Source organism: Paenibacillus gallinarum, from assembly GCF_014836635.1.
Taxonomy (GTDB): Bacteria; Bacillota; Bacilli; order Paenibacillales; family Paenibacillaceae; genus Paenibacillus; species Paenibacillus gallinarum.
The window spans coordinates 630927-688597 of record NZ_JACSQL010000002.1; the positions used below are offsets into that span (position 1 = coordinate 630927).

General features: G+C 42.1%; 67 protein-coding genes (2 of these 67 cut by a window edge). 66 read left to right on the forward strand and 1 reads right to left on the reverse strand.

Annotated features, from left to right (window positions below):
• From rpsA to H9647_RS08340, 47 genes are all read left to right on the forward strand, one after another.
• Nucleotides 1–189, forward strand: partial view of a 30S ribosomal protein S1 gene (rpsA, locus tag H9647_RS08110; RefSeq protein WP_191799230.1) — the final stretch only. It extends 1041 nt beyond the left edge of the window; 189 of the gene's 1230 nt are visible here — the last part of the coding sequence; the start codon falls outside the window, past its left edge; it ends in the stop codon at nt 187–189.
• Nucleotides 190–369: 180 nt separating this feature from the next.
• Nucleotides 370–1692: a ribosome biogenesis GTPase Der gene (gene der / locus H9647_RS08115; RefSeq protein WP_191799231.1), complete on the forward strand. Its 1323-nt coding sequence runs from the start codon at nt 370–372 to the stop codon at nt 1690–1692.
• 12 nt (nt 1693–1704) lie between these two features.
• Nucleotides 1705–2325: a glycerol-3-phosphate 1-O-acyltransferase PlsY gene (gene plsY, locus H9647_RS08120; RefSeq protein WP_191799232.1), complete on the forward strand. Its 621-nt coding sequence runs from the start codon at nt 1705–1707 to the stop codon at nt 2323–2325.
• A complete protein-coding gene (locus H9647_RS08125; RefSeq protein ID WP_191799233.1) occupies nt 2318–3358 on the forward strand; it encodes an NAD(P)H-dependent glycerol-3-phosphate dehydrogenase in 1041 nt (346 codons plus the stop codon). The genes plsY and H9647_RS08125 overlap by 8 nt, the downstream gene beginning before the upstream one ends.
• A gap of 96 nt (nt 3359–3454) precedes the next feature.
• Nucleotides 3455–3733, forward strand: a complete 279-nt coding sequence (locus H9647_RS08130) for a stage VI sporulation protein F (RefSeq protein ID WP_191799234.1) — start codon at nt 3455–3457, stop codon at nt 3731–3733.
• Between the two features lie 196 nt (nt 3734–3929).
• A complete protein-coding gene (locus H9647_RS08135) occupies nt 3930–4109 on the forward strand; it encodes a DUF2768 family protein (RefSeq protein ID WP_191799235.1) in 180 nt (59 codons plus the stop codon).
• A gap of 47 nt (nt 4110–4156) precedes the next feature.
• A complete protein-coding gene (locus tag H9647_RS08140; protein ID WP_191799236.1) occupies nt 4157–4756 on the forward strand; it encodes a hypothetical protein in 600 nt (199 codons plus the stop codon).
• Nucleotides 4757–4794: 38 nt separating this feature from the next.
• Complete coding sequence (locus tag H9647_RS08145; protein ID WP_191799237.1) at nt 4795–5139, forward strand: 2Fe-2S iron-sulfur cluster-binding protein; 345 nt, start codon at nt 4795–4797, stop codon at nt 5137–5139.
• Between the two features lie 48 nt (nt 5140–5187).
• A complete protein-coding gene (locus H9647_RS08150) occupies nt 5188–5949 on the forward strand; it encodes a hypothetical protein (protein ID WP_191799238.1) in 762 nt (253 codons plus the stop codon).
• Nucleotides 5950–6353: 404 nt separating this feature from the next.
• Complete coding sequence (spoIVA, locus tag H9647_RS08155) at nt 6354–7832, forward strand: stage IV sporulation protein A (protein WP_191799239.1); 1479 nt, start codon at nt 6354–6356, stop codon at nt 7830–7832.
• A gap of 367 nt (nt 7833–8199) precedes the next feature.
• Nucleotides 8200–8472: an HU family DNA-binding protein gene (locus tag H9647_RS08160; RefSeq protein ID WP_191799240.1), complete on the forward strand. Its 273-nt coding sequence runs from the start codon at nt 8200–8202 to the stop codon at nt 8470–8472.
• Nucleotides 8473–8555: 83 nt separating this feature from the next.
• Nucleotides 8556–8780, forward strand: a complete 225-nt coding sequence (gene mtrB / locus H9647_RS08165) for a trp RNA-binding attenuation protein MtrB (RefSeq protein ID WP_191799241.1) — start codon at nt 8556–8558, stop codon at nt 8778–8780.
• A 129-nt stretch (nt 8781–8909) separates the two neighbouring features.
• Nucleotides 8910–9464 carry a hypothetical protein gene (locus tag H9647_RS08170; RefSeq protein ID WP_191799242.1) on the forward strand — a complete coding sequence of 185 codons (555 nt, stop codon included), beginning with the start codon at nt 8910–8912 and terminating at the stop codon, nt 9462–9464.
• Nucleotides 9465–9557: 93 nt separating this feature from the next.
• A complete protein-coding gene (locus H9647_RS08175; RefSeq protein WP_191799243.1) occupies nt 9558–10409 on the forward strand; it encodes a heptaprenyl diphosphate synthase component 1 in 852 nt (283 codons plus the stop codon).
• Nucleotides 10410–10454: 45 nt separating this feature from the next.
• On the forward strand, nt 10455–11183 hold the full coding sequence (locus tag H9647_RS08180) for a demethylmenaquinone methyltransferase (RefSeq protein WP_191799244.1): 729 nt from the start codon (nt 10455–10457) through the stop codon (nt 11181–11183).
• Nucleotides 11176–12042: a UbiA-like polyprenyltransferase gene (locus tag H9647_RS08185; RefSeq protein ID WP_191799245.1), complete on the forward strand. Its 867-nt coding sequence runs from the start codon at nt 11176–11178 to the stop codon at nt 12040–12042. The genes H9647_RS08180 and H9647_RS08185 overlap by 8 nt, the downstream gene beginning before the upstream one ends.
• A 1-nt stretch (nt 12043) precedes the next feature.
• Nucleotides 12044–12652, forward strand: a complete 609-nt coding sequence (locus H9647_RS08190; RefSeq protein ID WP_225229128.1) for a UbiX family flavin prenyltransferase — start codon at nt 12044–12046, stop codon at nt 12650–12652.
• Entirely contained in the window at nt 12634–13509 is an 876-nt protein-coding gene (locus H9647_RS08195; protein WP_191799247.1) for a menaquinone biosynthetic enzyme MqnA/MqnD family protein, read from the forward strand. The genes H9647_RS08190 and H9647_RS08195 overlap by 19 nt, the downstream gene beginning before the upstream one ends.
• Nucleotides 13506–14480, forward strand: a complete 975-nt coding sequence (locus tag H9647_RS08200) for a polyprenyl synthetase family protein (RefSeq protein ID WP_191799248.1) — start codon at nt 13506–13508, stop codon at nt 14478–14480. The genes H9647_RS08195 and H9647_RS08200 overlap by 4 nt, the downstream gene beginning before the upstream one ends.
• Nucleotides 14481–14559: 79 nt before the next feature.
• Complete coding sequence (gene ndk / locus H9647_RS08205) at nt 14560–15003, forward strand: nucleoside-diphosphate kinase (protein ID WP_191799249.1); 444 nt, start codon at nt 14560–14562, stop codon at nt 15001–15003.
• Nucleotides 15004–15037: 34 nt separating this feature from the next.
• The gene (locus H9647_RS08210) at nt 15038–15832 is read left to right on the forward strand and encodes a CheR family methyltransferase (RefSeq protein ID WP_191799250.1); all 795 of its coding nucleotides are present in this window, start codon (nt 15038–15040) and stop codon (nt 15830–15832) included.
• Nucleotides 15833–15905: 73 nt separating this feature from the next.
• On the forward strand, nt 15906–16085 hold the full coding sequence (locus tag H9647_RS08215; protein WP_191799479.1) for a hypothetical protein: 180 nt from the start codon (nt 15906–15908) through the stop codon (nt 16083–16085).
• Between the two features lie 160 nt (nt 16086–16245).
• Nucleotides 16246–17415 (forward strand): chorismate synthase, encoded by a 1170-nt coding sequence (aroC, locus tag H9647_RS08220; RefSeq protein ID WP_191799251.1) that lies wholly within the window; start codon nt 16246–16248, stop codon nt 17413–17415.
• A 2-nt stretch (nt 17416–17417) separates the two neighbouring features.
• Nucleotides 17418–18512: a 3-dehydroquinate synthase gene (aroB, locus tag H9647_RS08225; protein WP_191799460.1), complete on the forward strand. Its 1095-nt coding sequence runs from the start codon at nt 17418–17420 to the stop codon at nt 18510–18512.
• A gap of 6 nt (nt 18513–18518) precedes the next feature.
• Nucleotides 18519–18896 (forward strand): chorismate mutase, encoded by a 378-nt coding sequence (gene aroH / locus H9647_RS08230; protein WP_191799252.1) that lies wholly within the window; start codon nt 18519–18521, stop codon nt 18894–18896.
• Nucleotides 18897–19417: 521 nt separating this feature from the next.
• Complete coding sequence (gene trpE, locus H9647_RS08235; RefSeq protein ID WP_191799253.1) at nt 19418–20977, forward strand: anthranilate synthase component I; 1560 nt, start codon at nt 19418–19420, stop codon at nt 20975–20977.
• Between the two features lie 21 nt (nt 20978–20998).
• On the forward strand, nt 20999–22048 hold the full coding sequence (gene trpD, locus H9647_RS08240; RefSeq protein WP_191799461.1) for an anthranilate phosphoribosyltransferase: 1050 nt from the start codon (nt 20999–21001) through the stop codon (nt 22046–22048).
• A complete protein-coding gene (trpC, locus tag H9647_RS08245) occupies nt 22032–22829 on the forward strand; it encodes an indole-3-glycerol phosphate synthase TrpC (protein ID WP_191799254.1) in 798 nt (265 codons plus the stop codon). Before trpD ends, trpC begins: the two co-directional genes overlap by 17 nt.
• 1 nt (nt 22830) lies before the next feature.
• A complete protein-coding gene (locus H9647_RS08250; protein WP_225229129.1) occupies nt 22831–23529 on the forward strand; it encodes a phosphoribosylanthranilate isomerase in 699 nt (232 codons plus the stop codon).
• On the forward strand, nt 23526–24722 hold the full coding sequence (gene trpB, locus H9647_RS08255) for a tryptophan synthase subunit beta (RefSeq protein WP_191799255.1): 1197 nt from the start codon (nt 23526–23528) through the stop codon (nt 24720–24722). The genes H9647_RS08250 and trpB overlap by 4 nt, the downstream gene beginning before the upstream one ends.
• The gene (gene trpA / locus H9647_RS08260) at nt 24719–25537 is read left to right on the forward strand and encodes a tryptophan synthase subunit alpha (RefSeq protein WP_191799256.1); all 819 of its coding nucleotides are present in this window, start codon (nt 24719–24721) and stop codon (nt 25535–25537) included. Before trpB ends, trpA begins: the two co-directional genes overlap by 4 nt.
• Before the next feature lie 41 nt (nt 25538–25578).
• On the forward strand, nt 25579–26676 hold the full coding sequence (gene hisC, locus H9647_RS08265; protein WP_191799257.1) for a histidinol-phosphate transaminase: 1098 nt from the start codon (nt 25579–25581) through the stop codon (nt 26674–26676).
• Nucleotides 26677–26686: 10 nt separating this feature from the next.
• Nucleotides 26687–27796, forward strand: a complete 1110-nt coding sequence (locus H9647_RS08270) for a prephenate dehydrogenase (protein ID WP_191799258.1) — start codon at nt 26687–26689, stop codon at nt 27794–27796.
• Nucleotides 27797–28143: 347 nt separating this feature from the next.
• Complete coding sequence (locus H9647_RS08275) at nt 28144–28464, forward strand: DMT family transporter (protein ID WP_191799259.1); 321 nt, start codon at nt 28144–28146, stop codon at nt 28462–28464.
• A gap of 17 nt (nt 28465–28481) precedes the next feature.
• Nucleotides 28482–28832, forward strand: a complete 351-nt coding sequence (locus tag H9647_RS08280) for a DMT family transporter (RefSeq protein WP_191799260.1) — start codon at nt 28482–28484, stop codon at nt 28830–28832.
• Between the two features lie 16 nt (nt 28833–28848).
• Complete coding sequence (locus tag H9647_RS08285; RefSeq protein WP_191799261.1) at nt 28849–29394, forward strand: TetR/AcrR family transcriptional regulator; 546 nt, start codon at nt 28849–28851, stop codon at nt 29392–29394.
• A gap of 788 nt (nt 29395–30182) precedes the next feature.
• Complete coding sequence (locus tag H9647_RS08290; protein ID WP_191799262.1) at nt 30183–30776, forward strand: RNA polymerase sigma factor; 594 nt, start codon at nt 30183–30185, stop codon at nt 30774–30776.
• A complete protein-coding gene (locus H9647_RS08295; protein ID WP_191799263.1) occupies nt 30773–31369 on the forward strand; it encodes an anti-sigma factor family protein in 597 nt (198 codons plus the stop codon). The genes H9647_RS08290 and H9647_RS08295 overlap by 4 nt, the downstream gene beginning before the upstream one ends.
• 27 nt (nt 31370–31396) lie before the next feature.
• Nucleotides 31397–31999 (forward strand): histidine phosphatase family protein, encoded by a 603-nt coding sequence (locus tag H9647_RS08300; RefSeq protein ID WP_191799264.1) that lies wholly within the window; start codon nt 31397–31399, stop codon nt 31997–31999.
• A gap of 109 nt (nt 32000–32108) precedes the next feature.
• Nucleotides 32109–33212, forward strand: coding sequence for a hypothetical protein (locus tag H9647_RS08305; RefSeq protein ID WP_191799463.1), 1104 nt, complete (start codon nt 32109–32111; stop codon nt 33210–33212).
• 58 nt (nt 33213–33270) lie between these two features.
• Nucleotides 33271–33453 (forward strand): IDEAL domain-containing protein, encoded by a 183-nt coding sequence (locus tag H9647_RS08310; RefSeq protein ID WP_160033227.1) that lies wholly within the window; start codon nt 33271–33273, stop codon nt 33451–33453.
• 131 nt (nt 33454–33584) lie between these two features.
• A complete protein-coding gene (locus tag H9647_RS08315) occupies nt 33585–34028 on the forward strand; it encodes a DUF2487 family protein (protein WP_191799265.1) in 444 nt (147 codons plus the stop codon).
• A 191-nt stretch (nt 34029–34219) separates the two neighbouring features.
• Nucleotides 34220–34762, forward strand: a complete 543-nt coding sequence (locus H9647_RS08320; RefSeq protein ID WP_191799266.1) for a ubiquinol-cytochrome c reductase iron-sulfur subunit — start codon at nt 34220–34222, stop codon at nt 34760–34762.
• A 14-nt stretch (nt 34763–34776) separates the two neighbouring features.
• Complete coding sequence (gene qcrB / locus H9647_RS08325; RefSeq protein WP_191799267.1) at nt 34777–35448, forward strand: menaquinol-cytochrome c reductase cytochrome b subunit; 672 nt, start codon at nt 34777–34779, stop codon at nt 35446–35448.
• Nucleotides 35449–35467: 19 nt separating this feature from the next.
• Nucleotides 35468–36340: a menaquinol-cytochrome c reductase cytochrome b/c subunit gene (locus H9647_RS08330; protein ID WP_191799268.1), complete on the forward strand. Its 873-nt coding sequence runs from the start codon at nt 35468–35470 to the stop codon at nt 36338–36340.
• A gap of 99 nt (nt 36341–36439) precedes the next feature.
• Nucleotides 36440–37093: a DUF1405 domain-containing protein gene (locus H9647_RS08335; RefSeq protein ID WP_191799269.1), complete on the forward strand. Its 654-nt coding sequence runs from the start codon at nt 36440–36442 to the stop codon at nt 37091–37093.
• Between the two features lie 48 nt (nt 37094–37141).
• Complete coding sequence (locus H9647_RS08340; RefSeq protein ID WP_191799270.1) at nt 37142–37984, forward strand: sporulation protein YpjB; 843 nt, start codon at nt 37142–37144, stop codon at nt 37982–37984.
• A 41-nt stretch (nt 37985–38025) separates the two neighbouring features.
• On the opposite strand, the gene H9647_RS08345 is transcribed toward H9647_RS08340, so the two are convergent.
• On the reverse strand, nt 38026–38895 hold the full coding sequence (locus H9647_RS08345; protein ID WP_225229130.1) for a YitT family protein: 870 nt from the start codon (nt 38893–38895) through the stop codon (nt 38026–38028).
• A 159-nt stretch (nt 38896–39054) separates the two neighbouring features.
• Between H9647_RS08345 and H9647_RS08350 the strand changes: the two genes are divergently transcribed.
• From H9647_RS08350 to H9647_RS08440, 19 genes are all read left to right on the forward strand, one after another.
• A complete protein-coding gene (locus tag H9647_RS08350) occupies nt 39055–39384 on the forward strand; it encodes a nucleotide pyrophosphohydrolase (RefSeq protein WP_191799271.1) in 330 nt (109 codons plus the stop codon).
• A 52-nt stretch (nt 39385–39436) separates the two neighbouring features.
• Nucleotides 39437–39973 (forward strand): tetratricopeptide repeat protein, encoded by a 537-nt coding sequence (locus H9647_RS26130; protein ID WP_191799272.1) that lies wholly within the window; start codon nt 39437–39439, stop codon nt 39971–39973.
• A 21-nt stretch (nt 39974–39994) separates the two neighbouring features.
• The gene (dapB, locus tag H9647_RS08360) at nt 39995–40798 is read left to right on the forward strand and encodes a 4-hydroxy-tetrahydrodipicolinate reductase (RefSeq protein WP_191799273.1); all 804 of its coding nucleotides are present in this window, start codon (nt 39995–39997) and stop codon (nt 40796–40798) included.
• 47 nt (nt 40799–40845) lie between these two features.
• Nucleotides 40846–41283 carry a methylglyoxal synthase gene (gene mgsA / locus H9647_RS08365; protein ID WP_191799274.1) on the forward strand — a complete coding sequence of 146 codons (438 nt, stop codon included), beginning with the start codon at nt 40846–40848 and terminating at the stop codon, nt 41281–41283.
• A 41-nt stretch (nt 41284–41324) separates the two neighbouring features.
• Nucleotides 41325–42482: an N-acetyl-alpha-D-glucosaminyl L-malate synthase BshA gene (gene bshA / locus H9647_RS08370; RefSeq protein ID WP_191799275.1), complete on the forward strand. Its 1158-nt coding sequence runs from the start codon at nt 41325–41327 to the stop codon at nt 42480–42482.
• A 42-nt stretch (nt 42483–42524) separates the two neighbouring features.
• The gene (locus tag H9647_RS08375) at nt 42525–43847 is read left to right on the forward strand and encodes a CCA tRNA nucleotidyltransferase (protein WP_191799276.1); all 1323 of its coding nucleotides are present in this window, start codon (nt 42525–42527) and stop codon (nt 43845–43847) included.
• Nucleotides 43837–44811: a biotin--[acetyl-CoA-carboxylase] ligase gene (locus tag H9647_RS08380; RefSeq protein WP_191799277.1), complete on the forward strand. Its 975-nt coding sequence runs from the start codon at nt 43837–43839 to the stop codon at nt 44809–44811. The genes H9647_RS08375 and H9647_RS08380 overlap by 11 nt, the downstream gene beginning before the upstream one ends.
• Nucleotides 44812–45248: 437 nt before the next feature.
• Entirely contained in the window at nt 45249–46121 is an 873-nt protein-coding gene (panB, locus tag H9647_RS08385; protein ID WP_191799278.1) for a 3-methyl-2-oxobutanoate hydroxymethyltransferase, read from the forward strand.
• 1 nt (nt 46122) lies between these two features.
• Nucleotides 46123–47019 carry a pantoate--beta-alanine ligase gene (gene panC, locus H9647_RS08390; RefSeq protein ID WP_191799279.1) on the forward strand — a complete coding sequence of 299 codons (897 nt, stop codon included), beginning with the start codon at nt 46123–46125 and terminating at the stop codon, nt 47017–47019.
• Complete coding sequence (gene panD, locus H9647_RS08395) at nt 47012–47395, forward strand: aspartate 1-decarboxylase (RefSeq protein ID WP_160033195.1); 384 nt, start codon at nt 47012–47014, stop codon at nt 47393–47395. Before panC ends, panD begins: the two co-directional genes overlap by 8 nt.
• A 93-nt stretch (nt 47396–47488) precedes the next feature.
• Nucleotides 47489–48118, forward strand: a complete 630-nt coding sequence (locus H9647_RS08400) for a tetratricopeptide repeat protein (RefSeq protein WP_191799280.1) — start codon at nt 47489–47491, stop codon at nt 48116–48118.
• 136 nt (nt 48119–48254) lie between these two features.
• Nucleotides 48255–51128 carry an ATP-dependent DNA helicase DinG gene (dinG, locus tag H9647_RS08405; protein ID WP_191799281.1) on the forward strand — a complete coding sequence of 958 codons (2874 nt, stop codon included), beginning with the start codon at nt 48255–48257 and terminating at the stop codon, nt 51126–51128.
• A gap of 37 nt (nt 51129–51165) precedes the next feature.
• Nucleotides 51166–51825, forward strand: a complete 660-nt coding sequence (locus H9647_RS08410; protein WP_191799282.1) for a redox-sensing transcriptional repressor Rex — start codon at nt 51166–51168, stop codon at nt 51823–51825.
• The gene (locus H9647_RS08415) at nt 51812–53113 is read left to right on the forward strand and encodes an amidohydrolase (RefSeq protein WP_191799283.1); all 1302 of its coding nucleotides are present in this window, start codon (nt 51812–51814) and stop codon (nt 53111–53113) included. Before H9647_RS08410 ends, H9647_RS08415 begins: the two co-directional genes overlap by 14 nt.
• 29 nt (nt 53114–53142) lie before the next feature.
• Nucleotides 53143–53661: a cell wall elongation regulator TseB-like domain-containing protein gene (locus tag H9647_RS08420; RefSeq protein ID WP_225229131.1), complete on the forward strand. Its 519-nt coding sequence runs from the start codon at nt 53143–53145 to the stop codon at nt 53659–53661.
• 178 nt (nt 53662–53839) lie between these two features.
• Nucleotides 53840–54367 (forward strand): hypothetical protein, encoded by a 528-nt coding sequence (locus tag H9647_RS08425; protein WP_191799284.1) that lies wholly within the window; start codon nt 53840–53842, stop codon nt 54365–54367.
• Nucleotides 54360–55862 (forward strand): AAA family ATPase, encoded by a 1503-nt coding sequence (locus tag H9647_RS08430; protein ID WP_191799285.1) that lies wholly within the window; start codon nt 54360–54362, stop codon nt 55860–55862. Before H9647_RS08425 ends, H9647_RS08430 begins: the two co-directional genes overlap by 8 nt.
• Nucleotides 55863–55998: 136 nt before the next feature.
• Nucleotides 55999–56871, forward strand: a complete 873-nt coding sequence (locus tag H9647_RS08435) for a 3-hydroxyacyl-CoA dehydrogenase family protein (RefSeq protein ID WP_191799286.1) — start codon at nt 55999–56001, stop codon at nt 56869–56871.
• Nucleotides 56868–57671: the 5' portion of an acetate/propionate family kinase gene (locus H9647_RS08440; protein ID WP_191799287.1), read on the forward strand. It continues 402 nt past the right edge of the window; 804 of the gene's 1206 nt are visible here — the first part of the coding sequence; the start codon lies at nt 56868–56870; its stop codon lies off the right edge, out of view. The genes H9647_RS08435 and H9647_RS08440 overlap by 4 nt, the downstream gene beginning before the upstream one ends.

Genomic DNA, 57671 nt, shown 5'->3' on the forward strand with positions numbered 1-57671 from the left:
CAACGTGCAAGCCTGAGCATCAAAGAAACAGAAGAAGCTCCTGCTGATGCAGCGCCTCGTGCTGAAAAATCCAGAAAATCACATGCACCACGTGAAGTAATCGACAACCCTAACGTTTCCATGAGCAACGAAGGACTAAGCGTTACACTTGGCGACCTTTTCGGTGATAAATTAAGTAAATTCAAATAATGAAGTCGCGTTAAGCTTATCTTCATACAGGCAACAAACAGGTTGCTAATCACGATTGGCGGACCCTTCGGGGTTCGCCGATTGTTGTTAGAACCTGTTTTTTGGATAAGGAAAGCATTAGCTTAATTATCTTTTTTTTGCTATGATGAAGCGTAAGAAGTGACAGGAGGAGTGTATTTTATGGCAAGACCCGTTGTGGCTATAGTCGGACGTCCGAATGTAGGGAAATCAACAATTTTTAACCGGATCATCGGCGACCGGTTGGCCATTGTGGAAGATAAACCGGGAATTACGCGTGACCGTTTGTATGGTGTGGCGGAATGGAACGGTAAACCTTTCAGTATTATTGATACGGGAGGAATCGAAATTGATGGTGAAGATATCATTCTGAGATCCATCCGTATGCAAGCAGAACTCGCTATTGAAGAAGCTGATGTTATCGTATTTATGTGTGATGCGATGACGGGAGTTACACAAGCTGATGAAGAGGTAGCTCAAATTCTGTACCGATCGGGTAAACCGATTATCGTTGCAGTTAATAAAGTAGACAATATGGGTCGAAGCGACCTCATTTATGAATTCTATTCTTTTGGGTTTGGTGATCCTATTGGCATCTCCGGAAGCCATGGTACAGGAATTGGTGACTTGCTTGATGCAATTGTTACTAATCTCCCTGAACTCGAGGAAGATGGGTACGATGAAGATGTAATCAGAGTTGCTCTCATCGGACGACCAAATGTAGGGAAATCATCGCTTGTCAATGCAATCCTTGGAGAAGAGCGCGTTATCGTAAGTGATATTGCGGGAACAACAAGAGATGCGATTGATACTCCGTTTGAAAAAGATGGTCAGCGTTATGTCCTTATTGACACGGCAGGTATGAGAAAACGTGGTAAGGTGTATGAAACGACTGAGAAATACAGCGTAATGCGCGCGATGCGTGCGATTGAACGTGCTGATGTAGTACTGATTGTCATTAATGGCGAAGAGGGAATCATTGATCAGGACAAGCATATTGCTGGTTACGCTTATGAAGCAGGTAAAGCTTCCTTATTCGTGGTGAACAAATGGGACGTTGTAGATAAAGACGACAAAACCATGCGTGAATTCGAAAAGAACATTCGGGATCATTTCCTGTTCATGACCTATGCACCGATTGTGTTCCTTTCTGCTAAAACTAAACAGCGCTTACAAAAATTGCTTCCTGTAGTACAGCATGTATCACAGCAGCATGTAATGCGTGTTCAGACCCATTTACTTAACGATGTTGTATCTGATGCAGTGGCTATTAATCCACCTCCAACAGACAAAGGAAGACGACTGCGTATTAACTATGTAACTCAAGTAGCAGTGAAGCCTCCTACAATTGTCGTTTTTGTAAATGATCCAGAACTGATGCACTTCTCTTATGAGCGATACCTTGAGAATAAAATACGTGCTGCTTTCAATTTTGAAGGTACACCTATTCGTATATTTACTCGGCGTAAGTCCGACGAAGGTTAGGGGAGAAACAATGTGATTTATGCTATCATGGCTATAATCATCAGCTATCTTCTAGGTTCCGTAAGCTTTAGCTTTTTGTTTGGTAAACTAACAAAAGGCATAGATATACGGGATCATGGAAGCGGCAATGCAGGCGCAACGAATACATTACGTGTCCTTGGAAAAGGACCGGCTATTCTTGTGCTTGTACTTGACGTTGCAAAAGGGGTCGCAGCGATATGGATCGGCAAATCGCTTGGCGGTGATTCACAGTGGGTTCCAGCTCTGTGTGGAGTCGCTGCCATTATTGGTCATAACTGGCCCGTATTTTTCCGTTTTCGTGGAGGGAAGGGGATTGCAACCGCCATTGGCGTACTTGCAACCCTTTGTTTCTTGCCAGCTTTATATGCGGGCATTATAGCGATTATGTGTATTGTAATCACAAGATACGTTTCCTTAGGTTCTTTAATTTTTGTATTCCTAACACCCTTGTTCTTATTTATCCTTCTTTATCCATGGCCTTTATTTTGGTGTAGTCTCATTATTTGTATACTTGCCTTCTGGAGGCATCGGACGAATATCATGAAACTGATGCGTGGGGAAGAAAATAAGCTGGGATCTCGTTCATCAAAAGGGGGTAAACGGGTTGTCTAACAAAGTAACGTTACTGGTAGCTGGAAGCTGGGGGACTGCACTGGCAAGTGTTCTTGCAGACAATGGCCATGATGTGTACATGTGGACACGAAGTAACGAGCAAGCCGCTGAGATCAATCAACAGCATACGAATGCTCGATACTTACCCGGTATTATCTTATCCGAACGGATTATGGCTACAAGTGATATGAAAGAAGCGGTAGATGACAGTCAGGCTATTATTATAGTAGCTCCTTCATCAGCGATGCGTTCCGTGGTACAACAGCTGAAGCCTTTTTACAAAAAAGGCACACTTATTGTACATGCGACGAAAGGATTCGAAACGGCCACTCTAAAAAGAATGTCTGTTGTCATTTCGGAGGAACTCGGCTGTCCTGAAGGAGATATTGTAGTGCTTTCAGGTCCGAGTCATGCGGAAGAAGTCGTTCAGAAAAAACCGACTACAACCGTGGTGGCATCTTTAAATGATGAACTTGCTAATCGTGCTAGAGATTTGTTCATGAATGTGAACTTTCGAGTATACACCAATCGAGATTTACTTGGGGTTGAACTAGCAGGTGCGTTTAAGAATATCATTGCTTTAGGTGCAGGAATGTCGGACGGTCTTGGATTTGGCGATAATGCCAAAGCAGCGATCATAACCCGCGGTCTTGCGGAGATTTCTCGTATTGGAGTTGAGATGGGGGCTAACCCGCTTACCTTTTCGGGACTCGCTGGCGTAGGGGATTTAGTCGTGACCGCAACAAGCAAGCATAGCCGTAACTGGCGTGCTGGATATGCGCTTGGACAAGGCAAACCGCTGCAAGAAGTATTAGATGCCATGGGTATGGTTGTGGAAGGAATTCGTACTACAGAAGCAGCTCATGCGATATCTCAAAAGTATAATGTCCAAATGCCGATCGCTGATCAGCTCTATAAAGTGCTTTTCACAGGCAAAGACAGCCGTACTGCGGTAGAAGCGCTGATGGGCCGCGATCCTAAGACAGAGATGGAAGTCATGAAACTCGAGACGTGGGAGCAGTGGCACACTTAGATTAATGGGCTCTTTTCTCATTTCTCCCGTTTCCATCACCCTTCGATAAGACAGCTCATATAATATGTTGAGTTTTTGTCTTAAGGAGGGGAATAAATGGCTGACAATATTTCTAAAGATGCTCTAAATGCAATTAATAAAAAGACGGGGAAGAAGATCTCGGAAGGCGCAGTGAAGAAGCTCGCTAGTACGGTGAAACCTTCTACTTTACAAAATGAGGATCAGCTGAGAACGCTGATCAAGCAAGTCTCTGCAATGGCAAAAATACCTGTTAGTGAAGAAACGATTCAGGAAATCGTCAATGCGATCAAGAAAAGCGGAATGAATCCGAGTAACATGGAAGCAATCATGAAAATGATGATGAAAAAGAAATAATAGATCTGTTGAGAAAGAGGTGTTTTACCTCTTTCTTGTAATGAAGAACAAAGATGGGCTTCTGCCTATAATCTTTGTTCTTTTTTCTTTTTACAAAGAGGAATGAGCAAGTTTTTCATGTTATAATCACTATATCTGAGAAAAGATGGGTAATTCATTATTTCCTGGGATCTATAGATGTATTGGAGGATGGAACATGGATGCAATGGACAAGATGTGGCTTTCGATTATCGCTGTTCTAATTATGGGATTGTCTGTCTTCTTGATTACTTTTGCACGTGCGAAGACAAAGGGTATAATAAAAGGAGTTTTATCTCTGCTTGCTTTTATAATTATGTTGGTCGGGCTTCTTAGTGGTCTAGTATCCATCATGTAATTATAACAAGGAAGTCTGAATTCATTATACGATTGGAGTCATGATAAGTGCTTGATACAGCTTTAAACGTCTTAGGTATGGCATGGAACCCGAAGCAATACAAATGGCTGTTAGGAGGAAGCTGCAGCCTTCTGTTGCAGGGAGTAGAGCTAACGGACCCACCAAATGATATTGATGTGTATGCTGATTTTGAAATCGCCAAACCATTACATAAAGAGATCAGTTCATATTCAGTCGATGAGCAGCGTCTTGATCGAAGCGGTACCTATACTTCTTTGCTCAGTCATTATCAGATCGGTGAAGCATCTTTAGAATTATCCGGAGGGTTTGAAATTTGTACATCAGACTCACTTTATCGAACAGATATTGCTTTTTTAATTCCTTATGCTCAGAAATATAAAATTCCGGGTACGCATCACTCCATTTTTATGACACCGCTGAGTCATGAGCTCATGTTTAATATCCTTCGTGAGCGGGCAGATCGATATGATCTTATAGCTAAGAAAATGAATGAGAATATAGAAGCTCATATCCCTTTATTAAAAGATCTGATTCGCCGTAATGTGTGGTCAGTAGCACATCTGGAGCATTTGGAGGATGTACTTGGAGTAAATGACGATTCACTACGAGAACAGGGTCAGCTCTGATACAGCTAGAATGTACGGACAGGCAGGGGGACAAGTGAATGAAGGTAACATTTTTACCAAGTGGCAAACAGGTTGAAGTGAAGCGGGGAGTTACCTTGCTTCAAGCAAGTCGTTTAGCGGGGATAACCATCCCTACAAGATGTGGAGGCAAGGCTGGATGTATGATGTGCAAAGTCGACGTACCAGAGGGAGAAGAATGTCATCTGAGTAAACCAGGGGGAGCTGAACGTAACAAGCTGGGCACATGGCTCGATCAGGGGACACGTCTAGCTTGTCAGGCTACAGTTCAGGACTCGGTCACAGTTCAAGTACCTGAGGACAAGCTAAAAGCAGCGATTCGTAAACAGCTCGAAAGACAAGCGGAAGAAGATACCCTGTGGTAAGATTCCTGAAAATGATAGCTAGATTCTAATAAAGGATGGGCTTAATTTATGAGGAACGTGTATGGAATCGTAAGAAAACAACGTGTTTTCCTATGTGCTGCTATGGCTGCGCTCATGTTATTACTGACGGGCTGTCTGCACACTTCAGGTGATAGTAACAAAGACGCGTGGGCTACGAATTATGATGGGAGTGTCTCGAGGGTTCAGAATGCAATGAATGCCTTTCAGGAATCTAACGGTATTTTGCCGATTATTACTGCTGGGCCAGAAGTCCCTAAATATGAGAAGTTTCGAATTGATTTGAGCAAACTTGAACGAGAGGGATATGTTGATGATATTCCAAAAACGGCCTTTGAGAAAGGCGGAAGTGCGTATTTTCTCGTTCAAAATGAAGAAGTCGATCCGATAGTCAAAGTAATGGATCTCATAACCGTTCAAAAAGTAACTCTAGTTCAGCGTCTAGTTGATTCTTATTATGCCTCTCACGGAACATGGCCAGCGAAGGAAGAAGTTTATCCAAACATTCATCTAGTGGATACAGAAGCCATCCAAAGTTCGGGAAACCGGATTGAAGATTTGGCAAGTGTGTACTCTGGTGAAATACTCCCTTACATCATAGACGCTGAAGGAACGGTTTATGCAGATTATGCTTTTGACATTATGCAGCTCATTGATCGAAAAGAAATAAAGCCGGAAGTATCTGAAGATTTAAGGAAATACCTAACGGAAGAGTCTCATTTTGTGCCTGTAAAATCACTTCCTTATGCGTGGAGTAATGGTCAACCTATTGCTGTTCTTACCCTTCCGTAATCATGGTCTAGCATTGATACCGTCCCTTTGAGGGGCGGTTTTTTTATATATTAGAGTCCCATTCGTCATAATTGATAGCTAGCATTCATATATTTAGTGTGGATGGTCTTTGAAGATAGTAAATCTTCTTAAAAAAGAGAGTGCTTCAAGATTAACCACCAAAAAAAATAGAAAAGACGTCATACTGCGCAGGTCATGTACATACTATGATACTAGTCCAAAAGCATGTACGAGTTACGCCGCTCATCTTTCTTTCATCAGAATGTGATATGTCGGCGGCGGACGACTTCCGGGCAATCGTTATAACTGCTCTACCGTTGCAGGGATTAACGTCTTCTGATTGAAAACGAAGCGGATGCTCTTTAGCATTTTTCCTTCGGAGTATGTTTAGGAGGGGATTTCATTTGGAAAAAGTAGACATTTTCAAAGACATTGCTGAGCGAACCGGTGGAGACATTTATCTCGGAGTAGTCGGTGCAGTTCGCACAGGAAAATCAACATTTATCAAACGATTTATGGAAACCATTGTTTTACCTAACATTACTAACGAGGCAGACAGAGTAAGGGCAATCGATGAACTTCCGCAAAGTGCAGCTGGAAAAACAATTATGACCACCGAACCTAAATTTGTTCCTAACAGTGCCGTACAGATTAAAGTAGCCGATGGCCTTGACGTTAATGTTCGTCTTGTGGATTGTGTAGGATATGCGGTTGAAGGAGCCAAAGGTTATGAAGATGAAAATGGCCCTCGCATGATTTCTACACCGTGGTTTGAAGAACCTATTCCTTTTCAAGAAGCAGCAGAGATTGGGACACGAAAAGTCATTCAGGAACATTCTACACTCGGTGTAGTGGTTACGACAGATGGTACGATTGCGGAGATTGCACGTGAATCCTATGTGGAATCCGAAGAAAGAGTCATCGCTGAACTGAAAGAAGTAGGTAAACCTTTTGTTCTCATCATAAACTCAACAAAGCCTAAGGGCGAAGAAGCATTGCAACTTCGTGCTGAACTTGCTGAAAAATATGATGTACCTGTCATGACGTTAAGTGCTGCAACAATGACAGAAGAGGATGTTACAGGTGTACTTCGAGAGGTATTATATGAATTCCCGGTTCACGAGGTAAATGTAAATTTACCAAGCTGGGTTATGGTGCTGAATGAAAATCACTGGCTGCGTGCAAGTTACGAGAACTCGGTTCGGGATACGGTAAAAGATATTCGCAGATTAAGAGATGTGGATCACGTGGTGTCTCAGTTCATGGAATATGAGTTTATTGAAAGAGCAGGACTGAGTGGAATGAATATGGGGCAAGGTGTTGCGGAGATTGATCTCTATGCACCAGATGAGCTTTATGATCAAATTTTATATGAAGTAGTGGGAATTGAGATCAGAGGTAAGGATCATCTCTTGCAATTGATGCAGGATTTCTCCCACGCTAAAAAAGAATATGACCGTTTTGCAGAAGCACTAGAAATGGTCAAAACAACAGGTTACGGAATTGCTGCTCCATCGCTGGCTGAAATGGCTTTGGATGAACCTGAGCTTATCCGTCAAGGAACAAGATTTGGAGTTAGACTGAAAGCGACAGCACCATCGATCCACATGATTCGTGTCGATGTAGAGTCTGAATTTGCACCGATCATTGGTACAGAGAAACAGAGTGAGGAACTGGTCCGATATCTCATGCAGGATTTCGAGAATGATCCAATCAAAGTATGGGATTCAGATATGTTTGGTCGTTCCCTGCATTCCATTGTAAGGGAAGGTATTCAAGGTAAAATCGCCATGATGCCGGATAATGCAAGGTATAAACTCCAAGAGACTCTTGGACGAATTATTAACGAAGGTTCTGGCGGACTTATAGCAATCATATTGTAATTCATGGCCTGGCCCATAGATTTACCACCAAAATAACCGTAAGGGTATCTCCCTTTCGGTTATTTTGTGTATCTTAGCTCGCTACCAAAATAGGGGAAATAAGCAAATAGTAGTGTGACTTTTTATCAATTTTGACCCAAGAACGGTGATTCTACTTGAAATTGTGTTCTGACTGTATTACTATAAACCTTGTTCCGCTTGAGGATATAGATTCTCTTGAAGTAACAAAAGAAGAATTGGGTCTCATGCGGAGAAAGTTTGAACCTATGAACAATATCATTGGGAATAGGTATATCTTATGTATATTTTGTGATGAAATGGGAACAAAGTATAACACTTAGATAATAATCTCAGGAGGTGAATTGACTTGAATAAATCTGATCTGATCACACAAGTAGCTGAATCTACTGAATTGCCTAAGAAAGATGTGACTAAAGCGGTTGATGCCGTTTTTGAAGCTATTTCTGAAGCATTGCAAAAAGGTGACAAAGTACAACTCGTTGGTTTTGGTAACTTTGAAGTACGCGAGCGTTCTGCACGTAAAGGACGTAACCCGCAAACAGGTGAGGAAATCGAAATTCCAGCGAGCAAAATTCCTGCTTTTAAACCAGGTAAAGCGCTCAAAGACGGAATCAAATAAGATTTCTACATACTCTTATGTAATCGAAAAGTCCGTGAATTCGTTCACGGCTTTTTTCTTTTTATTAGGAAGGGGTGAAGTTCATGGAAGGTCCGATCAACAACGGAGATTATATCGTGATCAAGGCAAAAGAAAACGGTGTTCATGTCATTGGTTTGACACGAGGTCATGATACCCGGTTCCACCATACGGAGAAGCTCGATCAGGGTGAAGTTCTCATCGCACAATTTACAGATCATACCTCTGCTATTAAAATTCGCGGCAAAGCAGAAGTCATGACAAAACACGGTGTTATTGAATCAGATTAATAAGAAGAACGGGATATCAGAATCCCATCTTCATTTTAAAAAGCAGGCATAGCCTGTTTTTTTCGTTGTACAATAGAGTATGGGCCTTCTGTTTGATGTTTACACTAAGAAGGACAGGAGGTCTATCTATTGAAAAAAAGAAGAGTATTACCCCTTGTTCTCGTCATGTCACTTGGTGCAGTGGTGCTTTTGTCCACGTTTGTTACGGGGCAAAGTGCGAAGTGGATAGCAGAAGAATCAAAAGAAGTCCTTTCGGCAAATGAACAATTAACACTAACTGATAAAAATTTGGTTGACGCTTTACATGATCTTTCTTTACATACGCCGATCAGTAAAGTGAAATGGAGTGAAAATGTGCTGACTCTGGACCTTAAAGCAACAGGGAACTCCATCATACCTTCCGACATTTATATAGATATTGCTAGTATCGCATCCTTTTCGATGGAACGAACGAACAACGTAAATCAGCTTATGCTCCGCGTGCTTGCGGAAGATGAATGGGCAGGGAAGAGGCATTTACTTCTCTCTGCAGATATAAAACGCACGGAATGGAATAGAGAAGCGTTGATGAAGTTAAGAGAATGGAAAAATTGGGCATTGCCTGATGAACTGATTCAAAGGTTTCATATGACAGAGACAAATCTGTGGCGTGAGCAGTTTATTTCCTCTGAAAACGGTTATTGATGCCTGTGCGGGCATAAGAAACATATGTTATAATAGATAAGATTGTGACGAAGATGATTGAATATTTTTGAATGAACGCTCGGAGGATTTATAATGATTTCATACCGCGTAGCAAATCTTGCAAAAAAATATACGGATTATGATATGATACAGCGGCATACGGATTTGCCGACGTTTCCTAATAGCCGTGTACAATTGCTTTACACGTTTTTGAACCAAGGGCAGAGACATTCAGTTGAGGACAGCGAACTCTTTTCCTTAGTTACAGCACTTGTACAAATGGGACTAGATACGCATGAAATGATTGATGTTCAGGAAGAAAATCTTGGAGAGCAGGATATGCGTTCTCGTCAGTTAAAAGTGCTTGGAGGCGATTTTTTTAGTTCGCGGTTTTATCAATTGCTAGCGCAAGCCGGTCATATATCGGTTATTGCATCGTTAAGTGATGGGATCTGCCGATTAAATGAACGGAAAATGAGCCTTTATGACCGAATGAAGAAACAAAAGGTTTCCTCCGAAGAATATGTGCAAGAATCGGTACAGCTGAAGAAGCAGCTGTTTCTTTCTTTTCAGAACATAATTTCGGAAGAGCAAGCTGAGCTATATGACCGGCTTCTAACGTCGATTAGTCTTTTGGATACGCTTGTTGAAGAACGAGAACTTGCAAACGATGTTGAACGTTCAAAATCAAGATTCGCTTATTTACATGTTTATGAGAATGAAACTTCGGATGTACGCTCTACCTTGGCAAAAGGGATGGTTACGCCGTCCGAGTGGAATGAACTGATTAGTAAGCATAAAACAATCGAAGTGCTGACGAAGAAGATAGATCAGTCCGTACTTTCGGTTCAAGGTTTATTAGAGAATCATGTGCACGATCATGTGCTTTGTGAAGAACTAAAGACCCTCTTAGAACCCTATTTCTTATATAGGGCGAGTGCATAAGTTTATTGTTCGATAATGAAAAGTGAATAAAGGTGGTATTTATACATGCAGCATGGGGGGAACAAGCCGAAGGAACAGTACGTCCATTCGGTTTTTCAGAGTATTGCTGGTAAGTATGATGTAATGAATGACACGCTTAGCTTTAGACGGCATAAGGCCTGGCGCAAATTTACAATGAAAAAAATGAATGTACAGCCTGGACAAACAGCACTCGATGTCTGCTGTGGTACATGTGACTGGACGCTCGCACTTGCAGAAGCAAGTGAAACGGGTCACATCGAAGGACTTGATTTTAGCAGCAATATGCTGGAAGTAGGTCAGCGTAAAGTTGAAAAACTAGGCCGTAAACAGCAGATTACGCTGGTTCAAGGTAATGCGATGAGTTTGCCTTATGAAGATAATAGCTTTGATTACGTAACGATTGGCTTCGGTCTTCGTAATGTGCCGGATATCAAACAAGTATTAAACGAAATGCAACGTGTAGTAAAACCAGGAGGGAAGGTCGTCTGTCTGGAACTTTCCAAACCTACCTGGCAGCCGTTTAAAGGTTTGTATTATTTTTATTTCAGAAATATGCTCCCTTTTATTGCCAAGCTGTTAGCGAAGCGTTATGAACAGTACAAATGGTTACCTGACTCCCTTATGATGTTTCCTGGAAGAGCGGAACTCGAACAGATTTTCAAAGAGACCGGCTTACAAAACGTCACTTCCTTTGCCTTGACGGGCGGAATAGCAGCATTACATATCGGGATCAAGGAGAGTCAGCATGTTTAAGAAAATTGGTATATTTCTAGAAATGATTAAAATTGAGCACACGCTGTTTGCATTGCCTTTTGCATTTATGGGTGCTGTGCTTGGATCGACAGAAATAAATGGCCATCTACCGAGTTGGGCTCAGATTGGCTGGGTACTGCTCGCTATGATTGGTGCGCGCAGCGCCGCTTTCGGACTCAATCGGATGATAGACCGTGTGATTGACGCGAAGAACCCTAGAACGGCTGGACGAGCCATTCCAGCAGGGCTTCTCAGAATTAGTGAAGTTGTTATTTTTGTAATTATCTCTTTTATTTTATTATTTTGGGCAGCATCACAGCTTAATCCGCTTTCGGTAAAACTTCTTCCGATTGCTGTATTTATGCTCGTTATTTACTCTTATACAAAACGGTTTACATGGGCTTGCCATATCGTACTAGGTTTTACTATTGCCCTTGCTCCGCTTGGCGGATGGGTCGCAGTAACAGGTGAAATTAACCTGAGCAGTCTTGTGCTTTTTGTAGCTGCCGCTTTTTGGACAGCTGGTTTTGATATTATTTATGCGTGCCAGGATATTGAATTTGATAGAGAAGAAGGCGTGTACTCCATTCCTTCGCGTTTTGGTATCGCTGGGGCATTGACTATTGCAAAAGTATTTCACCTCATTACCGCAGTTGGATTTATTGGCTTATTCTTTATTACAGGTTTAAGCTGGATTTATGCAGTAGGAATCTTGATCTCTTGTGCGCTGCTCGTTTATGAGCATTACATTGTGACACCGAGTGATCTAAGTCGTTTACAGACAGCTTTCTTTACTCTGAACAGTGTAGTCAGCATTGTAATCTTTGTCTTTACTTTGATTGATGTGGTGGTGTTTTAACTTGACAGCAAATCGGTTGAAAAGACTTGCCGTAGGTATTACAGGGGCAAGCGGCAGTATATACGGAATACGGCTGATTGAAACTTTACTTGATCAGGCCTATGAAGTGCACCTTGTCGTATCAAATGCAGGCTGGCGTGTCATAAAAGAAGAACTAGGCTGGAACGTTACGGACCGGGAAGGGATTTTGAACGAGAAGTTCGGGAGCCGTCCCGGTTCTCTTGTTTATCATCCCGTAAATGACATCGGGGCTTCGATCGCAAGCGGGTCATTTTTAATGGACGGGATGATCATTATGCCATGTTCCATGGGTACCTTATCAGCCATTGCTCACGGAGCCTCGGATAATCTGATGGCTCGCGCGGCAGATGTAATGATGAAAGAGGGCCGTTCTTTAGTTTTGGTTCCGAGAGAGACGCCGCTTCATGCGATACATCTCGAAAATATGTTGAAGCTCTCTCGCCTTGGAGTCAAAATGATTCCTGCGATGCCGGCCTTTTATTACCATCCCAAAACGATGGATGATTTAATTAATTTCCTTGTTGGGAAAGTACTAGATACTCTTCATATAGAGCATGAACTGTTTACGAGATGGGGGGAGACAACTTGAATACACACAACAAAACCGTTCTCGGTAAGATTAGTTATACCAATGCTTGGCCTATCTTTCATTACTTTGATCCCAAGAAACTTACCCATCCAGTCGAGATGGTCACAGAAGTCCCCGCTGTACTAAATCAAAGAATACATGAAGGTACACTTGATCTGAGTGCGATGTCTTCTTTTGCTTATGGTATGGAATCAAAACGTCTAATGGTGTTGCCAGATATATCGGTCAGCAGTAAAGGCGAAGTGAAATCGATTTTACTTTTTAGTAAAAAGAAAATAGAAGATCTAGGTAGTGGAACAATCGCTCTGACAAATACGTCGGCTACTTCTGTGAATTTATTGAAAATACTACTGACGAAGTTTTACAAATTGAGTCCAGCGTATATTTCGCTGGAACCGGATCTGCCCTCTATGATGGAGCATGCAGATGCAGCTTTATTGATTGGCGATTCTGCGATACAGGCATCTTGGACAGATCATGGCTATTATGTGTATGATCTGGGCGAGAGATGGTTTCATTTCACGAACCAAAGTATGACTTTTGCGGTATGGGCTGTTTCATCCGATTATGCAAACTGTCATAGTGAAGTGATTCATGAGATCTCAGATGCTTTTATATCAAGTAAAGCAAAGATTTTGCAAGAACTTACTCCGGTTATAGATGAAGCGATACAAAAAATCGGAGGAACGAAATCTTATTGGTATGATTATTTTACGAATTTATGTTACGATTTTGGTGAAAATGAGTTGCAGGGTCTGCAACTGTATTTCCGTTATGCACATGAGCTTGGTCTCATGGAGCATGAGGTCCGGCTGGATCTCTGGAATGAGAATAAGCTGATACGGGTGACGGAATGAAACTACTGGATATTTTGACTGAACTAAAAAAAGATATGAAGTACATCGAGAAAGAATTGTATAAAAGTGTGGAAACGGATCAGAAGCTACTTGATGAGACTTCTTTACACTTGCTGAAAGCGGGCGGAAAAAGGCTGCGTCCCGTCTTTGTTTTGCTGGGCGGTAAATTCGGAACCTATGATATTGAAGTGCTCAAACATATCGCTGTTCCGCTAGAACTCATTCATTCTTCTTCTCTTGTACATGATGATGTGATTGATAACGCGAAGACGCGTCGCGGACAATTGACTGTGAAATCCAAATGGGATAATCGAATTGCGATGTACACAGGAGATTACATTTATGCAAGAGCAATGCTCATGATTACGGAACTTCCGAATCCGCTGATTCATCAGACCATGGCAAAAGCGATGGTTCAGATGACCATTGGTGAAATGGAACAAATCCGGGATTTCTTCAATACGGATCAGAGCATTCGAAATTACTTACTTCGCATTCGCCGGAAGACGGCTTTACTGATTGCGATCAGTTGCCAACTTGGAGCCGTGGCTGCGGGAGCTTCCAGTGATATTTGTAGACGCTTATACAGCTATGGTTACAATGTGGGGATGGCATTTCAAATTCAGGATGACCTGCTGGACCTTAGAGGAACAGAGAAACAGCTTGGTAAACCGCCGGGAAGTGATATGCTTCAAGGTAACATTACAATACCCGTCATTTATGCGTTACAGGATGAGAAGATTAGACCCGATTTGTTGCAGCTGATTGCTAACATTCGTGATGGGAATGATATGGGTAGTGTTCGTGCTGCAGTGGGTATGATTAAAGAGAGTGCGGGAATGACTAAAGCGGAGGAGCTTGCTGACCGATATATGAATAAAGCTCTTGATGCCTTGGAAGGACTTCCTGACATCAAGACAAAGAAAAATTTGCGGGATATCGCTCACTTTGTCGTAAAACGTTCATATTAATCAGGCAGGAAGATGTTCTCACTAAGTCGAAAGCTTACCAAAGCAGTGCATTCATAACTAAGCCTGGAGGAGAATACACATGGAACGTACTTTTTTGATGGTGAAACCAGATGGCGTACAACGTGGACTAATCGGACGAATTGTAAGTCGCTTTGAAGATAAGGGTTTTAAACTGGTTGCAGGTAAATTCGTACAGATGACTGAAGAACAAGCAAAACGTCATTATGCGGAGCATGAAGGCAAGCCTTTCTTTGATGAACTCGTGTCCTTTATTACTTCAGGCCCGGTCTTTGCCATGGTATGGGAAGGCGAAGATGTGATTGAACTTGCTCGGGTGGTCATTGGGAAAACCAAAGTGAAAGAGGCGCTCCCTGGAACGATTCGCGGGGATTTTGCGGCAGTTACTCCGCATAATCTAATTCATGGTGCTGATTCTCCTGAAAGTGCAGCTCGTGAGCTTTCTAACTTCTTTAATGAGGCTGAACTGGTATCTTACAGTAAAACGATTGCTGCCTGGACATAAACGAGTGATCTTTCCGTAAGAAGGAAGGAATCAAATGTCACTGCTTGAAAAAGGTACGGAACAGGATGACTATGTTCTGTTTATTCATAAGATCAAGACAGCTACTGGAATTGATCTTGCTCAGTATAAAGAAGCTCAAATGAAGCGGCGGTTGACTACCCTTAGGTTAAGACATGGGTACGATTCTTTTGCCGCTTTTTTTGAAGGGATGGAACAGAATAAAGCACTTTTTCTAGATTTTCTAGATCGAATGACGATTAATGTGTCTGAATTTTGGAGGAATCGGAATCGGTGGGAAGTACTGCAAAACACATTGCTTCCTTCCCTTACTTCCCATCTTCCGCTTAAAGTATGGAGTGCTGCTTGTTCTACGGGAGAAGAGCCTTATACACTGGCAATGATTCTTGATACGGCTGGTTTGCTTTCAAGTAGTAAAATTATAGCCACTGACATTGATGATGGGGCTTTGGCGAGGGCACAGCAAGGTACATATTTGGAACGTTCCTTAAAGGAAGTTCCTGAGCAGGTAGTCAAAAAATACTTCATACCTGAGGGATTGCATTATAAAATCGATCCTAAACTTGCGGCAGCTGTCCATTTTAGTAAACAAAACTTGCTAATGGATTCCTTTGAGGACGGGTTTGATTTGATTGTGTGCCGAAATGTGATGATCTATTTTACAGAAGAAGCGAAGCATGTGCTTTATCAGAAATTTGCAAATGCACTTCGTCCTGGCGGGATTTTATTTGTGGGAAGTACGGAACAAATTTTCTCACCGGGAGAGTACGGCCTTGAAGGAGCAGAGACATTTTTCTATCGTAAAAAATAAATGCATAAAAAACAGCTAGAATGTCTCATACTGTAGCAATCAGATAGGATGGATAGATCTGGAGGCGAACGTTATGGATAAGCGAGTTGTAATTACTGCCTACCGGCAGGGAACGATTAGCATTTTGGAATGTGCACAGATTCTTGGACTCGATCCTTCTCAAATGAGACAGGTCCTTGGCAGCATAAAGCCTGATATTAATCTGCAAAACACCAAGGGATCAAGGCAAACCAGTCTGATGGGAAGTAAGTAAAAGTCAACGATAAAAAAACACGCAGATTCATAAATTTGAATCTGCGTGTTTTTTTATGAATGAGAACATTTCTTGTCAAAGATAACATGCTATACTATAATGATCAAAGATTAAGGATTTTAGCAGTTTAAAGCTTAACAGTATAAAGGGGGAACGTATTATGAGTCTTCGTTATTTAACCGCAGGGGAAACGCACGGACCCCAATTAACCGCAATCGTTGAAGGTCTTCCGAGCAATATGAAGGTGGATTTTGAGGAACTGAATTTCCAGCTCCATCGCCGTCAAAAGGGATATGGCCGAGGACGTCGTATGCAAATTGAGAAAGATACCGCTGAGTTTGTAGGTGGAATTCGTCACGGATATACAACCGGTGCACCAGTGGCGCTCGTTGTTGAGAATAAAGACTGGACGCATTGGCGTAATATTATGAACATTGAACCGATCGAAGGCAATGATGAAGAGAAACGCAGAGTGCATCGTCCACGTCCAGGTCACGCAGATTTGAATGGCGGACTTAAATATAATTTGAAAGATCTCCGTAATGTACTAGAACGTTCTAGTGCAAGAGAAACAACGGTACGTGTTGCTGTGGGCGCGCTTGCACGTCAACTACTCTCGGAGTTTGGAATAGAGGTTGCCGGCAGAGTGCTTCGGATCGGAGAGATTGAGGCTCCTTATGAAGATATTCCGCTGGAAGAACTTCGTGCTCGTACAGAAGCCTCATCGGTTCGCGTTACGGATGAAGCAACAGAGAAAAAGATGGAAGCTTACATTGATCAGATTAAGCAAGAAGGCGATTCAATCGGCGGAATCGTAGAATGTATTGTAGAAGGAGTTCCCGTTGGTCTTGGAAGTTACGTTCAATATGACCGGAAGCTAGATGGACGTATTGCCCAAGGGGTCATGTCAATTAATGCATTTAAAGGTGTAGAGATTGGAATTGGGTTCGAAGCAGGCACGATTCCTGGTTCCCAGGTTCATGATGAAATTCTGTATACGGAAGAGAAAGGGTACCACCGTGCTACGAATCGCCTTGGCGGATTTGAAGGCGGGGTAACGAATGGCATGCCAATTATTGTACGCGGCGTTATGAAGCCGATTCCGACGCTTTACAAACCGCTGCAAAGTGTAGACATTGATACAAAAGAGCCATTTACCGCTCAGGTCGAACGTTCGGATGCTTGCGCTGTACCTGCTGCGAGCGTTGTAATGGAACATGTGGTTGCTTTTGAGGTAGCTAAAGCGTTCTTAGAAAAATTCGGTGGAGATTCTATAGAGGAGATCCGGGCCAACCTTGATAATTATAATGCACAATTGGAGCGTTACTAATGATGAGGGAGTTAAAGGTTGATCTAGGAGAACGATCGTACCCTATCTATATTGGCAGTGGTCTTCTTGAAACCGCAGGAGATTATGTTCAGAAGCATGGAATCAGTATAAAAAGTCCATTGCTTGTCATTACAGATGAGAAAGTTGCTCCTCATTATCTTGATACACTTCTCACTTCTCTGGAAACCGCCGGTTATGCAGTAGCATCTGCTGTGGTACCGAGCGGTGAAACTTCTAAGTCGCTGAAGGTTTATGAAGAGATGATGACAAGTGCAATTGAAGCAAAGCTGGATCGCAGCTCGGCTATTCTTGCCCTTGGAGGCGGAGTCGTTGGCGATTTAGCTGGATTTGTAGCCGCTACTTATATGCGTGGAATCAAATTTGTGCAAATCCCAACAACAATCTTAGCTCATGACAGCAGTGTGGGCGGAAAAGTGGCAATTAATCATCCACTCGCTAAAAACATGATCGGTGCTTTTCATCAGCCGGAGCTAGTCCTTTATGATGTAGACACCCTATTGACACTACCGAGTCGTGAGGTATCAGCAGGACTTGCAGAAATGGTAAAGCATGGACTGATTAGAGATGCAGATTTTGCCCATTGGTGCGAGGAGAATGCAGATCAGTTATTAGCTCTTGATAAGGATGCCTTAGCGTATGGATTACTCAAAGGTTGTGCGATCAAGGCAGAGATTGTTTCTCAGGATGAACAAGAAAACGGAATTCGCGCTATCCTGAATCTTGGTCATACCATTGGTCACGCAATTGAAGCCATTGCTGGTTATGGTGAATTCCTTCACGGAGAAGCAATCTCCATCGGGATGGTTGGATCAGCTAAGCTTGGTGTCATGAGGGGAGCAGATGCTTCGCTACATGAAGATACAAAACGGATGCTTAAGGCGATTGGACTACCGACTTCTCTCCCTGAGCATCTGAGTACTGAGGATATTATGTCTGCGATGATGCATGACAAGAAATTCAGAGAAGGTCATATGATCTTTATCATTCCAACAGCGATTGGTGAGGTCACCATTGCCAAAGATGTGCGGGCCGAGGATGTTCGCCTGGTGCTTGAGGAACTCAAGAAGGAGGTGTGAGATCGGATGTACACAAGAGGAATTCGCGGTGCAACAACGGTTGTGAGCAATACGGAAGCAGATATTGTGAATGAAACGAGCAAACTTCTAAAAGAAATCGTCCAGAAGAATTCGCTTGATCCTGAGGCGATATGCAGCGTATGGATTACGCTGACTAAGGATCTTGATGCTGCATTTCCAGCTAAGTCTATTCGTGAATTACAGGGATGGGAGCTTGTTCCCCTCATGTGTTCCCAGGAGGTACCTGTCAAGGGATCGCTGGAGAAGTGTATTCGATTCATGATTCATGTGAATACAGACAAAACGCAAAAGGAAATGGTTCACGTATATCTGAATGGGGCTAAGGCTTTACGGCCGGATTTAGCAGAATCATCAAATACATAGGTGAAAATGGCTCCTTGCCAAAACCTGTAGATGTAATGTATAGTGATTGTTAGCAGAGATGAGAAGAGTTTAGAGTTTAGATAAAACTTTAATTGAGTAGAGTATAGCAGAGCTGAGACGAGTTCCTATGATTTATGGCTTATGTGCGGTAGCGCATATGGGTAGCATAAAGAGTGAGGAACAACCATTGATTCATACTTTAGTGTATGGACCAATATGGAGAGATGAACATGGATTTTAGCAATATCGTGTACTTATGAATCACAGCATGGGCCATATTTATAGAAATATGGATGCTGCGGATAAGAGTTCATATGCTTCCTTCGATCAAGTATCTTAGGATAAGACTCTTTCTTTGTACATAGATAGAAAACCTCCATGATCGGATCATGCTGTTTACACTTAACTTTATTATTGTTTTTATGAACCTCTACGTTCTCGTAGAGGTTTTTTTGCGTGAGCATACCACTACTTCCATCCATCTACACTCTGCCCATTATAATTAAAAGGAGTGTTTTAAGATGAATAGCGAAGCACAACAAGTATTAAAATTAGCAACAGAATATAATCTGATTCCTGTTGTAAAACGGATTTTAGCCGATATGGAGACACCTATTCGATTGTTTAGCCGATTTGCAAATGAGGAATATGCATTTTTACTGGAAAGTGTGGAAGGAGGCAGCCAGTGGGCTAGATATTCTTTTATTGGCACAGCCCCTTTTTTATCGATAGCAGGGAAAAATGGTGTGTTAACACTTACGCATAAAGGTCAAAAATCACAAATGAAAGGAAAACCGATTGAAGAATTGAAGGCACTGCTGAGGCAATACCGCAGTCCAAAAATAAAAGATTTGCCTCCCTTTACAGGTGGAGCTATCGGATTCTTTGGATATGACTTGCTTCAATATTATGAAAAACTTCCGAAACATCAAGTGGATGATCTTCAAATGGAAGATATTCAGTTTATGTTCTGTGATGAAATTATCGTCTTTGATCATGTGAAGCAGCAGATCCTGCTTGTTGGCAATGTACATGTGAATCCTGGAGATCTGGATCAAGATATTCTTGAAACTTATCAAAGAGTGACAGATCGGCTGGAACAGCTCGCAGGCCAGCTGGCAGAAGAAGGACCTTCGGAGAATGCGAATCGTCTATCGATTCCAAACGGAGTGGAGCTGGGGACGGTTCATTCAAACCTGACCAAAGAAAAGTTTCTCGAAAATACGGAGAAGGCAAAGGAATATATTCGGGCCGGCGACATTTTTCAAGTCGTATTATCCCAGCGTTTTCATATTGAGACGGAAGTATCGCCGCTTCAAGTATACCGTGTACTTCGAACACTAAATCCTTCTCCTTATATGTATTATCTGAAAATGGAGGAAGAGATCATCGTCGGCACTTCACCTGAACCGCTTGTAAAAGTGGACGGAGGCCGCGTGCAGACAAGACCGATTGCCGGAACTAGGCCACGAGGACTGACAGAAGCACAGGATGCTGAATTAGCACAAGATTTACTTACGGATGAGAAGGAACGTTCTGAACATCTTATGTTAGTGGATCTTGGTCGTAACGATATTGGAAAAGTTAGTGAATTTGGCAGTGTCAAGTGTGACTCGTATATGGAAATTGAGAAATATTCGCATGTCATGCACATGGTATCAAATGTCTCCGGCACACTTAGAGAAGATCGTGATTTCTTTGATGCATTTCTGTCATGTCTGCCGGCAGGCACGGTATCTGGGGCACCTAAACTGAGAGCCATGGAGATTATAGCTGAACTAGAACGTGAAGCGAGAGGGGCTTATGCCGGCGCAATTGGGTATCTCGGTTTTACAGGAAATATGGATACTTGCATAACGATCCGTACCATTATTTTCAAAGAAGGTAAAGCTTACGTGCAAGCAGGGGCGGGGATTGTTTGGGACTCGGTACCGGAAAAAGAATATGAAGAAACCGTAAATAAGGCAAAAGCTTTGCTGACCGCCATTCGTTACGCAGAAGCGATGTTTCCCGTACAGCCATCAGCTCCAGCGTATGCTAACCAAGACTACATTTGTATGTCATCGAATTTTAAAGGATAAGGAGGAGGAGAAAACATGAATATGCTAAGCAGCGTAACTGCCATCCAGCAGGGACTAAATAAGATATTAGGTGGAAATCATCTGTCACAGGAAGAGGCAAGGCTTGTCATGTCTAGTATCATGAACGGAGAAGCGACATCCTCACAGATCGGCGGATTGTTAACAGCACTTCGCATGAAGGGCGAAACCGTGGATGAGATTACAGGTTTTGCTCAGGCTATGCGAAGTTCTGCTAATAAGATGATTACGGACCAGGAAAATTTGCTGGATACTTGCGGTACCGGAGGCTCTGGTATCAGTAAGTTTAATATTTCCACAGCTTCAGCGATCATTGCCTCCTCCGTATCGGTACGGGTAGCTAAACACGGCAATCGTTCCGCAAGCAGTAAAGCAGGTAGTGCGGATGTACTCGAAGCGTTAGGCGTAAATATTCACCTGAACAATACTCAAGCTAAGGCCTGTTTAGATGAAATTAATATTTGTTTCTTATTTGCCCAGCTTTATCATCCTTCGATGAAGTATGCCGCAGCGCCGCGTAAAGAATTAGGTTTTCGTACCGTATTTAATATGCTTGGTCCGCTTACAAATCCGGCTGGAGCGGATCGGCAGGTATTAGGGCTATATGATATCAACAAGACAGAGATTATTGCTGAGGTACTAGGAAGACTTGGTCTCAAAAGAGCACTCGTTGTAGCAAGTTATGACGGTCTTGATGAGATCAGTATTTCAGACAGAACAAAGGTTTCTGAACTGAAGGATGGAGCCGTTCATACGTATGACATTCATCCTAACGACCTTGGCCTTCGTGTACATCCGCTAACTAGTGTGCTTGGAGGCAATGCGGCTGAGAATGCAGAAATTATAAAAAGTGTCTTATCGGGTGAAATTAGCCCTTACCGTGATATCGTACTTGCGAACAGCGGTGCTTCAATCTATGTAACCGGCCATGCGGGAAGTTTGTCCGAAGGCGTTCATATGGCGAAGAGTGCTATTGATTCCGGCAAAGCCTATGCAAAGCTGACACAACTTATTCAGAAAACGGGGGAGTATGACCATGAGTACGTATCTTGATCGCATTGTAGCCACCAAAATAGAAGAAGTAGCAAAGCTTAAGCAAAGTTTTGATCTTACTGCAGCAGAAAGAAAGATTGCACAAATGCCGAATACGAAAGGGTTTGAGCAGGCTTTATCGAGGTCGCACAGTTGCGGGATGGGACTTATTGCAGAAGTGAAGAAAGCATCCCCTTCCAAAGGACTGATTCGCCCTGATTTTGATCCCGTGCGGATTGCCAAAGCATATGAAGAGGCAGGAACGGATTGTATATCCGTTTTGACAGACGAATTGTACTTTCAAGGCCAGGCGGCCTATTTAACAGAGATTAGAAATGCAGTGAATGTTCCCTTACTTCGTAAAGATTTTATTATTAGTGAGCTTCAGATTGCGGAAGCACGTTTGATCGGTGCAGATGCAATCTTACTTATTGCCAGCATACTAACACAAGAGCAGATGGGAGCCTATCATCAGTACGCTAAAGACCTTGGTCTTGACGTTCTGGTCGAAGTGCATGATGAGCATGAACTTAGACAGGTACTTGATCTGAATGTTGCCACCCTTATTGGAATTAATAATCGGAATCTAAAAAGCTTTGAAACGGATCTGAATACAACCGCACTTCTATCACAGCAGGTTCCTGCGGGCATCACCTTAATTAGCGAAAGCGGCATAAGAACCAAGGCGGATGTTGAGTTTTTAAAAACAACAGGGGCAAAAGGAATTTTGGTCGGAGAACAGTTTATGCGTAACGAAAATGTTGGTGAAGCTGTGCTTGAGATGATGGGAACGAGGAACTAAAATGATGTCTATTTCTAAAGTGAACGAGAAGCCGCTTGTAAAAATATGTGGACTTCAGGACGTTGAAGTGCTAAAATCTATGAAACACTTAACTGTCGATTTTATTGGATTTGTTTTTGCAAGATCAAAGCGTAAGGTGACTGCAGCACAAGCAGCAGACCTAGTGAATGTGTTGTCAGAATGGGAAATGCGTCCATTACCAAGATCTGTTGGGGTATTCGTAAATCCTAGAGTGGAGGAGATTGAAGAAATTCTTCGTCAAGTATCGCTGGATGTAATTCAGCTGCATGGTGATGAATCTCCAGCATTATGCCGAGAACTAAAAGCTAAGTTTGGTGTGAATGTATTCAAAGTGTTTTCTTTGAATAACGATCCTAACCAGGCGGCTGAAGATATAGATAGAAGTCTCGCTTCCTATGAAGGAGTAATAGATGCCGTTCTTATAGATACCTTTGATCCTGTATACGGGGGCGGTTCTGGCCGGACTTTTTCCTGGGAACGAAGCATTCCCTATCAGTTATGGGCTAGGAAAATGCAAATTCCGCTCTTTGTAGCGGGAGGGTTAGAACCTGATAACGTACATGAACTTGTGAATGGGTATGCACCGGGTGGTGTTGATGTATCCAGCGGTGTAGAGACAAATGGAATCAAAGACATAAATAAAATGATAGCTTTTGTGGAAAGGGTGAAGAAGGCATGACACTGGTACCGGATGTATATGGTCGTTTTGGACCTTTTGGAGGACGTTATGTACCTGAGACATTAATGAATGCCCTGATTGAACTGGAAGAAGAATTCAAACGTTTTTCCGAAGATGATGAATTTAATGAGGAACTCCGTTATTTGTTAAAACAATATTCAGGGAGAGAAACACCTCTCTATTACGCTGAACACCTTAGTCATCATTTGGGTGGTCCAAAAATTTATTTGAAGCGAGAAGATTTGAATCACACTGGCGCTCATAAAATTAATAATGCACTCGCGCAGGGGCTTCTTGCAAAACGGATGGGCAAAAAGAAAGTCATCGCGGAGACAGGAGCAGGACAGCACGGAGTAGCTACTGCTACTGTTGCAGCGCTGTTAGGTCTTGAGTGTAAAGTATTCATGGGAGAAGAAGATACAAAACGGCAGCAGCTGAATGTGTTCCGTATGAACTTACTCGGAGCGGAAGTCATTCCGGTTACGTCAGGTTCTCGCACGCTGAAAGATGCGGGCAACGAGGCCTTAAGATACTGGGTGAGTAACGTGGAAGATACGTTCTATATATTAGGTTCTGCAGTCGGACCTCACCCGTATCCGCTCATGGTCCGTAACTTTCAGCGTGTGATTGGTGATGAGACCCGTCGTCAGATCCTGGATAGCGAAGGCAGACTTCCGGATGTTGTAGTTGCACCTGTTGGCGGCGGAAGTAATGCGATCGGTATGTTTTATCCTTTTGTTGAAGATGAAGAAGTGCAGTTGATCGGCTGTGAGGCTGCTGGTAAAGGGGTGGATACGGAATTCCACGCTGCAACGATGAGCAAGGGAACACAAGGGGTGTTCCAAGGTTCAATGAGTTATTTACTTCAAGATGAGTATGGGCAAGTTCAAGAGGCTCACTCGATCTCAGCTGGACTTGATTATCCGGGTGTAGGTCCCGAACATTCCTATCTGAAGGACATTAAGCGTGCTCAGTATGTTCCTATAACAGATCAAGAAGCGCTGGACGCACTACAGCTACTCAGCAGAATTGAAGGAATTATTCCTGCACTTGAATCCGCACATGCGGTTGCAGAAGTTGTGAAACTAGCTCCAACCATGAAGAAAGATCAGATCATTATCATCTGTCTATCAGGCCGGGGAGACAAAGATGTGGAATCCATTATGAAATATACGGGAGGTGGACTCGCATGAGTATCCGTTTAAACCGGATGGATGAGACCTTCCAAACCCTACAGATGAGCGGCAAAACAGCACTTATTCCTTTTATAACAGTGGGCGATCCAGATCTGAGCACGACTGTTGAGATCATTTGTGAACTCGAAAAGGCAGGGGCTGATGTGATTGAACTAGGCGTACCTTATTCTGACCCACTTGCAGATGGACCCGTCATTCAGCGTGCTTCTGAACGAGCACTAAAACAGCAGATTACGATTCGTACATGTATGGAGACAGCTAAACGTGCACGTGCAGCGGGAGTGAAGCTGCCATTTGTACTCTTTACATACTACAATCCCGTGCTTCAGACAGGTCTGGAACTTTTCTTCGACTTGTTAGTAGAGCATGATATTAGCGGTATGATCATTCCGGATCTTCCGATTGAAGAATCTGCACAGATTCGTGAGTATGCGGATCGTGCCAATATTCATCTTATTCCCTTAGTTGCGCCGACATCGAAGGAAAGAATAAAGAAGATCGTCTCGAGCGCAAGAGGATTTATTTACTGTGTATCATCACTTGGTGTAACAGGGGAGAGAGCTGCATTCCACCAAGAAGTAGATGAATTTATTACAACGGTAAAATCATATACAACTCTTCCCGTTGCTGTTGGCTTTGGGATATCCAGCCGTGAACAGGTAGAACATTTTTCTGAAATTTGTGACGGGGTTATCGTAGGCAGTGCCATTGTTAGAGAGATCGAGAATACGATTCCTTTGCTATCAAAACCAGATACGAAGGAAGAAGGACTTTTGCAAATACGTCAGTTTGTGGCACAATTAAAAGTATAATTTTGGAGATTTTTTCATTATCCACAAGGGAGGGCTTGTTTATGAAACATAAGTCTACTATTGGTAATTTACCCGTATATAAACCAGGAAAGCCCGTTGAAGAAGTGAAAAAAGAGCTGGGACTCAGTGAAGTGATTAAGCTTGCATCGAATGAAAATCCTTATGGCAGTTCGAAGCTTGTGGGGAATGCAATTCAGGCAGAACTTGCAAATCTGAGTATTTATCCGGATGGTTCTGCAGGAGAACTTACAGCCGATTTGGCCGTACATCTGGGCGTTCAAAATGATCAAATTATTTTTGGCGCAGGTTCGGATGAAATCATTGCCTTGATTGCTAGAGCTTTTCTTATTCAAGGTGACGAGACCATCATGGCGGATCAAACTTTTTCAGTATATAAGAGTAATGCAGACATTGAAGGTGCTGTAAGTATCGAAGTTCCGCTTGTTAACGGTACACATGATCTGGAAGGTATGTTATCGAAAGTGTCTTCCAAAACAAAAATAATATGGGTATGTAATCCGAATAATCCAACCGGTACTATTATCACCGAGAAAGAGCTTATTTCCTTTATGGATCGTGTTCCTTCCGATGTGATGGTCGTTCTTGATGAAGCTTATTATGAATATGTTACGGATGAATCCTATCCTGAGACGATTCCTATGATGGAGAGATACAATAACCTTGTGATATTGCGAACGTTCTCCAAAATCTACGGACTCGCTTCATTGCGGATAGGTTACGGTATCGCGAGTTCCGAAGTAATCTCACTAATTAATCAAGTCAGAGAACCATTCAATACAACAAGATTTGGGCAGGTTGCTGCTCGTGCGGCCCTTAAGGACCAAGACTTTGTAAAAGCTTGCCATGATAAGAACCGTGAAGGGGTTACTTATCTGCAAAACGAATTTGATCGTTTAGGTCTTCACTATTTCCCTTCACAAGGTAATTTTATACTTGTACAAATTGGCAGACCGGCTGCCGAGATGTTTGATATCTTACTGCGACAAGGGATCATTATTCGTTCTGGGTTCCAGGTTTATCCTGACTACATCCGGGTATCTGTAGGTACACCAGAACAGAATCAAGCGTTCATCAAAGCTCTAGAGCATGCGCTTACCCCTGAACGCTCGGAAGTATAGTGGACTCGGAATGAGAACAGAAGGAATAAACTGCAAAATTGCAATCTTTGGCGTGGGACTCATCGGAGGGTCTCTCGCCCTTTGTTTTAAAGGGAAGCCGGGAATAGAAGTAGTTGGTTATGCGCATGAACCGAAAATTCATGAAAGATATCTAAAGAGCGGTGTACTTGATCATGTGACCTTATCCATTGAAGAGGCGGCACTGGATGCGGATTTCATTTTTTTAAGTGTACCGGTAGGCATGCTGAATTATTATCTTCAGGAACTAAATAAGCTCCCGCTAAAGAAAGGCTGTATTATTACGGATGTAGGCAGCACGAAAGCCTCGATTACAGCAGCTGCGAAGACACTCGATTTTCGAGATGTGTTTTTTATTGGCGGGCATCCCATGGCGGGTTCGGAACGTTCTGGAGTAGAGGCGGCTTCACCGCTGCTATTCGAAAATGCATATTATGTTCTTACACCTCAGCCGGAGATGGAAGAAGACGTTTATAATAAGCTTCATAATCTGCTGTCTTATACTAGAGCACAAGTCATTAGGGTAGAACCTGAGCATCACGATGATATCGTGGGCGCTATTAGTCACTTGCCTCATATAATTGCGGTAGCCTTAGTCAATCAGATCAGCAGTTATAACCAAAATGAACCTTTATATCAGCTGCTTGCAGCCGGAGGTTTCCGTGATATTACTCGTATTGCGTCGAGCGACCCGGTAGTATGGCGTGATATTTTACTTAGCAATCGTGAAGTATTACTGCGACTTCTTCGGGACTGGAATAAGCAAGTAGGCCAGTTTACTCAAGTGCTGGAGGAAAGTAATGGGGAAGCGATTGAAGCTGCTTTTCGTGAAGCCGGTTCTTTTCGAGACCAATTACCGGAGCGAAGAAAAGGAATCATCAATGCTTTATTTGACATATATATTGATGTTCCGGATACCCCAGGGATTATTGGCAGGATTGCTACGGAACTGGGGACGGCTCGGATCAATCTGAGTAACATGCAGATCATTGAGAGCAGAGAAGATGTACCAGGCATTCTCAGATTGTCCTTTCGGCAGGAAGATGATATGGAGCGAGCAATTGAACTCCTTACCCATTTGGGTTATACCGTACGAAGCTAAGAGAGATGGGAAAACTCTCTTAGCTTCATTTATAAAATCGCTTTATTTAAGTAAATATGCAAGATAATAAATAAATGTATAATTATGGTTGACAAAATGAAAACGGATACATATAATAAAAGTACAGTATGGTTTCTCTCCACTCCTATCCAATAACTGAGTTGCATATCATTGCAGCAAGCTGTGAACTTTGTTCACAGCTCTTTTTTTGTCTTTTTTTGAATGAGATATTTAACTTTACAAATAAACCGTCCAGACGGTATACTTAACTCGTTTGGTAATTGTATTGCTTCATTAAAGGAAAGAATAAGATAAGGGGTTATAAACACACATATGGAGGTTTGGAAATGAACGCATATTTAATTCTTGCACTTGCCATTATTGCAGAAGTATTCGGAAGTTCAATGATGAAATTATCTAATGGATTTAAAAAACTGTACCCAACTCTTGGATTAATAGTGGGAATGGGTGCAGCGTTCTACGGATTATCATTAGCCTTAAAAACAATCCCATTAGGTACTGCTTATGCAATATGGTCTGGAGTAGGTACTGCACTTACTGTATTAGTTGGGGTCTTGGTATATAAGGAGAAAGTAAATACAAGAAAAATGATAGGAATATTGTTGATCATTATTGGTGTAGTTGTAATGAAACTAGCAGCAGACTAATTAAAGGAGATAAGTACATGAGAAATGGATATATTTATTTAACAATAGCGATTCTGGGTGAGATTTTTGGTACAACAATGCTAAAATTATCAGATGGGTTTAGCAATTTATTACCTGCTCTAGGATTAATAATTGGTATGGGACTTGCATTCTATTTTTTATCATTAAGTTTAAAGACAATTCCTTTAAGCTTAGCCTACGCGGTTTGGTCAGGAGTAGGAACGGCTTTAACTGCGCTGATAGGGGTTTTGCTTTGGAACGATCCTTTTGGTATTTTAACGGGTGTCGGACTTCTTCTCATCATTGGTGGTGTAGTTATTTTAAATACATCCAATGCATCTGGGACAGTTCAAGAATCTTCTAAATAAAAGAAAGGAGTGCCTTATGAGAAGTAATTCCAAACGAGGAGAGATATTAGCTTCTGCTTCATATATTGTCGAGAATTTAGGGATGGACAAATTAACCTTAGAGGCCGTTGCAAATAAAACTGGGATTAGTAAAGGTGGCTTATTGCATCACTTCCGTAACAAAGAAGCTTTAATTGAAGGAATGATCATCGAGTACACAGAACAATTTATTGATGAACTTACATCGATTACAAGTAAATCGAATGAGCAAGGAAAGTGGATAAGAGCGTACTTAAACGTAATAATCAATGATAAAGCGTTAGTAAGCGGCTTAGCAGCAGCATCTGTTGCAGCAATGCATTATAATCCTTCTTTGCTTGATCGAATGCAGGAAATGTATCGTGTAATTACCAATGGAATATCTAATGATGGCGGCGATGTAATTGATTCAACTATTGTGAGACTAGCCGCTGATGGTCTATGGTTTTCTGAAATCTATGGATTAGGAAAAATGGATGAAGATACAAAAGAAAAAGTAATAAAGAAACTACATCATATGATAAATAAAGATTTACAAAACTAAAAGTTATTGGATAAGAGCCTTCACTGCTATCCAATAATGTCGTTCTGAAAGATGAATAGCAGGCAGCGAAGATAATTCACAAAAGAGAAGGTATAGCAATGTTACTATTTATAATGTTTATTTGTCTTTTATTCTCCATACTCTTTATAATGAGAGAGGGAGAGGATATTCTCAGAAAAGTCTCTTTTGTAGTGTTAATTACTAGTGTACTATTAAGTATACTACTTCTTAATCATGCTACATTTGGTGGTATGAATAACGATATTGAATTTCTTTCAATCTTTGCTTTCAGTGCATCCTCAATTTTTGAGAAAGTTGAAATATTGTTCTGTATTTCTTTCATAGCAATGACTGTCTATATTTTTTCTAATAAAAACAAATAATTTTCAATCATGAAATTTTAATAACACAGATTTTGAATAATGGGTTGCGATAAATTCGCGGCCTATTTTTTTGCTTACATGACTAGATCAAATCGGTCCACGTAGTCTTAAAGTATCATAGACGTAAAATAAATAACAAATTTTTCATAAATTAAAAGGGAAACTTTGGTTGATTATATGGTATAATGTTCCTTGGAATTATAGGAATGATTAGGAAAGTGTTACTACATAAGGGTTTACAAGCAAGAGAGTAAGAACTAGTTAGCTATTTACAACCTCATAAGAAAAATTACATTTCTGTAATTATATTCAATCATAATAATGGGTTCCCGCTCTAAAAAGTGTTGTTACAGGCATTTTTATATACCTGGGCACTATGGAACTGCAAGGAGGAGCTTAGACCTAATGGATGATTCAGAGTTGATTAAAGAAATAAAAGCAGGAAATGTGGAGCTATATTCTGAGCTCATGGGACGATATGAAAGAAAGATGTATGCTTTTGTCTATCACATGCTTCGCAGTTCTGGACTTGAACATATGTCAGAAGATTTAGTATCAGAAACATTTTATAAAGCTTACCGAAGTTTGAATTCCTTTCGCGAGATTGATGCATCTTTCTCGACCTGGGTGTATACTATTGCTAGAAATACGGTTCTTAGCGAACTTCGAAAACATCGAGGAAGTAATATTCCGCTTGAAGAAAGTGGAGTTATTCCTGTTGCTTCTTTGGATACAGCTCCTGAACAAGCGATGCTGAGAAATGAACGTGTCATTAAAGTGCGTGAAGCAATTAATAATTTGCCTGATAAGCAGCGAACGGCTCTTATTCTCAGAGAATATGATCAGCTCGAATATCAGGAAATTTCGGATATTTTAGGGCAGACCGTGAGTTCCGTCAAATCTTTATTGTTTCGTGCACGGATGAGCGTCAAGAATCAGTTGCATTCGTATTTCTTTGAACCGATCTATGAGGAATATGAAGGGATGAAGAGTCAATGAATTGCAACGAAGCCCAGGAGTGCATGACACAAGTTTGGGATTTGTCCGCACATCATCCGGTACGAGTTGAACTGAATAACCATATAAAAGAATGCCCAGAGTGTGCCTTTGAATATAGCAGGTGGGAAGAATTATACGATCTGATTCCCGAGACTTCAGATCCCGTTCCCGAAAAATCGCTTCAATCTATGCACGGTAAGGTAATGGACAAGATATACAGCGATCATCCGCATATTCAAAGAACGGATATCAAACCCTATAAATGGACGAAAACGACGGCCAATCGCTTCTCCATCTGGATTTCTGCTTGTTTAGCCGTATTGTTGAGCAGCATTGTGCTGATGGTATGGAAGGTAAGTTCTAACGGCGGCGATGCAAGCATGAATAACGATGCTGGGATTGTTCCTACCGGAGTAGCGAATAGTGCACCGGCTTTCAGCTTGTCTTACCATGATCCAAAGGGAGCTTCTGGAATTATTGAACCTTTTGTAGCAGGGATCCCAGCTTACCCTCAGTACTGGATGTTCTTATCCCTGCTAGCTTTGGGGATGGCTCTATTCTCTTTACGCAGAATGCATCACATTACAAAATAACAAAAAGAGAAGGAGGCATATCTTGAAATGAGAATTGGTCTAATACGTCACGGACTTACAGATTGGAATGTAGCTGGACGAATTCAAGGACGCAGCGACATTCCTCTGAATGATGAAGGCAGACTGCAGGCAAAGTTGCTTGGAGAACGTCTTCTTACTGAACCCTATGAATGGGATTATATTATAACGAGCGGATTGTCTCGCGCACAGGAAACAGGAGAAATCATAAGCCGTATCATTAATGTTCCTATGCTTCCGCCTGATGAACGTCTTCAGGAAAGATCTTTTGGTCAGGCGGAAGGTCTAACGCAAGAAGAACGAGAAGCAAAATGGGGAGTAGACTGGAATTTATTAGACTTAGGGCAGGAAAAAGAACCTGATATGCGAGTAAGGGCTCTTACATTTATTAATGAATTGGCGCAGATACATCCTCATCAGCATATTCTCGTCGTTTCTCACGGGGCTCTGCTTGCACAGTTATACAAAGCACTGTATGAAGATCGATATACCGAGAGAATTGGAAACTTGTCTCTTACCATACTAGAGAACGAAGAAGAAAAATGGAATCCATTGCTTTATAACTGTACTAAGCATTTAATAGACCCTTCGTTTGAAAAATCAAAAAAATAATAGCTGCGCAAATAACCCGAATGCAGATTCGGGTTATTTTTTTTGCCGTAAAGGAATAAATGTTTCAATAATTCCCATAATGGTAGTAAAACGGCGAGGCGATGGGACAATGAATTTAGCGGATCTACTCACGTATGCTGACATTGGTCAGCTGAACCGCATTGCAAACCATTATGAATGTAGCACCAACACCCATTCCAAACATGAATTAATTCAGAGTATTTTAGTTACTCTTGGTAATTCTTCCTTTGTTGAAGAAGTGGTTCATGAACTTCCAGAGGGTCAGCTTAGCTTTCTAAATGCGCTACTGTTTGATGGAAGGGTAAATTACAGCATAGAAGAACTTACGGCCCTTGCAAAGCAAGCAATGGAACCCAAGGGAGAACGTCCTGCTACGTATTTTCGAGATATTGTTGTTCAGTTTACGAAACGAGGTTGGTTATTTAACGGTTCAACACAGCAAACCAAATATTTGTATCGTGTTCCCCAAGATTTAAAAACGAAATTTGTGGGCGTAATACGTTCAAAATTTATACAGCTTGCTGAGGTTGTCTCTGAACCTTCTGTCTATCGTGAAGAACATCATTTAATGTTCGAAGATATGAAATTGCTGATTAAATTCACTGATCAGTATGAAATCCCTCTGAATCAGGAAGGATTTATGTATAAGAGGACGCAACAACAGCTCCTGGATTTTCTACATGTAAAAGAACCGTTGGTAGGAAAAGCAGGATGGCGTTTTGGATATGGGAGAAGCTATAAAGAATACCCTGATCGGTTAGCTCTACTGTATGATTATGCGACTCATCAGCGGTATATAGCAGAAAACAATGGGATTCTTGCTATTACCGATGAAGGCACTCAGGTTTTTGAAAAGTCATCAGACGAAGAGTTGATGCAGATTTTTCGCTATTGGTTAAGACTTTATAAAGGAGCCATTCCGAGTCTTGCTTCTGTTGTGTATTGGATTGGGGAGTGTGCGAAGGAATGGGTTACAGTTTCCTCCTTGCTGGAAAGCATGGGTGAGATCATTCATCCCTTCTATTACGATACGAATGAGGCTGTTCTTAAACAGCGAATACTTCAAATGATGATGCATCTAGGAATGGTTCGGATCGGAGAGCATGAGGAAAAGGGACAGGTTGTTAGAATGACACCCTGGGGAAGCCGGTTAACGGTAACCTGCAATGCGGTTCAATATACATCCCGTTAACCTGTAAAAATAACTTAGCTTAGCCTGAAAATATAACAATTGGTTGGAGGTGCATCCTATGGATAAAATGAAAGTTACTTACGAGGTCATGTTAGGACTGGCTGCAGAAATGGTCTGGGACGCGGCATTACGCAAACATCGAAGTGAACAATTGTATGATGAGATTGACAAAGCACTGGCATCGGGGGATGAAGTGGCTTTCCGCAGCCTGACGGATGAACTGAGATTAATTATTTCGTAAGACTATTCTTCGTTAAAAGAAAAACCCTTCTCTGAAAAAAGAGAAGGGTTTTTTGTGATTCTATAGAAACTCTTTCCAGTTATGGTTTCGAACATTATAATGGAAGTAATACATAAAGAGGAGGCAGGGTCTTGAAATTCAGCGAGATTACATCAGAAGATTGGGTGGATTTACAGCCTTACCTAGATACATGTCTCTTACCATACACCGCCCTTACGGGACAGGAGTCCCCCTACGAAACGGTAAGTGTGCTTGAAAGGCTGAGAGATTTTCTGGATTATGTTGAAATTCCTTTCAAGGGGCGAATAGTTACCTATCCTGCGGTTCATTATAGCCAAGCTTCGCAATTGCAGCAGTTGAATGAGTTATGCTCACATCTAAAAGCGGGCGGTTTCAAATATGTCATTGTGATGACCGCTGACGAGGCATTGGTTCAAGCTGAACTTCCTGAGGCAGATCTAGTGTTGTCTTTATCTGCACTTTCCTCGAGGAAGGATAAGGATGAATTAAGCCACGTTAATGTAAACGAATTCAAAAAGGATATCCAGAGTCAAATCTATCAAATGTGGATTTAATCCATTTCATAGGGATTATGTGACAAATTACCAACATTTTCATTGTAACGCTTCCATTCCCTGTTTGAAAATATGTGACAAATTCTTGACGGTCCTTGTAGGCTACTATATGATAATGTATGTCATAGTAATTTGTGGAATATTTTAAGAGAAGAATGAAATATTTGGATGAAAAAGGGGGTCGGAAGAGGATGAGCAAACACAATGACAGTGAGCATAATGTGCCTAAGCCACCCAAGCGGAAAGAGATGTCTCGCAGACAGTTTCTGACGTACACTTTGGGTGGGGCTACAGCATATATGGTTGCAGGTGTCGGTTTGCCTATGGTTCGATTTGGTGTGGATCCGATATTGCAAAAGAAAGATGAAGGCGCTTTTGTGAAGGTAGTTGAAGTGAGCGAAGTGACTTCGGAGCCTCAGGAATTCCATTTTGAACTGAAGCAACAAGATGGTTGGTACACTAACAATTCTTCACTAATTGCATGGATTCGCAAAGGGGAAGACGGCACCATCTATGCATTGTCACCGATATGTAAGCATCTTGGATGTTTGGTTGGTTACAATAACAATGCTGAGCTGCCAAATCAATATTTCTGCCCTTGTCATGGTGCACACTATACACAAGAGGGGAAACAGTTAGCTGTAGCTTCCAAACCGCTTGATGAGTACACCGTCAAGGAAGAAGATGGATGGATTTACCTTGGGGAAATCATTCCGAATCAGAGAGTCCAATAGGAAGGCGTGAGTAGATGTTTAAAAATATTTACAACTGGGTCGACGAACGTCTGGATATCACTCCTATTTGGCGTGACGTTGCTGACCATGAAGTTCCTGAACACGTAAATCCGGCCCATCACTTTTCAGCGTTTGTATATTGCTTTGGCGGACTTACATTCTTCATCACGGTAATTCAGATTCTATCGGGAATGTTCCTAACGATGTATTACGTACCCGATATTATTAATGCTTATGCTAGTGTAGAATTTTTGCAAACCCAAGTTGCTTTTGGCCAGATTGTACGGGGAATGCACCACTGGGGAGCCAGCTTGGTCATAGTGATGATGTTTTTACATACGATGCGGGTGTTTTTCACAGGATCCTATAAAGCCCCACGTGAGATGAACTGGGTCGTAGGAATGTTAATCTTTTTCGTTATGCTTGGACTAGGATTAACCGGTTATCTGCTGCCTTGGGATAACAAAGCTTACTTTGCGACCAAAGTAACACTCGAGATCGCGAATACGGTTCCTTATTTGGGACCTATTATCAAAGAACTTTTACAAGGCGGTACGATTGTTGGAGCTGAGACATTAACGAGATTCTTTGCCCTTCACGTGTTCTTCCTTCCTGCTGTTCTGCTTATTTTACTTGTAGGCCATTTTATTATGATCCGCCGACAAGGTATCTCCGGACCACTATAATAGAAGGGAGGAAACGCCTATGGCACACGGGAAAAAATCAGACGAAAAAGTTGTTTTTGTTGGAGATTCCAGGGTACGTAAGGGTATGGGATTTGTTACACCGCCTGACTATACCGCTTATCCGGGAAAATCAGAGGCTTTTATACCAAACTTCCTCTTAAAAGAATGGATGGTAGGGGTCGTTGTTCTTGTTGGCTTTCTGGTACTTACGATTTCGGAACCAGCGCCTCTTGGATATCCTGCTGATCCTGGTGCATCGGTAATACCGATGCCTGACTGGTACTTTTTATTCTTATATCAGTATCTGAAATACCCTTATGCTTCTGGTGATTATGTTGTACTTGGTACCCTCGGTGTTTCAGGTGTAGCATTTGGAGCTTTGCTTCTTGCACCTTTTCTAGATACGGGGAAAGAACGCCGTTTCTATAAGAGGCCCATTGCATCAACGCTTATGCTGTTATCCATTGCTTCGGTTTTCTATCTGACCAATGTTGCATGGACTCATTACAAACATGAGCTTGCAAAATCCGGTCAAGAGCCAGAACATATCACACGCGAGAAAGAAGCGCATGAGAAACATAATGCAGGGCTTCCAACTTCAATGGCGCCTACTACAGAAGAAGTAGCCATTGTAGATCCGGACGGAGTAGGTGCTGATATTTACAAAAAAGCTACCTGCGTATCCTGCCATGCTGCGGATCTGAAAGGGCAAGCGGGCCCTTCACTTCGAGGTATTGGCGATGCTCATAGCAAGGAAGAGCTTCTCGGCATCATCCATGATGGTATTGGAAATATGGGACCTCAATATGATCAGAATATTGCACAAGGTCTAACTGAGAAAGATATTGACACTCTAGCAGACTGGCTTGCTTCCCAGAAATCGGCAGAGTAATATTAGAATACGGGTTACCGAAAAAGGGCCTGACTGCTTCTATGAGCAGTCAGGCCCTTTTTAGAGAGAACTCCGTTATTCTATTAAAGTGAATATCACATGATAAAGGAGGATGTACGGTACGTGTTATCCCTATCTTTTTTCTGGAGCCGCTCTGTGTTGATGAACCGCGGTTTTTTATGGCTCTTATTTTGGTGTAATTTGCTAGGCACAGTTTATGGATACATATGGTATGATAATCAGCTTGCTTACACACTTCAAAATTACCCGGCAGCTCTCCTTGTGTTTGTACCGGATAGTCCTACTGCTAGTTTATTCTTTACGCTGTCCCTATTATTTTTGTTATACCCGCCATCATTGCCTTGGCTTAAGAAAGTAGGTCATGTGATTCAGGGTTTAGCTGTCGTCACATCGATCAAATATGGAGTATGGGCCGTTAGTATGATTGTAGCTGGCTGGTCATTTGGAGGAGACGTGATCTGGCAGGATTTCATGCTGATCGCTTCGCACTTAGCGATGGCAGTAGAGGCACTTCTCTATGTTCGCTTTTTTGGGTTTGGTATGGTTAGTCTGATAATAGCAGCAGGGTGGACCCTGTTAAATGATGTCATGGATTACACATTCGAAATCTATCCATATCTTCCTTATGAGCTTAATGATTACGTTGGCGGAGTTCGTACCTTTACTTTTACGCTGACGATTCTTAGTTTTATAGCAGGTTGGCTCGCCTTAAAGCAGGCGAAACGGTTATAGTTCTAGGTGGACCTCTCTCTTCATACGATACAGTAGGAGGGGATGTCCTTGTTTTTTGGAAAAAAGCGTTCTTCCTTACTAATGGTTGGTCTTCTATGTTGTACACTACTGAGTCAGATTTTCTTGCAGAACACCGCATATGCGGAAAATTCGGATGAAGCGAGTCCAAGCCTTTTAAACAATGCTGAACAACTCAATCAGATCGCAACCTCCTTATATCGAAATGCGCTCGACTATAATCTTTCTGCGGTACGTGAAGATATAGGGGATTTAACGAGGCAAGTAGAGCGGTTCTCGTTTGATGGGTTAACTACAGTAGAAGGGATGCATGCCCTCACAGAGACGATTGTGGAAGTAAAAGAAGCTACAGCCAGTGTGCAGGCTGCATCGGACTCTTTACAGCATGCGTCTGCGAAACTTAGACTGGCAGTGGATAGTTTAGCTCATCCGGATAAACCGTTATGGCTTCAATACTACAAGATTATGAAAGAAGACTTATCATCTATTGAACAAAAAGTAATGAATGAACCAGGAACAGATATCACTGCAGCTTATTCAGAACTGGAAAGTCACTATGAAACGATTCGTCCTGCAGCGATCATTCGGAGACCGCCTTATGAGATTGAAAGATTTGATTCCTGGATGTCTTATCTGAAGGGACTTACCATGAGTAACGGAGCAAAAGGACAAGACATTCTTGATGCGGTGAAGCAGGGGGATGAATTTGCGAATGCTTTGTTTGGTAAGGAGAAGGACGCAACCGCTTTTGTTCCATTTGCCGCAGGGCCGGAACCTTGGGCAGCCAATTTATTCCTTGGTTCTGCGATTGTGGCGGTGCTTGCGTATGTCGGTTACCGTAAGTACAGGGGGAATCATCAATCTTATTTCTAGTCTAATAAAATAAAAAAAGAAAAATAGTCCGGGTTCCCGGGCTATTTTTCTCCTTCTTTGAAGCCTTCTCCATGGACATCATGCACCTCATTAATAATGAGGAATGCTTTCGGATCAATGGATTTTATAATCTGATGGAGTTCTCTAATTTCTTGTCTAGAAACAACAGAGTACACAACATGCTTTGCCTTTTTTGAGTAGGCACCAATCGCTGGAATAAGCGTAACCCCACGTTCCATCTGTATGGTTATTTTATCTGCAATTTCAGGCCCATAATCACTAATAATCGTAAAGGCTTTTGCAGCGTATGCCCCTTCTTGAATGAAGTCAATGACCTTGGAGCCAATAAATACGGCTATGAGCGTATAGAGGATTTTTTCAAGAGGTATGTAAATAAGGGAAGACCCAATAATAACAATATCAATAGCGAGCATAACTCGTCCGATACTGAGCCCCGTTTTTTTTGACAGAATTCTGGCGATGATATCAGAACCCCCGGTTGTCCCCCCTGCGCGGAACACAATTCCTAGACCAAGACCAATGGTAACGCCCGCATACAATGCGGCAAGCAAAAGATCATGTTCTGTTTGCAAAGGAACGATATAGCCTGCATCAATTAATCGTTCGAATAAAGTGAGGAAAATGGTTAGAGCGACAATTCCGACACCGGTATAAATGATTTGCCTTCCGCCAAAAACTTTCCATCCGAGCAGAAACAGCGGGATATTAATAATGAGAGTAGAAATGGAAGGTGAAATACCAAAAGCATAATTTAGAAGCACGGTAATCCCTGTGACTCCGCCTTCCATCAATTGATTGGGAATAATAAAATACAGGAGACCGAACGCAAAAATGGCGGTGCCCAAAAGGATTGGTACAATGATCTTAAGTTGCTCTGTAATCTTATTCATTTGAATGAATCCCTCACTAGTATTAGATTTGCCTGGATGCTCAAATGTAGTATGCCTTTTTGATGGGATGTTTAAAAAATGATTTGTTTTCACTTTCTCAATACGTTAACATATGGATGAAGTGAGTTGTAAACATTGGTTAGTAAGGAGTATGCTCACATGGAAAAAACTTTATTAGAAATGCAAAAAGAAGTGGACGATTATATCTCCCAATTCAAAGAAGGTTATTTCAGTCCGCTGACGATGCTCGCTCGAATGACGGAAGAAGTCGGGGAACTTGCTCGTGAAGTCAACCACGAGTATGGAGAGAAACCTAAAAAAGCAACGGAAGCGGATAATTCCATTGAATTGGAGCTTGGAGATATTTTGTTTATTACCATTTGTTTTGCCAATTCGCTTGGAATTGATCTAACCGAAGCTCATGATAAAGTGATGCACAAATTTAATACGCGGGATAAGGATCGCTGGACGAAAAAGGACACCGATTAGGCCATTCTTACATATGCTGTACTGACCGACGATACGGGAGGTGCAAGCTAACGTGAATGCTGACCACTACATTCAAGAAGCGTATAAAGCCATATTTCATAATGACTTTGAACGGGCTGTTTACTGGTTTGAAACTGCGATCGCAGAAGAACCAAATAATCCGGAAATTCATTATCGCTGTTCAATTACGTATGCTCGTAACGGAAAGCTTGATCTGGCTTTTGTTCATGCGAACAAAGCAGCTGAGATGGCACCGGGGCATATCGAATATCTCATCCACATTAACCGTCTCCAGTCCAAAAAGCTGACTGCCATGTCTCGTGTTCTCATTGAGTCGGGAAATGCAGATCCGAAGAAGAATTACGAAAAGGCACTGGAGCAATTAAAACAGGCGATCACGCTGGATCCACTTCATACAGAAGCGTATGTATGGCTCGCAGTTGCTTATGCCGAGATGAATGATTATATACTGGCTATTGCTGTATTAAAGGAAGCAATCGCAATGGAACCGCAAAATGAACAATTAACAGATCTGTTGCACGATTTTAATAAACGGATGAGAATATATTTCCAGAAACCATCAACCTAGTTAATCTAAGGAGTGTTCGTTTTGGCTGATAAAATTAAAGTTATTGTTGTAGGTGCAGGGGGACGCATGGGGCGCGAGGTTGTTAAACTTGTGCTTCAGGATGAGGAATTAGAACTTGTTGCTGCAGTGAACCGCTCTGAAGCAGGTACGGATGCCGGCAAACTGGTAGGACTTGAACCTTGCGGGATCATCGTTATGGATCAGCTTGAAAAAGCGCTGAGTCAGACCGATGCTGATGTCATGGTTGATTTCACAACGCCTCAGTATGCTTATGAGCATACCTCCCTGGCCATTTCTCATGGGGTTAGACCTGTAATGGGGACAACAGGTTTTACGACCGAACAGATTAAGGAACTGGACAAGCAATGTGAAAAACAAGGGATTGGCGGCTTAATCGCACCAAATTTTTCAATTGGAGCTATTCTGATGATGAAATTTGCAGCGCAAGCAGCAAAGTATATGCCAAACCTCGAAATTATTGAATATCACGGAGATCAGAAACTTGACGCACCATCAGGAACAGCTGTAAAAACAGCAGAGATGATCGCAGAGAATCGTAAAGAAATACGCCAAGGAAATCCAAAAGAAGAAGAAACAATAGAGGGATCACGCGGCGGGTACTATAATGGTTTCCGTATTCATAGTGTTAGACTTCCGGGCGTCTTTGCGCAGCAAGAAGTTATTTTTGGTGACTTTGGACAAACGCTGAAGATTAGACACGACTCCTATGAGCGTGCTGGTTATATGCCAGGCGTTAAGATCGGGATTCAAAAAGTAATGGAGTACACTGGGATGATTTATGGATTTGATCATTTTATAGACTAGTTGTTTTGCAAAAAGCCTCAATTTATAGACACAGGGAGAGAACAGATATGTTAAAAATTGCTTTTATTGCTCATGACCGTAAAAAGGATGAAATGGTTAACTTTGTAACAGCATATGAACACGTATTTGTTGGACACCAGCTTTATTCAACGGGGACAACTGGAAAACGTATTATGTCAGAAACGAATTTAGAAATTCATCGCTTCATGTCAGGCCCGCTTGGCGGTGACCAGCAGATTGGTGCTTTAGTTGCTCAAAATGAGATGGACTTAATCATTTTCCTGCGCGATCCATTAATGGCACAGCCGCATGAACCGGATATCAATGCGTTACTTCGCCTATGTGATGTCCAAGGAATTCCACTTGCCACTAATGTAGCTACGGCTGAAATTTTGGTAAAGGCACTCGATCGTGGAGATTTCGCATGGCGTCAGCTTGTACATAAATATAAACCAGGTACCGACGGTACCCATTCCGAAGTGTAATACGGAAAAATCTCTATTCTTATGTAAAAGGAGGCCCTTCTTTGAGTCAAGCGGGTAAAAACTTAAAAATCGGGATTACCTGTTATCCGTCTCTAGGCGGTTCGGGTGTCGTAGCAACTGAGCTTGGAAAAAGGCTCGCCGAAAGAGGGCATCAAGTTCATTTTATTGCGAACAGTATACCTTTTCGACTTGGACAATTCCAAAAAAATATATTTTATCATGAGGTGGAAGTGAACGATTATTATGTCTTTCGCTACCCTCCTTATGACTTATCTTTAGCCACCAAAATGGCTCAAGTAGCAAAAGCACAGCAGCTTGATCTGCTTCATGTACATTATGCGGTACCTCATGCGGTATGTGCCTACTTGGCTAAACAAATGGTACCGGATGATTTAAAAGTAGTGACAACCCTGCATGGAACCGATATTACAGTACTTGCACAGGATGAATCGCTCAAAGACTTGATTCAGCTGGCTATTAACAAAAGCGATGCAGTAACGGCTGTCTCAAACGATTTAATCAGGGAGACAAATGAACTGCTTGATATTACGCGGGATATTGATCTTACGTATAATTTTGTGGATGAAAAAGTGTATTATCCTAGAGAAGTCTTGTCCCTACGGAGAGATTATGTGAGTGATCAAGAGAAGGTACTCATGCATATTTCTAACTTCCGTCCAGTGAAGCGAACCCTGGATGTCATTGATGTGTTTGCAAGAGTTCAGCGAGAGCTTCCCGCGAAGCTCATACTCGTTGGTGAAGGACCCGACTTACCTAAAATCCAATGTAAAATCCAGGAACTCGGTCTATCTGAAAAGGTTCTCTTTCTCGGAAAACAAGATGATGTAGCTCAAGTGATTTCGATGGCTGATCTATTGTTGCTTCCATCCGAAAAGGAAAGCTTTGGGCTTGTTGCTCTTGAAGCAATGGCTTGCGGTGTACCAACGATCGGATCTACGGCGGGCGGAATTCCTGAACTTGTATTACACGGTCAAACAGGGATGTTATCCCCGATTGGAGATACAGAACAAATGGCAAAAGATGCTGTCCGCTTGCTTACGGATGGTGAACTTATGAATAAATTCAAAAAGGCTTGTCTTGAAAGAGCAAGCGTTAACTTTAATATTGATAAAATAACGGAGCAGTATGAACGAATTTATGATCGGGTACTCACACAGAAACCGGCATCAATTTTATAAAAAAACTGTGTGGATGAGGTTCGGTAAAAGGAGTAAGTAGGAATGAAGAACTGGAATTATACGCTTCCAGCGATGGCCGCTGGTGGAGAACAAGTACTACAAAAACTAAACGACCATGGTTACGATGCCTTTTTTGTTGGTGGATGTGTGCGGGACGAGCTTATGCATAGAACGGTTACGGACATGGACATTACGACTTCGGCAACGCCTGAACAGGTTATTGCTCTTTTTCCGGACTCCATTCCTACCGGGCTTCAGCATGGGACGGTTACGGTGCGAAGTGATGGATATCATTATGAAGTAACGACTTTTCGTACCGAGAGCGGTTATGAAGATTTTCGCCGCCCGACCGAAGTTCATTTTGTGGATCGAGTAGAAGATGATCTGAAACGAAGAGACTTTACGATGAATGCGATAGCCCGTAATGTTAAGGGCGATTTGCTTGATCCCTTTCACGGTCAAGAAGATATTAAGCAAGGCCTTGTTAAGTGTGTCGGGATCGCAGAAGAAAGATTTGAAGAAGACGCCCTTCGCATCATGAGAGGCGTTCGTTTTGCTTCGGTTTTTAATTTTGAACTGGAAACAGACACGTGGTTGGGGATGATTGGCCAGCGTGACAAACTCGCATATATAGCTATGGAACGAGTTCGTACGGAGATGGATAAAATGATGGCAGGTCCTTTTCCTTCTAAAGGTGTTCAGCTTCTGATGGACAGCCGCATCTTAGAATATGTGAAGGCGCCAATACGTTTGACTTCATTGGATCGAAACCTTACCGGATACTTGGATGAACTTCCGCAGCATGCAGTTTATCGATATGAAATGATGCTGTTGTTACTTCAAATAGGTTCTCCTGATGCCAATACTTTACTTCGTGAATGGACATTTTCAGGTGAAACACGTGATCGAATAACAAATATGTTAGCCTTTCATGAGCATGTTATGAGTTTATTTGAGGAACTCGCCTTAAACATGGAGCAGATGGAGAAAACAGAACTTTTCAATTTGCTGCGTGCAGACTGGATACCTCTTGTCCTCCGGTTTGGAAGAGAAGCGGCTCAAGACTGGATTTTGATTAATAGGAAAATAGCAATAGAAGAGGTACTATTCTCTTCTGCGTATAACAATCTTTGTCCTTTGCTTCTTCAGAAAGCGGAAGATTGGACTACGGAAATGAATGTATATCATGTAAAAGATCTGGCACTCGGAGGTGCTGACTTGATGAGAGTCACAGGGCGCAAGGGCGGGCCTTGGCTCGGTTTAACCATGAAGAGACTTTTACATGAAGTAGCACTTGGACAGATCCCTAATGACCATGATTCTCTAATAGATGCAGCGAAGAAGGTGATTGAAGATGAAGTTTAAATTGTTGCTCGATTTATTTGATGAAAAATCAAATGATTTTCTTTCCGGGGAAGAAATCAGTAACCGATTATCCATCAGCAGAGCAGCGGTATGGAAGCAAATTAACCAACTGCGAGAGCTCGGTTATGAATTTGAAGCGGTGTCTCGTAAAGGATATCGTTTATTGTACAAACCAGATCAATATGAGCATAAGGATCTTATGCAAAATATAAACACAGCCGTTTTTGGAAGCAGGCTTCATCTTTTGGAATCGACTTCCTCTACGCAGATCGAAGCAATCAAGCTTGCAGAAGAAGGAGCTGAAGCAGGAACTCTGGTGATTTCGGATATGCAGACCAATGGGCGAGGGCGTCTTGGACGCAACTGGTTCTCTCCTGCTGGAAAAGGCATCTGGATGAGTCTTGTTTTACGTCCGGAACTGCCGGTTAGATTTATGCCTCAGTTAACGTTGTTAACAGGCGTAGCGGTATGCAGTGCGATCCGAAAAGTTACGGGAGTGGAAGCTGGGCTCAAATGGCCAAATGATATTTTGGTGAACGGCCGTAAAGTGTGCGGTATTCTTCTCGAAGCAGCTACCGAAGATAACAAGGTAAGGTATTGTATCGCTGGGATTGGCATCGATGTTAATTTGTCTGAACTAGATTATCCGGAAGATCTGCGAAGTATTGCTACTTCCTTGAAAATAGAATCGGGAACTTCTGTATCCCGCTCAAGACTGATCGGTGAAGTAATGAATCAACTCGAAGCGAGATATTTGCAGTATGAGAATGAAGGATTTGCTCCGATCTTGAAAGAGTGGGAAGCCTTATCGGCTTCTATAGGGAAACAAGTGCGTTCTGTAACGTTGAACCAGGTAATCGAAGGAACGGCAATCGGTTTATCCGACAGCGGAGGACTTATGGTTTTGACGGAGGAAGGAAAGAATTCTACTATTTTTTCGGGTGAAGTGGAGATAATACAATAAGGACAAGAGGCCGAATAAACATGAGTAGATATTTTATGACTTCTTCACCAATGAAAGAATGGTTCATCCTGTATGCTTTAGATTAATTATTCCGGGGCATAGACATTTGATCTTTTTTTGGTATACTTTCTTCTTGAGGCGGTATTAAATTAATGCAATTTGAACTGCACTCAATAAGTTAGTCTGCTTTAAAAATTATTATTTTATAGGTTTGTTGGATTCTGCTCTGAGCCGAAGAGGACCGAGACAGAAGGGACGATCGTTAAGTGACTCTTTTTTGACTTTTGGGACCTTTTTAGTGACAACTAAAAGGTTTTTTTTGTGTTCATCATCTAAACCTCCGGGGCCCAGCTGATGAGAATCCGTAGGACATTTCACATTTTTTCAACATTCTAGACTTACGGTCGATATCAGAAACAGAAGGGAGCCACATCGAAATGGCTGCAGTTAAAAAACCACTTAATATTGTTAAAATGAAAAAAATGAAAGAAAATAAAGAACCGATCACAATGGTGACTGCTTACGACTATCCTTCCGCGTTGCTTGCTGAGGAAGCGGGAGTAGATATGATTCTTGTAGGAGATTCACTTGGTAACGTTGTGCTTGGATATAACTCGACAATTCCTGTAACACTCGATGATATGGTTTACCATAGCCGCTCTGTTGCACGTGGAGCTGAGCATACGTTTATTGTTGCCGATATGCCTTTTATGACGTATCACGGCAGTATTGACGAAAGCTTGCGCGGTGTTCGCAGATTAATGCAGGAAGGGCATGCCCATGCCGTGAAACTGGAGGGTGGAGCTGAGATTGCGGACACGGTTCGTACCATTGTTTCCTCAGGTGTTCCTGTTCTCGGACACATTGGACTCACGCCTCAGTCTGTGAATCAAATTGGTGGATTCCGAGTACAAGGAAAAGACGCACAAGATGCAAGACGATTGCTCGAAGACGCCAAGGCTTTAGAAAAAGCGGGTGCTTTTGCAGTTGTACTGGAACTGGTAACCGAAGAAGTAGCGGAAGCAATCTCTCGTGAACTTAGCATTCCGACGATTGGTATTGGTGCAGGACGAGGGTGTGATGGGCAAGTTCTTGTGTTCCATGATATTGTTCAGTATGCTTCTCCTTATATTCCGAAACGTTTTGTTAAAACGTACAGTGATGTAGGTTCCCTCATTCGTGAAAGTATTGCAAATTACGTAAAAGAAGTAAAAGAGAAATCTTTCCCGGCTGAGGAGCATGTATTTACTGCAGAAGACGGTGTCGTTGAATCGCTGTACGGAAATCGTAAAGCAAAGGTGGACAACTAAGATGATTACCGTACGTGGTATTCAGGAACTAAGATCTCAGATCGCAGCAATGAAGAAGCAAATTTCCAAACCGGAAGTTACGGTTGGATTTGTGCCTACAATGGGTTTTCTGCATGAAGGTCACGCCAGTTTGATGAAACAAGCAAGAAATAAAACCGATATTGTGGTACTAAGTATTTTTGTGAATCCGATTCAGTTTGGTCCGAATGAGGACTTCGAAAGTTACCCGCGAGATGAGAAGAGAGATCTTGCAGTAGCTGAAAAAGAAGGAGTAGATATTGTATTTATTCCTACAGTCAAAGAAATGTATCCTCAGCCAACGAAGACGACGATCCAAGTCTCTGGTCTGACAGAACGCCTATGCGGTGCTTCTCGCCCAGGTCACTTTGACGGGGTAACAACCGTTGTCGCCAAACTTTTCAATATAGTACAGCCCGATTACGCATTTTTTGGCATGAAAGACGCTCAACAAGTTGCAGTGCTGACGCAAATGGTTACTGATTTGAATATGCCTGTAACGATTGTTCCTTGCCCAATCATGAGAGAGAACGATGGGCTTGCCCTAAGCTCCCGTAACGTCTATTTAAGCAGCGAGGAGCGTACACAGGCTCTCTGCTTGTCACGTTCGCTTTCCCTTGCTGAGAAAGCAAGTAGAGAACGTACTGATATCACCATCGGTGAGCTTCGCAGTCTGGTTACTGCGGAGATTAAAAAATCACCAGCTGCGGTAATTGACTATGTGGAGATTTTGACATTTCCCGGTTTACAACCTCTAGGTGAGAAGCAGCAGCTTAATGATCTAGAGGATGTGATTGTGGCATTAGCCGTAAAGTTCGGCAAAACTCGTCTGATCGATAATCATCGTTTACAGAAAGTGAAGGTGTTCTCGCATGTTTAGAACTTTAATGAAATCGAAAATACATCGTGCAACCGTAACGGAAGCGAATTTGAATTATGTAGGAAGTATTACCATTGATCGCGATCTAATGGAAGCAGCGGATATTTTTGAGAATGAGAAAGTACAGATTGTGAATAACAACAATGGAGCAAGACTAGAGACTTATGTTATCCCTGGCCCGCGCGGTTCGGGAACGATCTGTCTCAATGGAGCAGCAGCACGTCTCGTGCAGCCGGGAGATACCGTTATCATTATCTCTTATGCGATGATGGATGCAGCTGAGATGGCAAGTCATAAGCCGACTGTCGTATTTGTTAATGATGCGAACAAACCGGTTCAAACCGTTCAACAGGAAGTTCACGCCACGATCATGTAATCCATGGGAATAAGGAATGAAAACTGCCCTTTACGCAGAAAATGTGATTAGGTTACTGCACTAATCCATTTTACCGAGGGTGGGATGCAAGCCATGTTCCAACATTTATTCGCCGAAATGAATGATGCGCTCGATGAGATTGAGAAGTATTATTCTGTTGCACCTGCCGTTAAGAAACAAGAGATGTTACGAAAGTGGAATTTGCTAAAACAGATGAGTGATGGAATTATGGATGAATGGATGTCATTTGAAGAAAAGATGGCTCGAATACGGGAAAGCGGTTTGTTCCGCGGGACTGATCCCTTCGCCATGATTCCAGAACTTAAGCTCCAATCTTTTGTCAAAGGACAGGGTTATTTCAAGCTTCTCATGTATAGCCACGCGGCTGAAGAATTTAACAGAGTCGTTGAATTGTACCCGGAAAGTTTAATGTCTCGTCTGTATTTAGCTGTGTCGTATCTTCATTTAGAAGAAACACATGTCGCCGCAAAGGAACTGAATCGAATTTTGCTGAACAGCGATCAGCCTAGGTTAAAAGCGCTGGCATATAATGCACTTGGCTGTATCCATGCCAAACATACGGATCTCGAGAAAGCTCTTTCCTGTTTTGCACTTTCTCTAAAGCTTGATCCAAGTTTGCAAGAGCCGCTGTACAATCTGGAAGCGTGCAGATCAAATAGCGGAAAACTCCATTATGGAACCCAATTGCTTGCTCTCTCCTAGAGAAGCATCAAAATGCAGTGCATCAAAAAGGCGATGTCTCTTTATTTGGCATCGTCTTTTTTTGTGTCTAATGTTCAAATGTCTTTTTTTTTGCTATGCTACTAAAGAGACTGGATGAAGGGAACGTTTAATTGTAATGAAATTTGCTGTGCTTGATTTTGAGACAACAGGTACCCAGTCTGACGGTGAAATCACCCAGGTTGGACTTACCATAATAGATCATGATTTAAGTATAAAAGAGACATATAGCTCTTATGTCAATCCCGGCGTTCCCATTCCACCTTTTATAACTGGACTTACTGGAATTTCGGACGACGATGTCAAAGATGCACCTCATCTTGAAGAAATGATGATGGAACTTGTTCCATTGCTAAATGACGTTGTATTGGTTGGTCATAATGTAGCATTTGATTTTTACTTTTTGCAAAATGCGTTAGATCGATGCGGATACCTGCCATTTACAGGCCGTATTTTGGATACGATGGACTTTTTGAAAATTTGTTTTCCTTCGCTTTCCTCTTACCAGCTAGGTTATGTTTCATCTGAATTTGGATTTGAACATGACAGACCGCACCAAGCGGATAGTGATGCACTGGCGACCGCCCATGTATTTCTTAAAAGCATCGAAGAACTGAGAGGCTTACCTTTAATTACACTGCAGCGCCTTACAGATCTTTTTCCTGCAGAGGAAAGTGATTTCGGCTGGTTTTTGGATGGACTGCTGGCAGAGAAGGAAAGCGAGCCGATTCAGGATCTGGACAGCCAGAAATACTATAGGCAACTTGCGCTTGCCATTGATGATTGGTCTACGATTGCTCCGCCACGGGACGAACGTGCACCGAATCCTTTGGAGAATGAATCGTTTAGCGAGTACATGGAGAAGATTCAGCAGAATTTAAAAGAAAAACTTCCCAACTATGAACAAAGAGAAGCGCAGAATATGATGTTTGATGAAGTTAACAAAGCACTTTATGAAGACAAGCATTTATTAATTGAGGCGGGAACAGGAACAGGTAAATCACTTGGATATTTGTTGCCTTCTATTTACCAAAGCGTAAAGCAGGAGACCAAGGTTACGGTAAGTACACACACTATAAACCTGCAGGAACAATTGCGAGAGCGTGATCTGCCTCTGTTAACGAAAGTCGTTCCTTTTCCTTTTAAAGCTGCGATCTTCAAGGGTCGTGGACATTATCTTTGTCTGCGTAAGTTTGAACAGAAGCTGAATAATAAAGAATTTGCTACACCCAAAGAAGATGTGTTTACTGCTGCTCAGATGCTCGTCTGGCTCACGCAAACAGAAACCGGAGATGATGAAGAACTAAACTTAAGCCACCGGGGAACAGATTTCTGGGAGACCGTGCAAAGTGAGTCTGAATCCTGTTTAGGACGGAGCTGTCCGTGGTTTAAAAAATGTTTCTACCATCGTGCACGTCATGAAGCGGGGATTGCAGATGTTGTGATTACAAATCACTCCAAACTGTTTACGGATGTGAAAGCTAGCCATCAACTGCTTCCAAGTTATGACTATCTAGTTATCGATGAGGCTCATCATCTAGAAGACGTAGCTGGTAAACATCTAGGGATGCATATGAAATATTTCTCAGTGGTCCATACGCTAACAAGACTGTTTAAGGATAGCCGTAACGGGCAATTTCCTGCACTTCGTCAACAGATCAATCAGTCAGGACATGAGAAATACGTGGAATGGACTTCAGCTATTGACGAGTTGTTTCCATTTGCCCTGGAAGCGAAGGAAGAATGGGATACGCTGAGTGATATGTTATTTAGGCTGTTACCAGAGAGAATGGATGCTGCACCAGGAGATTCTGGACAGTTTTCACTAAGGCTAAAGCCGCAGGCTAAGCCAAAAGCATGGGACAAAATCTCAAAACATGAAAATCAGTTTTATGTCACAGTAGGCGAAATGGTACGCAAAGCAGATAAGCTGCTTGGAGAAGTGAGAGAAGAATTAGACGATTATGCATCAGATAGTCTGATTACGGATATTACGGGTCTTGTCAGAGACTTAGCAGAGCAGAGGGATAATCTCAGACTCTTTATGCGGCTTGACGATACAGGCACCGTATACTGGCTTGAAGCAAGCGGTCAGTTTAGAAGTAAGTCTCTTCAGCTGTACGCAGTCCCTGTCGATGTAAGTTCACATTTGAAGGAACTATTTTTCGATAAAAAACACAGTGTGATTTTGACCTCTGCTACCTTATCTGTAGACAAGTCGTTTCAGTTTATGATCGATCAACTAGGACTATCGGAAGCGCAGGAAAAGGGCAGACTGATGACGTCCTTACTCCCATCACCATTCAATTATCGGGATCAGGCACTTCTCGTCATTCCGCGGGATTTTCCAAGCGTAAAAGGAAGTGTAGGGGATGATCACTTTGTAAGTATGCTTGTGACTTCACTTGCAGAGACAGCGAAGGCAACCAAAGGTAGAATGTTAGTGTTGTTTACGTCTTATCGTATGCTCAGACAAGTCCATGAACCTCTAAAAGAAGCACTTGCAGCAAGTGACATCACTGTGCTTGGACAAGGGGTAGATACAGGCAGCCGAACCAAACTTACACGCCGGTTCCAAGAGGCTAAGGCTTCTGTTTTGCTCGGAACAAGCAGCTTCTGGGAAGGCGTAGATATTCCAGGTGAAGCTTTAACGTGCCTTGCGATCGTGCGGCTACCTTTCCAGCCGCCTAGCCATCCAGTGGTGGAAGCGAAAAGTGAACTTTTGGAAAAAGAAAAGAAAAATCCTTTTATGAAACTTTCTGTTCCGCAGGCAGTGATCCGGTTCAAACAAGGGTTTGGACGGCTTGTTCGCACAGCAAATGACAGAGGGATCGTTATTGTTTACGATACAAGGGTTATTGAATCTTATTACGGAAAGTACTTTTTGTATTCCCTGCCAGGTCCAAAAATGGAACATATGGTTACGGAGAAGATGGTTCCAAGAATTAGTGAATGGCTGACGGAACATGAAATGAATAAAGAAACATACTGAGATAAGAAATTGTTTTTGATGTAAGGGGGAGTTCACAATGAAGTCGGATAAAATTTCAGAGGCAGTCGTTCGCCGGCTGCCCGTTTATCTGCGTTATTTGCAGGAGCTGTACAAAAGAGAAGTTACAACGGTATCATCTCAAGAACTCGGACTTAAACTGGATCTGAATCCAGCACAAATCCGCAAGGATTTAGCTTATTTTGGTGATTTTGGACGGAAGGGAATCGGATATGATGTCGCTTATCTTATTGATAAAATCCGCCAAATTCTCAAAATTGATCAAGTCATTAATGTTGCTCTCGTGGGGGCAGGTAATCTCGGACAAGCCTTGTCTAACTATAACCGCTATGTAAAAGACAATATGAAGATTGTTGCTGTATTTGACTCGTATGATAAAAAGATTGGAACGATGATTAATACACTTACAGTTCAGCCAATGGAAGAGTTACAGAATACAGTGAAGGAACGTAATATTCGGATCGGAATCATTACGGTACCTGATTTTGAAGCTCAGCGTGTAGCGGATTGCATGGTTGAAGCAGGTATAGAGGCTATACTTAATTTTGCGCCTATTATTATCAAAGCTCCGCCGCATATTCGGATTCACACGGCTGATTTCACAACCGATCTATTAAGCCTTGCTTATTATCTTGAGAGCGAAGAAGGAAAGGAAGAAACAGAAGATGACAAGTCATAAATGGCTTATTAAGAATGGACAATTTGCAGTTAGTGACCCAGAATGGCGAATTGTTAAAGGTTATATGCTTGTAGAGAATGATAAGATTTCCTACATAGGCGAGAAACTCCCTGAGGGTGAAGAAGAAACAACAGCTTTTGACGGGAAAAATCTACTCTTTATTCCCGGTCTGATCAATACACACGGTCATGCTGCAATGTCACTTCTGAGAGGTTATGGGGATGATCTCGCACTTCAAATTTGGCTTCAAGAGAAGATGTGGCCAATGGAAGAGAAATTCACAGCAGACGATGTATACTGGGGAGCGTCCTTGTCAATCCTTGAGATGATTAAAGGGGGTACAACCGCTTTTCTTGATATGTACGATCAAATGAATCAAGTAGCTAAGGTAGTAGAGGAGTCGGGTATACGTGCAAGCCTGATGCGCGGTGTTATTGGATTTGGTTCAGATGAACTGCGAGCTTCTAAACTTGCGGAAGCGACTTCTTTTGCTAAGGAATGGAACGGACAAGCGAGTGGCAGAATTACCACGATGCTGTCTCCTCACGCACCGTACACCTGTGGCCCTGAGTTTATTGAAAAATTTGTTCAGGCAGCACATGATTTGGACCTACCGCTCCATACGCACATGTCTGAAACCAAGGCAGAAGTAGAGCAGAATGTGAAGGATTATGGACTCCGTCCGGTTGCTCATTTAGAAAAATTGGGCTTTTTCTCACGTCCATCCCTCGTGGCGCATGCTGTTCATTTAACTGATGAAGAAATTGAGATTCTTGCTAAATATAATGTTGCTGTAGCGCACAATCCAGGAAGTAACTTGAAACTTGCCAGCGGTGTAGCTCGAGTTCCGGATCTACTAAAGGCTGGGGTTGTTGTATCGTTAGCAACGGATGGACCTGCGAGCAATAATAATCTGGACATGTTTGAAGAAATGCGTCTAGCTGCTCTTATTCATAAAGGAGTCTCTGGTGACCCAACGGCTGTTCCAGCGACAGAAGCTCTTCGTATGGGAACAGAATATGGAGCAAAATCGATCTACGTTGAGGATACGGGGACGCTTGCAGTAGGCAAGAAAGCAGATTTTGTAGCGATTGATTTAGATCAGGCGCACTTTTTGCCGTATTCAGATTTGATCTCTCATGTTGTATACTCTGCAAGTGCTAAAGACGTCAAACATGTATGGGTAGATGGCAAACAGTTGTTAAAAGATGGAGAAGCTCTTACTTTAGATGAAGAACGTATTAAACGAGAAGCAGAATCTGCATTTAAAGGACTGAAAGCCCGCTAACGGACGAAGGGTGAGAAGGGAGTCCCGCCTTGAGGAGAAATCGAAAAAAATGGATATACATTAGTATTCTTACGGTATTACTAATCTTATTTGGGATTTATCAATTTTATGTTTACGTAATGAAAGATCAGTGGGCGGAAAGAGACCTGGCGGTGTCGATTGCAGAGCAACAGGCGCAGCTTACGTCCGTTACAAAAACACAAAAGTCGGTTTGGGGAGAAGATTCGATTTATTGGACGATAGAAGGACTCAACAACGAGAATAAGCCGATTATGGTCTGGGTCCAGTTCGGATTAGATCGTAAGCCAATTACTGGAGAAAATAGTGTTCATACCGAACTCATTGATAATAGTATTTCTGAAGATGAAATGTACGCCAAAATCGCTTCAGAGTTAGGCAATATTGAGATTATTCATTTGCAGCCAAGTTACTACAATAAAACGTATGTATGGCAGCTCTTTTATAAGCAAGAGGGCAAATATGTGTATCGATTCTATCAATTTAGTGATGGAACCGAAATAGGTAATGGATATCAATTGCCTGATTAATTAGCAAAAGTTGATATAACAAATAAACCCCGAATGAACTTAATCAAGTTCATCGGGGTTTTTATTATTAGTAAGATAGAAAATATTTCATAGTTTAGATTTCATGCTTACAGTATGTTATGCTATATTTATAGATTTTATTTACAGTAAAAAGACGAAAAATAAGGGAGGTTGTCACTTGAAATTACGTCCCATTCCAATAGCAGTATCTTTGTTCGTTACTGCAACACTGCTGTTTGGCGGTTGGTTTGTGTACCGTCAGGTGGCCATGTTTAAACCTATTGAAAAATTGGTTTCAGCATATGAAGGTGTCAACAATGTTCAAATAGATATTACCCCAAAGGAAGTGAATTTGAATCTTGATTTGGAGCCTCAAACGAATCTGAGGGGTCTAGTTGAGCTTATTCATACAGATGGAAGTCAGTATATTAAAGGGAAAAAACTAAAACTTGACGTAAAAAATCATTCTACAGAGGAACTCGATGAATTTTGGTCAAGCGCCTTGTTTACGGTAGCAGAAGCAATGGAAACTAGACAATATACTCAGATTCCAGAAGAACTGCAGAAAATGAGTGATGGCAGCATACAAGTAGATTACGATATGGATGATCAAAATGTGTACGTGAGTCTATCAGATGGAGAGGCAAGCAAGTTTATTATTTTGCCGAGACAGTCGGCAACGATGGGGGTATGGCCAAATGCCTAAATGGACCAAAGAAATCTTGATTGGCGCAACGCCCGTCATTTTTTTGTTTCTCGTCTATATTGGGGTTAATGTAGTTCCTTTATTGCTTATGGGGCTTCTTGTTGGAGGTGTTTTTCTTCTCATGCAGATGCGCGGCGGCCTGACCGTCGGTGCAAGCAGTGAAAGAAAGCGAAAAAAGGCAGGTCCGCCGAAGCTCACTTTTGAGGAAATAGGCGGTCAAGATAGTGCGAAACAGGAGCTTAGAGAGGCACTTGATTTTCTAATCAGACATGAGGAAATACAGAAATTTGGTATCCGTCCCTTGAAAGGAATTTTGTTAACCGGCCCTCCGGGAACAGGTAAAACACTCATGGCCAAAGCAGCTGCACATTACACGAATTCCGTGTTTATTGCTACATCGGGCAGTGAATTTGTAGAAATGTATGTAGGTGTGGGTGCGGGTCGTGTTCGGGAGTTGTTCCGTGATGCGAGAACGCGAGCAGCCAAGGAAAATAAAGAAAATGCAATCATTTTTATTGATGAAATCGATGTTATTGGCGGGAAGCGAGAAGGCGGGCAACAACGTGAATACGATCAGACCCTGAATCAGCTTCTGACAGAAATGGATGGAATCTACACATCCGACGCACCGCGCATTTTAATTATTGCTGCAACCAATCGTAAAGAAATGCTCGACAGTGCGCTACTTCGTCCAGGACGTTTTGATAGACATATACAGGTGGACTTGCCGGATAAAAAAGGACGCAGACATATTCTTGAACTGCATGCCAAAAATAAGCCGCTTGATAAAAACATTAACATGGACAAAATTGCGGAAGAGTCCTATGGCTTCTCTGGTGCGCAACTGGAAAGTTTAATGAACGAAGCAGCGATTTATGCGATGCGGGATGATAGTCAGTATATTTCGCAAAAACATCTATCCATGGCTATCGATAAGGTGATGATGGGTGAAAAAACAGATAGAGAATCAAATGAAGACGAGAAAAGACGGGTAGCAGTACACGAATTAGGACATGCGATTGCGGCAGAAGCCGTACGTCCGAATAGTGTTGGCCAGGTTGCCTTAAGTCCGCGTGGACAAGCACTAGGGTATGTAAGACATAACCCGCAAGAAGAACAATACTTATACACTAAAGAGTTTTTAGAAGCTCAAATTATGATTGCGCTAGGCGGTGCAGCAGCAGAAGAGATTTACTACGGGGGCCGTAGTACGGGTTCGAGAAATGATTTTGAGCAAGCGTTAGATATTGTTAAAACAATGATCAGCTCTGGACTTACGGAACTCGGGATTGTGCATCTTGAGATGGTCTCACAGACCGAAATGATGAAAGAAAACTCAGCTATATTAAATGACCTTTTCTCCCGTACAAAACAGCTGTTGATCGATCACGGTCCTATCTTTGATCAATCATTAAGCATCCTGCTTAAAGAAGAAGTGTTATCTGGTGATGAATTTCGCAAATTATTCAAAGAAAGTACATTATTGCCAGCATAATCTATGATGCTGGTTATTTTTTTTTACTTTTGTTTCGTGCTAAGATATTATTAGATGTTGGGTCATAAAATGTATTTTTCGACAAAGAAAAATACAAAATATTACTAGAGACCAAGAAAGGGATGGAGCAGTAACCATGTTGTTTAAAAAAATAGGAGTTATCGGCGGAGGTACAATGGGCCAAGGTATAGCAGAAATGCTTGCAGCCAAAGGCCTCGACGTCTTGCTCGTAGAACAAACCCCTGAGAAATTAGATCATTCAGTAGAAATGATTGAAACAGGACTTGATAAGAAATTAGAGAAATGGGCTATCACCCAAGCAGAGAAGAAATTGATCTTGTCAAGAATCCATAAAACGACAAGTTATGAGGAACTTTCTGTTTGTGATTTGATCATAGAGACCATTACGGAAGATCTGGAAGAGAAAAAAGTTCTCTTTAGAAAACTGGAAGAAGCAATTGGTAAAGATATTATTCTGACTAGTAATACTTCTACTCTTAGCTTAACTGAGCTTGCAGGTTCCATTAATTCGCCTGAACGTATGATTGGACTACACTGGACACATCCGGTTTCCAGCATTGATATGGTTGAAATTATTCGCGGTCTTAAAACTTCTGATGAAACGTTTGAGGCAACAAAACAGTTTGTAGAAGAAGTGCTCGGCAAAAAAGGCATCATGGTTTATGAGTCCCCTGGATTTGTTACTTCTCGTCTGATCTGCCTTCACATTAACGAAGCTCTTCATCTGCTTGAAGAGGGAGTTGCTTCTGCAGAAGATATCGATGAAGCGGTACGTATTGGTTACAAATTCCAACATGGGCCGCTTGAAATGGCGGATCGTTTCGGACTTGATTCTGTTCATGCAGCACTTGAGGGTATGTTCCGCGAGTTTGGTGAACTGAAGTATAGACCATCTACTGTTTTGAAAAAAATGGTTCGCGCTGGACAACTCGGCGTAAAAACAGGAGAGGGCTTCTTCAAGTACGACAAGGATGGTGACCGAGTATGAAAATTTTAGTTATCAACTCAGGGAGTTCTTCTCTGAAATACCAAGTGTATGACATGACGAATGAATCTGTTCTTGCAAAAGGACTTGTAGAACGGATTGGTATGGATTCTTCAATTTTGAATCACAAACCAACAGGTAAAGAAGAAATTACAGAAGTTAGCGAAATTCTTGAGCACACAACTGCTATTCGTAAAGTGCTGGACAAATTGACTCATGAAGTTCACGGTGTAATGAGTTCAATTTCAGAAATTCAAGCAGTAGGTCACCGCGTAGTGCACGGCGGGGAAGCTTTTAAAGAATCGGCACTCGTAACGGACGAAGTAAAAGCTGAGATCCGTCGTCTGATCGATCTTGCACCGCTTCATAACCCAGCTGCGATGATGGGAATTAACGCAGCAGAGCTAAATATGCCGGGTATTCCGCAGGTTGTGGTATTTGATACTGCATTCCATCAAACGATGCCTGAACACGCATACCTGTATGCTATTCCACGTGTTCTTTATAACAAGTACAAAGTACGTCGTTATGGTGCACACGGTACTTCCCATGATTTTGTAAGTAAAGCAGCTGCTGAATTCCTTGATCGTCCGATCGAAGACTTGAAGATTATTACTTGTCACGTAGGTAACGGGGGGAGTTTAACGGCTATTAAGAATGGAGTTTCTGTTGATACTTCCATGGGAATGACACCTCTTGAAGGTTTGATGATGGGAACACGCAGTGGTGACCTCGATCCAGCAATCGTTCCATATGTAATGAACAAGGAAGATCTTACGATTAACGAAGTAAATTCCATGTTG

Coding starts and splice junctions, on each gene's coding strand:
- der (WP_191799231.1), top strand. CDS start 370: ATGGCAAGACCCGTTGTGGCTATAGTCGGACGTCCGAATGTAGGGAAA.
- H9647_RS08130 (WP_191799234.1), top strand. CDS start 3,455: ATGGCTGACAATATTTCTAAAGATGCTCTAAATGCAATTAATAAAAAG.
- H9647_RS08135 (WP_191799235.1), top strand. CDS start 3,930: ATGGATGCAATGGACAAGATGTGGCTTTCGATTATCGCTGTTCTAATT.
- H9647_RS08145 (WP_191799237.1), top strand. CDS start 4,795: ATGAAGGTAACATTTTTACCAAGTGGCAAACAGGTTGAAGTGAAGCGG.
- H9647_RS08150 (WP_191799238.1), top strand. CDS start 5,188: ATGAGGAACGTGTATGGAATCGTAAGAAAACAACGTGTTTTCCTATGT.
- mtrB (WP_191799241.1), top strand. CDS start 8,556: ATGGAAGGTCCGATCAACAACGGAGATTATATCGTGATCAAGGCAAAA.
- H9647_RS08175 (WP_191799243.1), top strand. CDS start 9,558: ATGATTTCATACCGCGTAGCAAATCTTGCAAAAAAATATACGGATTAT.
- H9647_RS08180 (WP_191799244.1), top strand. CDS start 10,455: ATGCAGCATGGGGGGAACAAGCCGAAGGAACAGTACGTCCATTCGGTT.
- H9647_RS08185 (WP_191799245.1), top strand. CDS start 11,176: ATGTTTAAGAAAATTGGTATATTTCTAGAAATGATTAAAATTGAGCAC.
- H9647_RS08195 (WP_191799247.1), top strand. CDS start 12,634: ATGGGGGGAGACAACTTGAATACACACAACAAAACCGTTCTCGGTAAG.
- H9647_RS08200 (WP_191799248.1), top strand. CDS start 13,506: ATGAAACTACTGGATATTTTGACTGAACTAAAAAAAGATATGAAGTAC.
- ndk (WP_191799249.1), top strand. CDS start 14,560: ATGGAACGTACTTTTTTGATGGTGAAACCAGATGGCGTACAACGTGGA.
- H9647_RS08210 (WP_191799250.1), top strand. CDS start 15,038: ATGTCACTGCTTGAAAAAGGTACGGAACAGGATGACTATGTTCTGTTT.
- H9647_RS08215 (WP_191799479.1), top strand. CDS start 15,906: ATGGATAAGCGAGTTGTAATTACTGCCTACCGGCAGGGAACGATTAGC.
- aroC (WP_191799251.1), top strand. CDS start 16,246: ATGAGTCTTCGTTATTTAACCGCAGGGGAAACGCACGGACCCCAATTA.
- aroB (WP_191799460.1), top strand. CDS start 17,418: ATGAGGGAGTTAAAGGTTGATCTAGGAGAACGATCGTACCCTATCTAT.
- aroH (WP_191799252.1), top strand. CDS start 18,519: ATGTACACAAGAGGAATTCGCGGTGCAACAACGGTTGTGAGCAATACG.
- trpE (WP_191799253.1), top strand. CDS start 19,418: ATGAATAGCGAAGCACAACAAGTATTAAAATTAGCAACAGAATATAAT.
- trpD (WP_191799461.1), top strand. CDS start 20,999: ATGCTAAGCAGCGTAACTGCCATCCAGCAGGGACTAAATAAGATATTA.
- trpC (WP_191799254.1), top strand. CDS start 22,032: ATGAGTACGTATCTTGATCGCATTGTAGCCACCAAAATAGAAGAAGTA.
- H9647_RS08250 (WP_225229129.1), top strand. CDS start 22,831: ATGATGTCTATTTCTAAAGTGAACGAGAAGCCGCTTGTAAAAATATGT.
- trpB (WP_191799255.1), top strand. CDS start 23,526: ATGACACTGGTACCGGATGTATATGGTCGTTTTGGACCTTTTGGAGGA.
- trpA (WP_191799256.1), top strand. CDS start 24,719: ATGAGTATCCGTTTAAACCGGATGGATGAGACCTTCCAAACCCTACAG.
- hisC (WP_191799257.1), top strand. CDS start 25,579: ATGAAACATAAGTCTACTATTGGTAATTTACCCGTATATAAACCAGGA.
- H9647_RS08270 (WP_191799258.1), top strand. CDS start 26,687: ATGAGAACAGAAGGAATAAACTGCAAAATTGCAATCTTTGGCGTGGGA.
- H9647_RS08275 (WP_191799259.1), top strand. CDS start 28,144: ATGAACGCATATTTAATTCTTGCACTTGCCATTATTGCAGAAGTATTC.
- H9647_RS08280 (WP_191799260.1), top strand. CDS start 28,482: ATGAGAAATGGATATATTTATTTAACAATAGCGATTCTGGGTGAGATT.
- H9647_RS08285 (WP_191799261.1), top strand. CDS start 28,849: ATGAGAAGTAATTCCAAACGAGGAGAGATATTAGCTTCTGCTTCATAT.
- H9647_RS08290 (WP_191799262.1), top strand. CDS start 30,183: ATGGATGATTCAGAGTTGATTAAAGAAATAAAAGCAGGAAATGTGGAG.
- H9647_RS08295 (WP_191799263.1), top strand. CDS start 30,773: ATGAATTGCAACGAAGCCCAGGAGTGCATGACACAAGTTTGGGATTTG.
- H9647_RS08300 (WP_191799264.1), top strand. CDS start 31,397: ATGAGAATTGGTCTAATACGTCACGGACTTACAGATTGGAATGTAGCT.
- H9647_RS08305 (WP_191799463.1), top strand. CDS start 32,109: ATGAATTTAGCGGATCTACTCACGTATGCTGACATTGGTCAGCTGAAC.
- H9647_RS08310 (WP_160033227.1), top strand. CDS start 33,271: ATGGATAAAATGAAAGTTACTTACGAGGTCATGTTAGGACTGGCTGCA.
- H9647_RS08320 (WP_191799266.1), top strand. CDS start 34,220: ATGAGCAAACACAATGACAGTGAGCATAATGTGCCTAAGCCACCCAAG.
- qcrB (WP_191799267.1), top strand. CDS start 34,777: ATGTTTAAAAATATTTACAACTGGGTCGACGAACGTCTGGATATCACT.
- H9647_RS08330 (WP_191799268.1), top strand. CDS start 35,468: ATGGCACACGGGAAAAAATCAGACGAAAAAGTTGTTTTTGTTGGAGAT.
- H9647_RS08335 (WP_191799269.1), top strand. CDS start 36,440: ATGATAAAGGAGGATGTACGGTACGTGTTATCCCTATCTTTTTTCTGG.
- H9647_RS08345 (WP_225229130.1), bottom strand. CDS start 38,895: ATGAATAAGATTACAGAGCAACTTAAGATCATTGTACCAATCCTTTTG.
- H9647_RS08350 (WP_191799271.1), top strand. CDS start 39,055: ATGGAAAAAACTTTATTAGAAATGCAAAAAGAAGTGGACGATTATATC.
- mgsA (WP_191799274.1), top strand. CDS start 40,846: ATGTTAAAAATTGCTTTTATTGCTCATGACCGTAAAAAGGATGAAATG.
- H9647_RS08375 (WP_191799276.1), top strand. CDS start 42,525: ATGAAGAACTGGAATTATACGCTTCCAGCGATGGCCGCTGGTGGAGAA.
- H9647_RS08380 (WP_191799277.1), top strand. CDS start 43,837: ATGAAGTTTAAATTGTTGCTCGATTTATTTGATGAAAAATCAAATGAT.
- panB (WP_191799278.1), top strand. CDS start 45,249: ATGGCTGCAGTTAAAAAACCACTTAATATTGTTAAAATGAAAAAAATG.
- panC (WP_191799279.1), top strand. CDS start 46,123: ATGATTACCGTACGTGGTATTCAGGAACTAAGATCTCAGATCGCAGCA.
- panD (WP_160033195.1), top strand. CDS start 47,012: ATGTTTAGAACTTTAATGAAATCGAAAATACATCGTGCAACCGTAACG.
- H9647_RS08400 (WP_191799280.1), top strand. CDS start 47,489: ATGTTCCAACATTTATTCGCCGAAATGAATGATGCGCTCGATGAGATT.
- dinG (WP_191799281.1), top strand. CDS start 48,255: ATGAAATTTGCTGTGCTTGATTTTGAGACAACAGGTACCCAGTCTGAC.
- H9647_RS08410 (WP_191799282.1), top strand. CDS start 51,166: ATGAAGTCGGATAAAATTTCAGAGGCAGTCGTTCGCCGGCTGCCCGTT.
- H9647_RS08415 (WP_191799283.1), top strand. CDS start 51,812: ATGACAAGTCATAAATGGCTTATTAAGAATGGACAATTTGCAGTTAGT.
- H9647_RS08430 (WP_191799285.1), top strand. CDS start 54,360: ATGCCTAAATGGACCAAAGAAATCTTGATTGGCGCAACGCCCGTCATT.
- H9647_RS08435 (WP_191799286.1), top strand. CDS start 55,999: ATGTTGTTTAAAAAAATAGGAGTTATCGGCGGAGGTACAATGGGCCAA.